The sequence below is a fragment of the Halomonas qinghailakensis genome (assembly GCF_025820815.1).
Classification (GTDB): domain Bacteria; phylum Pseudomonadota; class Gammaproteobacteria; order Pseudomonadales; family Halomonadaceae; genus Vreelandella; species Vreelandella qaidamensis.
Genome location: NZ_CP096973.1, coordinates 2,934,087 through 2,991,757, shown reverse-complemented (window position 1 = coordinate 2,991,757; position 57,671 = coordinate 2,934,087). Strand labels below are relative to the sequence as shown.

Below are 57,671 nucleotides of genomic sequence, written 5' to 3'. Positions count from 1 at the left end.
GTGCCAATGTTCAGCACGTTATGCCTGGCCAAGCGGTCGTTGGCTTTGGTCCCGCCAGCTTCAGCGACCGGTTGATTGCCAGCCAACACGCAGTAGCGCCGCTGCCTGAGGGCGTCAGCTACGCCGCTGCCGCCACCATTCCGACCACTTTCTTCACGGTATACTACGCACTGAAGCATCTGGCGCGCCTGGAACCCGGCGAGAAAGTGCTGATCCACGGTGCTGCGGGCGGTGTTGGCATCGCCGCACTGCAAATTGCTCAGTGGCTAGGTGCCGACATCTACGCCACGGTGGGTTCTGAAGAGAAACGCGACTTCCTACGTTTGATGGGTGAGGAGCGCATCTACGACTCACGCTCACTCACATTTGCCGAAGAGATCCTAGAGGATACCCAAGGCGAAGGCGTGGATGTGGTACTGAACTCGCTGGCGGGCGAAGCGATCAATCAAAACCTACGTGCGCTACGCCCGTTTGGTCGTTTCCTAGAGTTAGGCAAACGCGATTTCTATGAAAACACCCAGATTGGGCTACGTCCGTTCCGTAATAACTTAAGCTACTTCGGCATCGACTCCGACCAGCTGATGAAAGTGCAGCCTGCCCTCACCCAGCGCCTATTTGGAGAAATGATGGCGCTGTTTAACGATGGCACGCTTAGCCCACTGCCGTTCACCGCATTCAGCCACAATCAGGTAATTGACGCCTTCCGCTATATGCAGCAAGCGCGTCAAATCGGCAAAGTCGTGGTCACCTATGAACAGCCTATTGCGCCACCGCGCAACGAAACATTAGGCACTGGCACAATGACCCTACCTGGCGATGCCAGCTATCTGGTCACCGGCGGGCTTGGCGGTTTTGGACTGAAAACCGCCCAATGGTTAGTTAGCAAAGGCGCACGTCAGCTTGTTCTGTTAAGCCGTAGCGGCCCTGCTAGCGAAGAAGCCCAGGCCGCCATCGCGACCTTTGAAGCCCAGGGCGTGAAAGTGCTGGCAGCCGCGTGTGACATTACTGATCGCGATGCCTTGGCCGTTGTCATGGAACGCATTCACCATGAGCTAAGCCCGTTACGGGGCATCGTGCATGCTGCCACGGTCATTGATGACGGCTTAATTCGTAACCTCGATGCTGAGCGGATTCAAAAAGTGCTGGCACCGAAAATTGATGGCGCTCGACACCTGGACGCCCTCACCCACGACATCGCGCTCGACTTCTTTGTCCTCTACTCCTCAGCGACCACGCTATTTGGTAACCCAGGGCAAGCCAATTACGTGGCGGCTAACCACTGGCTAGAAGCCTTTGCTGCCCGTCGCCGCGCCGCTGGCTTACCCGCTACCTGCGTACGCTGGGGGGCGATTGAAGATGTTGGCTTCCTAGCGCGCAACACGCGCACCCGAGATGCACTGCAAGAGCGGCTAGGCGGTTCAGCCTTGCGCTCTGATGACGCCCTCAAGGTGCTCGAGCAAATGCTGTTAACCGAAGGGCCAAGCCTTGGCGTTCTTGAACTTGAGTGGGGAGCGCTAGCGCGTTTCTTACCCACCGCCCAAGCGCCGCGGTTTAATGAAATTGCTCGCGCCAGTGACGATGATGGCAGCGTTGATCACGATGACGATATCAGCGCCTTACTTGCAGATCTTTCACCGGAAGAACTGCACAGCACGATCACTGATCTCCTGCGCGCAGAGCTAGCCAGCATCCTATTAATTGATGAAGAAAAAATCGACATCAACCGATCAGTGTACGACATGGGGTTTGACTCGTTGATGGGGGTTGAACTGATGACGGCCATTGAGAACAGGTTAAACGTTCAGGTACCAGTCATGGTGCTAAGCGAGGCATCAACACTGAACAAACTCGCTGGCGTGCTGATTCAAAAGTTACATCAGCATGACAAGGATGTTGAAGAGACGCCACAAGATGCGTTAGCCTCTCTGGCCGCTCGCCATGGGGCGGATGGGCACACTAGTGAGCCGGCCTCAACATCTACGACCGAGACACCATGACTGCAAAGCGCTCTGAACTGAAACGAAAGCTGTTGGAACAAGCACGCAAGCGTCCAACACCACGGGCCACCAGCCCTCAAGCGCCTGCAGCATTTGGCGCTGAGGCTACTCGGACAGTCCCCGAGCGCTTTACACGCTTCGATGCTCACCCTGGCTATCAGCAGTTAGCACTGCTGCGCCAGGGCGCAAAGCAGCTAGGCCTGATAGATCCGTTCTTCAAAGTCCATGACGGGCTTGCCGGGGCCACTAGCGTTATTGATGGTCAGTCTTGCATCAATTTCGCTAGCTACAACTACCTGGGTTACTCCGGTGACCCACGGGTTATTCAAGCCTCTTGTGAGGCAGCAGGCCACTATGGCACGTCTGTCTCCGCTAGCCGTGTTGTGTCGGGCGAACGGCCTATCCACAGGGAACTCGAGCAGGCTATTGCCAACATCTATGGGGTTGAAGACGCCGTTGCCTTTGTTAGCGGCCATGCAACCAATGTGTCTACCCTTGGTTACCTGTTAGGCCCGAAAGACCTAGTGCTTCACGACGAGTACATTCATAACAGCTCATTAGTTGGCGCTCAGCTTTCCGGCGCTAAGCGCATGCCCTTCAGCCATAATGACCCCAACGCGCTCGACGCCCTGCTGAGCAATCATCGTCACCAATTTGAACGTGTAATTGTGGTGATAGAAGGGCTTTACAGCATGGATGGCGACATCCCAGAGCTACCCCGCTTTATTGAGATAAAGCAACGCCACCAAGCGTGGTTGATGGTAGATGAAGCGCACTCGTTTGGGGTCATGGGTGACACAGGCCTAGGCTTACGAGAGCATTTTGCGATTGACCCCACTGATGTCGATATCTGGATGGGCACCATGAGCAAAACGCTATCTGGCTGTGGGGGCTATATCGCCGGTAATAAAGCGTTAGTAGAAACACTGCGCTACTTTGCCCCAGGCTTTTTGTATAGCGTGGGTATGCCCGCTCAAGTGGCCGCGCCTTCACTTAAAGTACTGGAGTTAATGCCCCAGGAAACCGAGCGTGTTACCCGCCTGCAGGCAATTTCGCGTTACTTTCTTGAACAAGCGCAGGCACGGGGAATGGATACCGGCCACAGTATCGGCTCTGCGGTCGTGCCCGTTATTGTGGGCAGTTCACCGCTGGCAGCCCACTTATCCCATGCGCTACTTGAGCAGCACATTAACGTGCAGCCTATTTTGTACCCTGCTGTTCCTGAAAAGAGCGCTCGTTTACGCTTTTTCCTTTCCTGCGAACACACTGAGGCCCACATCGACCAGACACTGGATGTTCTTGCAGTGCTGCTCGCTAACGCTAAAGGGTGAACAATAATGGAGGAATTAGAAACCCAAGAAGCGTGGATTAATCCCAGCTGGTATGTCATTCAGTGCAAAGGCGGCGAGTCGTTTCGCGCCGCCGAGCACCTTGCTAACCAAGGGTACGAGGTGTTTCACCCCGTGCTAAGTGTTAAACGCAAGCGCCAGGGCAAATATACCTTGGTGACTGAGCCCCTGTTTCCTTATTACCTCTTTATTCGCTTGGATCAAATAGTCAGCAACTGGCGGCCGATTCGTTCGACCCGTGGCGTACTGCGCCTACTCACCTTTGGTAATACGCCTATTGCGGTGCCAGATGCGTTAATCGAAACACTACGTGATCAACCGCATCATCAGGAAGGTAGCCACAGTATTTTCAGTGTCGGGGAAAAAGTAACGATTACTGACGGCCCTTTCAAAGATTTAGAAGCCGTCTTTAAACGCTGTAAGGGCGAAGAGCGGGCTATCGTTCTACTTAACGTGCTGCAGCGCCCTCAAGATGTTGAGCTTTCTATCGACAACTTACGAAAAAATTAAAAAAGAGGCCGTCGTGACGGCCTCTTTTTCTACCTTTTGCTCTACCTTACATACTTTTGTTCTACCTTACATACTTTGGTCAACTACCGCCTCAGCGCTCAATCCTTCTTCACTATCTACAGCGTCGAGCTGCTCAAGGAAGAAGCCGCGTGCGGCGTCACCATCCACGCCGCGTTTCTCAGCCTCGGCCTCCCACTGACCAGGAAGATCTGCGGCTATTTGCTGGAAGCGCTCAAGCTCTTCGGCAGGCAGCTCCACAAACGTGTTGCCCTGCTCTTTCGCAAACTCAATGCCACGCTCATCCACCACGTCCATCATGTAGCCAAACAGACGAGAAAGTTGCTCTCCTGATACCTCCTCAATGGCTGCACGATCCTCTTCAGAAAGCGAGGCCCATGTATCAGGGTTGATGACCATTGAGAAACTTCCCCGATAAAAACCACCCGGCATCTGAACGGTGTAGGGCAGCACTTCCGCTAGACGAAAACTTTTGAGCCCTTCAAGGGTCAGCATTGCGCCGTCAATAACACCTTGTGTAGCAGCCTCATAGGTGCTGGCTGGCGGGAGTGCTACGCCGGTAAGCTCAAGTGCGTTCGAAATGTCCGCCATAATGCCGCCACCGATACGCACGCGCTTACCGTCTAGGTCGTCAAGACTATCAATCTCTTCGGTAAGATAAAGGGCACCAGGGCCGTGCACCCCAACCCCAATCACCTCAACCCCCCGGTGCTCATTCGCCTCGGCTAGGAACTCATTATGGGTGCGCCAATAAGCCACCGAGGCAGACTCGGACGAGAAGTCCTCAAACGTAGGGAGTTCGGGTAGCTTGGTCAGCTCGAAACGGCCTGGCATTAACCCATGAAAAAGCCAGGTAACGTCGGCAACGCCATCTGCGATTAATTCCATTTGAGAGCCGGGCGGGCCCATATCGTGAACCACGTTAACAGTGACGCGCCCTTCGGTCGCTTCCTCTACCCAACTTCCCCATGTCGGCCAAACAATCGTGTTAACGCCGTGATTAGGGCCTGCCCAAGTACTAACCTGCAGTTCAGTTGAGGCGGTGGCATGTTGTAAAGTGCCCAAAGCCATCAAGGCAGAAAGCGTTGTCAGTGTGGCGAGTTTTTTCATTATTAATATCCTCTCGTTCATTTCAGAAGTGGCATGCAAGGTGTTGCGTTTTAATGTTGTTAGTTGTTGCTTATTAATTGTTAGCTATTAGAGAGCGAGTACAAGACGATCACCCTTAGCTCTCGAACAGCAGGCCATCATACGATCACCGGCAGACCGCTCAGCACGGCTGAGCACCAAGTCTCGGTGATCAATTTCCCCTTCGGCAACGGCGACTTCACACGTACCGCACAAACCTTCGCAGCAGTCGCTGGGCACATCCACGCCAAACGCCGTCAGTGCTTCCAGCAAGGTCTGATCATTACCGACCTGAAGAGTCACGTTAGAGTCGGTAAGCACGGCCTCGAAGGCATGCTCTTTATCAGGATCAAGGATGTTAGAACGAGCCGAAAAATGCTCAACATGTAAGGTTCCTTCCGGCCAGTTCTGTGCCAATACCTCAAGCGCCTCTAACATTCGTTCAGGGCCACAGCAGTAGACTTGCTCACCCTCAGCCACGCGGCTAAGTGTGGTTGAGATATCGAGCCGACAGCCCTCATCACTCGCATGAACCGTGAGCGCTTCGCTGTGGTCACGCTCGACGCGCTCCAAAAAGGCCATGGTTCGCCGCCCAGCACCGCAATAGTGAAGTGTGTAGGGCTTACCTAATGCCTTAAGCTGATCGGCCATAGTAAGAATCGGTGTAATACCAATACCGCCTGCTATCAAGGTATAGCGTTCTGCCGTCTCATCCAGGTGAAAGTGGTTCTTTGGACCAGCAATATGCAGTACGTCACCTGGTTTGATCGTCTCGTGAAAATGTAATGAACCACCACGCCCCGAAGGCTCACGTAGGATAGCAATAGATAAACGATGCCGGTCATTACGCTTGCCACACAAAGAGTAATAGCGCCGCCACTCGCCTGAGACCAGCTCGATATGCGAGCCAGGTGACCAGTCCGGCAGCTCACGGCCATAGGGGTCGATAAGATCAACCCGAACGACTTCCTCGGCTTCACGCGCTACCTCTGCGACTACAACCCGACGCACAATATCCTCTTTAATAGGCGCACCAATATGGAAATGCGTTGGGCTCTCAAGCACCCCACGGTTACGACGTTCAGGGTTCTGCTCAGGGTCCCACTCCACCCAAAGCGAGGTTGGGCCACGGAAAGAAGTATTGGGCAGATACTCGAACGCTTGGTCTTCAACGAGGTGTATATGGGGTAAACGGCGGACAAATTCATCAAGGATAATACGCATTTCCATGCGGGCAATATTCTTACCCATACATTGATGCGCACCGTAACCAAAGGTGAAGTGCTCCGCTGAGTTATGGCGGTAAATATCGAACTCATCAGGGTTTTCAAAATGGCGTGGATCACGGTTAGCCGACGCTTGTACTAACAACAGTTTGCCACCTTTAGGGATCGACACACCCCCTACGTCAGCATCCTCAGTAGCGATACGGCGCCAAGCCACCACAGAGCCAGCAGCACGAAGACACTCCTCAATCGCGCTGGGGATTAGCGTGGGGTTCTCACAAATATCGTTCCAAGAAGCACGGTTCGATAGCAGTATGCGGAAAGCGTTCGTGGTGGCGAAAGCGGTCGTCTCATGGGCAGCCACCAAAATCGCCATCATCATTGAGCGCAGGTAACTCTCAGGCACAACGTCGGGGTGCTGGTGGTGCATACGGATTGAATCGTACATCCACCCCTCACCGGTTGGCTCGTCTCGCATGCGATCTAGAATAGCCTGCGCCGTTTGCCAGAATTGACCCACGTCTTCAGCAATCTTCAGCTGCTGTTCTGGCGAGGGGCGGCCCCAAGTATTAAGCGTGTGGGCGACCGAGAATTTGCGAAGCTCTTTGGCATCTTCGCTGGGCACCCCCAGAAAGCGCAGCGCCACGGTCATGGGGATTTCCCGAAACATCTCTTCTACCAGATCCGCGCGGCCTTTATCGATGAAATGATCCATATAGCTACGCACTAACTCGCGCACCCATGCCTCATGCTTCTCGAGGTTCTCAGGCAGGAAAGCATCCATCAGCAGGCGGCGGCGCTCCATATGGTCTGGCTCATCCTCGTTGACCATGGTGCGACGCATTGCAAAGCCATAGCTTTCGAGAATTTTCACCGCTTCTGGCGGCGCTGGCGTCAGTTTCTCCAGGGCAATCGCCGGTGAAAAGGTGAGATTGTCACGAAAAACAGCTTTTACCTCGTCATAGCGGCTCACAACCCAATAGCCAAGCTTAGGACTAAAGAACACCGGCTCCTGCTCGCGAGACCAGCGCAACGCCTCAGCGGGGTCAAGCTGGTAAGACGCACCGAAAGGATCAAAGGCAGCAGCATCCCGCGAAACGGGGCATCCCGTCGGTGATGTCATCGTTGCTTGGCTAGTTGCATCAGCTGGCTGATGAAAAGGACAGCCTTCTGACATTTTATCGGGCTGGCGTGCAGGTGTGGTCATGATGTCTCCAAGGGGAACGCTCAACAAGACGTTTGTTTTATTTTTGTCTCTATTAACGCACAATTGTTATCTATTATAGAAACAAAAAATAGAGGAAGAGTGACGCATCGTCAATACGTGTTTGCAGCCCCAAGGTACTGCGCCATACTTGTCGGTCGTTCATTATCCACCCGCAAACGTCTGTCTGAGGTTCCCTACTGATGTCGTCCACGCTTCAAACGCTTGATCGCGGCCTGCTCGCCTTAAAAATAGTTTCCGAGCATAACGAGGGCATCAGCATCGCTAAGCTTGCTGAGGAGCTTGACGTACATAGGGCGATCGCCTATCGCATCGTCGCCACACTCGAATCACACGCACTACTTGCCCGCACCCAGGGAGGCACCCTTAGGTTAGGCGCGGGCATTACTTTGCTAGCTTCCCGTTTTGAACCCCAGCTCCATGCGGTCGCCTTGCCATTGTTAAAAACCCTGGCCAAAGCAACACGCGCAACTGCGTTTATTTCTCTAGCCCAAGGGGAAGAGTGCATGGTGACGCTGGTGGCTGAGCCTGAAGAAGGAATGCTACGGGTGGGATATCGTGTGGGCAGCCGCCACCCGTTAACACAAGGGGCGGCTGGTATCGCGATTTTGGCAGGACGAGCGCCGAAGGAAGAGGACAGCCCAGAGGTAAGGCAAGCCCGCCTTGATGGCTATAGCCTTACACGGGGGCAACTTCAGCGCGGCGCGGTTGGCGTCGCCAGCCACATCCCCACTACCCGTTCAAGCATTGGCATGGAAGCTTGTGTCGGAGTCGTCGCAATGGATGATCTAGATAGCGAGCGGGCGATTGATGAAGTAAAGACCTCCGCGATACGGCTAGCGGAACTGATTGGGCAATAGTGATAAAGACAATAGTGATAAAAACAATAGTGACGCAGTTAATCAGCCCTCTTATTCGCGCTGATAGTAAACTGGGAATAGCTAGGAGGGATCGATACTATTTTGTGGCAGGCCTTGCAAGAAGCAACGGCGAGCGCTCATCTTCCGAAAACTCCGTTGTAGCAGCTTCTTGACGTCCTCCCCTGCCTAAAGTCGGGAAAGGATATCAATGTTGTAGAAAAAGGGCTGCATTTTCCTGTTTACGCTGATCCAGTGTTTTAGTGATAGATGACACTGTCGTTTTACTGATCCCCTGCTGCTGTGCGAGATGAGCAAATTGGCTGATTGCTTGAGATACTTCTTCAACGACTTGCCGCGCTTCATTCCAACTCCCATAGCCGGCACTTGCGGCAAGCTTTTGCATGACCTTAATCGGCGGAGCTTTGCCATAACCACCAAAAGCGGTGGCGTGTTCGTTAAATGGATGGGGGCTATAGGTGACATCGTAAAAGGGGGCTGGCTGCCATTGACCGTCGTCCGACTGCAAAAAAGCCCAGTTTTTACTGTGATCGTCTTGGTTAGACGACAGCAGATTAAATATGGCGCGTCGAAATTGCAGTTGCCCTGCGGCTGGGGATTTACACAACTGTCGGCTGGCTTTGATCAAGTCAATATAATCTAAACTTGGGGTTCGAAAGTCCGCATCCAGCAAACCACAGGCACTGTGCATATGAAGGCGGCCTGCATGAGGTTCGTCTCTTAAAGCAGAGCGCTCAGCCATATAGTCAAAACGTTTAAGCGCTAACCACGCAGGTGCACCGCTAATGCGAGGCGCTTCAATAAGTTGCCAAATCGGCGGTTGACACTTGGCTTGCTCGGCCATTTGCAAATAGACAGCCTCACACAGACCTTCTTCATGCCCTAGCGCTAAATGCTTTGAAGTAAACTTAATCAGCCAAGCTTCATCACCGCGTTGTGCGAATGTTCGACAACGTTTAATTTCGCCAGAAGGCATATAAATCTGCGCCTTAGGCCTTGCACCTCCTGAACTGCCACCGGCCACTAATGCGGCCAACACTTGCTGAGCGTACCCATCGAAATCATCGTGGTTGCTATCAATATGGTCAGACATTGAAACATCGAAGAGCGTTTGCGCTTCTAAACCCAACGTCGCTAAATCAATGTCAGATTGGAGCTCAGTTGAGAACTCAGATGCCGGCAAGAAAGAGAGCGCCCCCATACCTTTATCACCAACAAAGGCCAGTCTATCCATCGCCGTTAATTGATTAGGGAGAATGCCCTTTTGACGGAAAATACGATCTTGCAACAGCATTCCCCAGCCATCAGGTAAGCAATCACCAAATACACCATGCACACCTTGATGAGGCTGTTTCGGGGCGGCTTGCACTTGCGTATTGGTTTGCAAAGTAAAAGGCGACAAATTTCCAAACTGCTTCACATAGCTGTCAACATACTGAAAAAAAACGCCTTGCCGATTCTGAGCCAACACACCGACTGCCACCTGCTCACCTGAGCTTAAGGTTCGAGCTACGTTGAGTTTTTGGATAGGTTTAAAAGGCATCTTTTAGCACCTCATCAATGCTACTTGGGACAGTAGCTTGATTCTTGCTTGGTTGAGTGAGCTGATAAAGCCGATCCAACGAGTCGAGTGTCTGCCAAAGCAACAGCAGTTGGCGAAATGAAATTTGCCCAGTCAGCTCAAACTTCTTAATGGTCGCTGCTGGTACACAGCTGCGCTCTGCCAGTGCAGCTCGTGATAACTTTGCTTGTTGGCGTAACTCACGTAAGTAAGTGGCATACGCTTGGCTCACATCGGTATCATCTAGTAATGTAAGATTCATCATCAGAAACCAGAATGGATACAATAATGTCCATTATATGGATTAAAACCGCATAATGGCTACTATTATATCCAATAGAGACAGTGATATAGAAAATTACTCGATGACCACAGTGAAAACAGTGCTTCGAGCTGGGAAACTACTTGCCGATCTGAACAAAGTCACGCCCGTACCGCTCGGCCTTGTAAGTCAGTTGTTGGGTGAGCTGATGCCAGCCCACGTCGCTAATGGCCTTCGCCACCCGGTGCCGCGCCTTGGTGCGGTTGTTCGAGTTTTTCTGTTTGCGCGATAAACAGCGCTGTGCCCGTGCCAGCTTTTGCTCAGTGCGCCGCAGAAAGCGCGGGGTAGGAACTTTGTCGCCGTCACTGGTGATGACGCGGTGGGTCAGCCCCAGGTCAACACCGCCTACTTACCGATGAAACTGCTTTTCACGCTCGGGCTGCCAGAAAATCGCATCAATGCGCAGGCGTACCTCAGTGTTGTTGGGTAGCGGCCACTCGATCACATCGCCGACTCGTAAGCCAATTAACGCCGCACCAATAGGTGCCATCACTGAGATACCATCTTCAACGCTTTCAAGGGCATGAGGATAAACCAAGGTACGAATCATCTGACGCTCACGGGTTAAATCCGTAAAGCGCACCTGACTATTCATGCTCACCACATTTTCAGGAATATCTTGAGGATCAAGCACCTCTCCGCGAGCTAGTTCTTCTTCAAGCAGCTCCGCAACCATCATGTCTTTTTCAGATGCCGTATCAATCAAGCGCTGAAGCCGGTCGGCATCAAGGCGATTAATAATAATAGGAGGACGCTGCCCCATGTCTACTCTCCTTGGAAAGCAAATAGCGGTGATACCAATGGATGCGCTTAAGATCTCCCCCTTATAGCGCACCAACGAAAACAGCCCTTCCCCAAAGGGAAAGGACTGTGTCATAACAGTGTATGTGGTTTGCCTAATAAAAGCGACTATATAACACCCTGCTCAATCATCGCATCGGCCACCCGACGGAAGCCGGCAATGTTAGCACCCAATACAAGATTATCCGGCTCGCCAAACTCACTGGCCGTGTCGGCACACTGACGATAAATATCCGCCATAATCTGCTTAAGCTTTTGGTCCACCTTCTCCAGCGGCCACTGCTCCATGCTGCTATTTTGCGCCATTTCAAGCTGACTGGTCGCCACGCCACCCGCGTTGGCCGCCTTGCCAGGTCCATAAGCAATTTTTGCTTCCAAAAAGCGGTCCACCGCCTCTTTTGTAGAAGGCATATTGGCGCCCTCACTCACACAGGTAACGCCGTTGGCCAATAACGCCTTCGCATCCGCTTCAGTGAGTTCATTTTGGGTGGCACAAGGGAACGCTGAATCGCCTTCAATGCGCCACACCGCATGGCCATCCTGCGGGTAGTCTCGCGCTGAAATGTAGTGCGCGTCAGGATGCTCGTGCAAATAACTTTCTAGCGAGATGCGCTGAACTTCCTTCAATTGTTTTAACAGCCCTAAATCGATACCGTTAGGGTCATGAATAGTGCCCTTTGAATCACTACAGGTAACCGGCTTAGCTCCCAGCTCATACAGTTTCTCAATGGTGTAGATAGCCACGTTACCCGCACCTGATACCAAGCACGTTTTACCCTGTAACGATTCATCTTTTGCCGACAGCATGTTCTCGGCAAAATAAACTGCACCATAACCAGTCGCTTCTTTACGACCAAGAGAACCGCCCCAGTTCAACCCTTTACCTGTTAGTACGCCTTCGTAACGCCCAGTTAAACGCTTATATTGACCAAACAGATAGCCAATTTCACGCGCACCCACCCCAATATCACCAGCAGGCACATCCGTATGCGGCCCAATATGGCGGTAAAGCTCTGACATAAACGACTGACAAAAACGCATGATTTCGTTATCTGATTTACCTTTAGGGTCGAAATCAGAGCCACCTTTACCACCACCAATCGGCAAACCAGTCAGGGCGTTTTTGAATATTTGCTCAAACCCTAAAAACTTAATCGTGCCTGAGGTCACGCTCGGGTGAAAACGTAAACCTCCTTTGTACGGGCCAAGCGCCGAATTAAACTGAACACGGTAACCTTTATTCACCTGCACACGACCGGCGTCATCGACCCAGCTCACTCGGAACATTATCTGACGCTCCGGCTCAACAATACGCTCAATGATGCTGTGATCATGGTAGTGCGGAGCACGCTCGAACAGCGGACGCAGGCACTCAAGCACTTCTTCTGTTGCTTGATAAAACTCAGTTTGTGCAGGACTACTTTTTGCTAAACGCGTCAGCGTATCGTGAACATAAGGCATAGACAGACACCCATTTATAGTTAAAAAACGTCGATTTGCTGGCCAGAGCGTTGACGTATTTAACTGCGAGTGCGCTAACCTGCATACCCTATGCCGGTTCGGTATGAGCAAAAAAAACAAGAAAAGTAGACTAAAGTGGAAACCAAATTGCCCTTTTATGGTGCAATTAACAAGCACTAATAAACGATATATAAACGAAAAGCCTACCAACAATGAGTCACTTGAAACTTCCCTTAGATGCTTTGGCACTGGGATGCAGCTTCTGTCGACTCATTATTCATTGTGTGTCGAGCTGTTATGGACAAGTAGTCGTTGAACCCTCCGACGATTCATTCGAAGAATAGAATCGCAGATTCTTATTCCTCTCACACGCCCTGTTGCCAGAGCGAGGAGAGCGTCACCGGGGTTCTCGGTGCATGAGCCGGCGTCTGCGAGCTCATGCGGGCGGTCGGCTTGCGCTGACCGCCCTGAAAAAACACATGGCCGCGAGCGGCGATGTTATAGGCCGCGTTCAGATCGGCGTGATAGCGTTTGCCGGAGCTAAACGTGCACTGGCTACTGGCTGTAGTTGTCTTTATCACGTTTTACTGGCCCTGATCCGTCGAAGGCGTAGCGGGACGTGCCACGGGCATAAACTGCCACACAACGCAGCCCCACTTCGACGGCCTTGCTACCGATGCGTGTTACGAGCTGGCGATGAAACCGTGCCTTCATCGGTGTCCGCTTTTTTCCCGCTTTAGGTCGCCCCCCCTTCAGGTTTTCGACCGCAATCGCCTGGCAATGATGATCAAGCGCTAAATTCACCAACTGCCGACTGATCTGGTGGACTTGATTGTCTGCCAGATGGGTTAGCCGTTGGTGGTCGCGGCGACAGAAGCCCGGGGGTAACCGGCTGCCGTGGCGTGTGTGCTTTTTGGCGGCCTGACGAATGCTGGCCATCAGCCGATGCTCCCGGTCTTTATCCGTGGCGAGATAAAGCCTCGCGCATGGACCGTGGTGTCATCGGCATGGGAACGACGCCTTCGTCTTCGATCTTCAATATATTGTTATTTTCCAGATCAACGACCGCGACAAGGTTTTCAATTGGGTGCGCCCAATAATTGCCATCGCCAACATCAAGGTAGGACACCACCTTTAACAGTCTAGACTCTTGTTCCAGACCATCTTCGCCATCAAAGTAACCCACCGTAAGCGGGGTACCCGCCACTTTGTCAGTATCCTCGATGCCGTGCCTTCTCAACGCTTCTTTGTAGGCTTCACTTTCGGCAATAATTTCCTGAACAGCAATAAAGTCATCGTAGGTAATCATGCCATGTGCGCCTTCTATATGTTCCCACCCCTTAATCCGCAGGGTGCCCACACCGACCAAGGTGTGGGGTGAATGCGGTGCGGGGCGTCAGCCCCGCTGATTTTGGATGTACTGGGCAACGACTTCCAGTGGCGCTCCGCCGCACGATCCCACGAAGTACGACCGGCTCCAAAGCACTGGTTTGGTGTAGGCACCCCGCAGGTCGCTGAACTCCGCTCGCATCCGCCGTGACGTGACCGCCTTCAAGGAATTGACCAGCTTCGTGAGTTGTACCTTGGGGGGGTACTCGACCAGCAGATGCACGTGATCACTTTCACCATGGCACTCACGAAGCTCGGCCTCGAAGTCAGCGCAAACTTCGCCAGCAATCTGCTGAAAGGCCTCATGGTGAAGCTCACCGAGAATCTTCCGACGGTACTTGGTTACGAACACGATGTGAGCGTGAAGCAGGTAAGCACTGTGTCGCGCCTTATTGATTTTGTACATACTGAATGTTGAACTATGCTCAATTAGCCGATTATGATTGACTATAAGTTACCACACACTGAGTTTGCCATGAAGGTCCTGAAAGCCTACCGATTCAAGCTGAAGCCAACACCGGAAGCAGAAGCGCTGCTCTACCGTATGGCGGGGTGTGGACGGTTGGCGTACAACAAGTCCCTTGAAATAATGCTCGACATCGTCCGAAAAGAACTCGCGTTCGAGGGTGACCGCAAGTCGTTGTACAAGGCCCTCAATGATCTAGCCCCTAAGGAGCGCATCGCTCTGGCTAAGCGTTTACCGAGCGCAGCGGGCCTGAACAAACAACTGACACAGTGGAAAAAAGCGCCAGAACTGATCTTTCTGAAAGAGGCTTACACGGACAACCTTCAGCAGCGTCAACGCGACCTGCGAGACAAGGCCATCAAGGATTGGTGCTCAGGGAAGCGAGGGTTCCCAGTTTTCAGGACCAAGCGCATCGCGCATCACTCGACCATGCGCTTCGTCAACTTCCCCAAGTATTGCGCCCTCGATCAACGCCGCATCAAGCTGCCCAACAAGCTGGGCTGGGTGCGTATGTACCAGTCCCGCGTCATCGACGGTGAGCCTCGCAACGCCACCGTCTCACTCGATGCGTGTGGCAACTGGCACGTCGCTATTATGTGTGCAGTCGATGTCAAGCCGACCCGTGTACCTGACCAAGGCGCAGTCGGCGTCGACATGGGGATTGCCAAGAACATGACGCTGAGCGATGGCACTACGTTCTCCGGGGTGCGTAGCTTCGCTGCCTCAAAGGACCAACTGGCGGCTTCCCAACGCAAACTGAAGCACAAGGAACGCGGCTCCGCTAACTGGAAAAAACAGAAGCGCAAGATTGCGCGTATTCACCAGCGTATTGCCGATATACGGCGCGACTATCAACACAAGGCAACGACGACGATCTGCAATAACCACGCCATGGTCGCTGTCGAAGACCTCCGAGTCGCCAACATGTCGAAGTCTGCAAGGGGTACGGTTACCCAACCGGGACGTAATGTCCGGCAAAAGTCAGGACTGAACCGCTCGATCCTCGACCAAGGTTGGTACGAGATTCGGCGCCAGCTTGCGTACAAGATGGCATGGACTGGGGGCCTGTTTGTGGCGGTACCACCGCACCACACGAGCCAGACCTGCCCAGCCTGCTTTTACAAGTCGGCAGACAACCGCAAGACGCAGGCGAGTTTTCTTTGCACGCACTGTGGCTACGCCGAAAACGCTGATGTCGTAGGAGCTATCAACGTGCTTCACCGAGGCCTCGACCTGCTCGAAGCCTCGAACCAGTCAGACCTGATCAGGGCGGGACGACGCCCGTAGCGCCTGTGAAGTGAGTGGTGCAGTAGGGCCGCCAGCAGCAGGAACCAGACCACCGGGCGACCAGTGGCCACCCGAAAGGGAATCCTCTTCCTGAGTCGCGGCAGCGCGAAGGGAGGGGAGGATGTCAACGAAGTATCTCGCCAGACGCCAAATCTAGAGTGCCTTCAATTACCCTACGACCGTCCAAGACGGTGAATTCAACATGCCGATTAAAATCATGCTCACCACCAAAGGACCAGTCCCAGACACTGCTCTTATCCTGGTCTGCTAGCCGTATTTCGGTAAACCGCATGTTGTCTTGATAATGAGACGATGACTTGACGGCATCGGCAGCCTGAGTGACTGCTCCCCGCCCTAAGCGCTGGTGCGCCACGGGCGAGGCTTCCCACTTCTCAGGCCGCTGCCGGCGCGTGACCGGGCTTACGCAGGCCTCCGTGGGCAGGAACCGACAGTCCTTCGGCTCGTAGTTTGATAATACCCTGATGACGAATGTTGATCGCGGCGTTGATGTCACGGTCAATGCCTTGCGCACCACAACCGGGGCAATCCCAGGCACGAATGCTGAGCGGCATTTTATCGACCTTGTGGCCGCAGCCAGCGCAGGTTTTGGAGCTGGCAAACCACTGATCGATTTTGACCAGATGCTTGCCTTGGGCTGCTGCCTTGTACACCAGCTTTTGGATCAGGCTGTGCCAACTGGCATCTGCAATATGTTTTGCCAGCTTGCGGTTTTTCAGCATGTTTTTGACTTTCAGCGTCTCAACCACCACCGCTTGGTTGTCGTCAATGAATTGTCGAGACAGCTTGTGCTGGAAATCAGCACGGGCATTGGCCAGGCGCTCGTGCGCCTTGGCAAGGGTTAGCCGTGCTTTCGCACGGCCCTTGCTGCCTTTCTGGCAGCGGGAGAGCGCTTTCTGCTTGCGCGCGCAGGTTGGTGCGCGCACGCTTGAGAAAGCGGGGATTGGGGGTTTTATGACCCTCCGAGTCGATGGCGAGGTGTATCAGCCCCATGTCCACACCCAGCACGGCGTCCACTGTTTGCAGCGGTGCCGGGGCTTCCTCTCCGTCATCGACCAGCACCGAGGCGTAGTATTTGCCGGTGGTGGTGCGGGTTAAGGTGATGCTTTTCAGCGTACCGGTGATCTCACGGTGAAGGCGCGCCTTGATAGACGTGAGTTTTGGTATCTTGATCTCGCCTTCACCGAGCTTGATGCCGGTGCAGTGATAGCTCGATTGTTTGCCGTGCTTACGCTTGAACCTGGGGTAACGGGCTTTTAACTGGGGGTTAAAGAAGTTCTGGAAGGCCCGATCCAGGTTAATGCACGCTTGCTGCAGCGCAATCGAGTCAAAATCCTTGAGCCAGTGATACTTGCGGGACTTCTTCGCCACCGCTAGCAGCGGCTTGAGATCTTTTTTGGCGCGGAGCTTGGTGCCATGCCGTTTGTACTGTGTGCTGATGATATGCAATGCCTTGTTGTACACAAACCGCACCGCGCCGAACTGGGCGTTCAAGAACGCTGCCTGTTCAGGGGTCGGGTAGAGACGTACTTTCGTGGCTTTCAGCATGGCATGGGGCTATTAAAGCTGTATATCTATCCATTATAAGTGGCGAAGGGCAAAGATCAAACCCTGCAGCGCTATCGCGCTGCCCGCTTATATCCCCGCCCGACTGGGCGAGGGTTTACGCGGAGTTTTGCTAATTTCCTCAGCCGTCAGTGAATCGAGAGGATGACGTCGACTTTCCGTCATCATGGTCTGTGGTACATGATCCCTAAAAAGATCGTGCACGAAGCTACGTTCTACCTGAACTTCCCCATCATGCAGCCTGGCCGGAGCAGAGAGTTCAACGGGCTCCCCATTGTAGAACGCCTGCGTCTCCCCCAAGGGCACTCGAATTTCGGTCTCACCATAAGTGATCAACAGCTCATTGCTGTCATCATTGAGTTCATAGGTTGCTCCCGAAGAGCGAAGCACTTGGTCGATGGGCAAATAATCCGGTGAACCACCATGCGCCATCGCCGCTGGACTTAGCAGCAATAGAGATGACGCAAGTGACAGTGCGAGTAACGTTTTTTTGTTATCCATGATTACTCCTGGCAATGATTCCATTGTTAGGTAAAGGTTCAGTACCGATAAGATAGCGATCGTCGAGCAACCGTTGCGCTGGAGACCACTACGAATCAAGTTGTCGTAACCATAGAAATAACAGGAATGAATGCCAGGAACTTTTGAATTGCTGCCAGAGCGTTGTGGAAACGTGCCAAGCATTGGAAAAAAGCTATTTTCAGCGTAAAAACAACGAGAGCTAGCTTGGAACGTGATTGTTGCTATTGGACCGAGCACTCATTTTCAGCCCTAATGCCCTCAAAGGCCATCAACTTGCCTCTTTAACAGGAACTGATATGGCGCTAGAAGTAACCCTGTTTGCCGTATTTATCGCTGCGCTGATCACCGCTTTGACGACGGGGCTTGGTGCCCTGCCCCTAGCGTTAAGCAAAAATGTCGGTCAGAAATGGCTGAGTGCCGGTGCCGCCATCGCCGCTGGTCTAATGCTCGCCGCTAGCCATACGCTTATAGAAGAAGGTATGGCAAAACAGGAGTGGCTCACTCTGGCTGGCATCGCCACCGGACTTATTCTGGTTTATCTCGCCTACCAAGGGATTGAGAGGCAGAATGCGCCAGACATTGGCGAGCTAAATGACGCCGACGCCAAAAAAATGCTCATGATCGTCGGGGTTATGACCGCCCACTCTTTCGCCGAAGGCATCGGGGTGGGCGTATCTTATGGGGGTGGTCAGGATCTTGGCTTGCTGATTACCGCCACAATCGCCATCCATAACATTCCCGAAGGGCTGGCCATTGCACTAATCCTTGTTCCTCGCGGCATGTCAGTACTCAGGGCAGCAGGCTGGAGTATTTTCAGTAGCTTGCCACAACCACTTGTGGCGGTACCCGCCTATATGTTCGTGAACACGTTTCAATCGATACTTCCCTTTGGCCTAGGATTGGCTGCCGGGGCGATGATTTGGATGGTGTTCGCAGAACTGCTTCCAGATGCCAACAAAGAACTGCAACCCGCAACCATCGGCGTCATTGTGGTTTTTGCCTTCCTGAGCATGATGATTTTCCAGATTTCTATTTAACGACAAGCGCGAAATTCTCCCCCCATACCTTGGTCTGAGTGGCGATGGATAGCGCGGCCAGCGCCACCGCTTTCAACCCCAGCACCGCTGCGCGCTGCATTTGCGGGTGCGCTGACGCTTACGCCGCACTACAACACCTGTGCACTCAATACATTAAGTAGCGCGTGGTAACGCCGATCGCGAGGAACGAGCGCAGGCGGCACCCGCGGAAGGCGGCGGAACGACGCCCAGAGGCACCCGTCCAAAACCCCGATGAATTCAATACATGAAGTAGCCCGTGGTAACGCCGATCGCGAGGAACGAGCGCAGGCGGCACCCGCGGAAGGCGGCGGAACGACGCCCAGAGGCACCCGTCCAAAACCCCGATGAATTCAATACATGGAGCGCCGATCGCGAGGAACGAGAGCAGGCGGCACCCGCGAATGGCGGTGGAAAGACGCCCAGAGGCGCCCGTCCAAAACCCCGATGAATTCAATACATGGAGTAGCGCGTGGTAACGCCACCGCTTTCAACCCCAGCACCGCTGCGCGCTGCATTTGCGGGTGCGCTGACGCTTACGCCGCACTACAATACCTGTGCACTCAATACATTAAGTAGCGCGTGGTAACGCCGATCGCGAGGAACGAGCGCAGGCGGCACCCGCGGGAGACGGCGGAACGACGCCCAGAGGCACCGCTCCCAACCTCAGCACCGCTGCGTGCTGCTTTTAATGCCCCCAAACAACAAAGTACGGGTTAAGCTTTTCGCTGGGGTTGGCGTAGCTAAGCGGCTGCCCTTCTAGGGTTTCCACACGACCACCGGCTTGAAGCACCACGGCATGTGCGGCACCCGTATCCCATAGGCAAGTCGGACCTAAACGGGGATACGCATCGGCTTTGCCTTCTGCAATCAAGCACAGCTTAAGCGAACTACCCATGGGCAGCATTTCATGCTCACCTAGCGTTTCAAGCCAGGCAGCAAGGTCGGGGCTTGGGTGCGAACGACTCCCTACCACGCGCCAAGCAGCCGCTTCCGGCTTACCCGCCACATGAATTTTATAGCGCTGACCATCTGCTTCCACCTTAAACGCGCCAACACCTTCAGCAGCCACATAAGCGGTTTCAAGCGCAGGAGCAGTCACCACGCCTAACACCGGCTTACCCTGTTCAATCAGCGCAATATTCACGGTGAACTCACCGTTACGCTTGATAAATTCTTTGGTGCCATCAAGCGGGTCAACTAACCAATAACGGCCATCGCTGTCTACCCCACTAAAGCCATCGGCATCCTCTTCAGAGAGAATCGGTAGCTGCACAGCAAGCCCCTGCAAACCACGCATGATCACCTCATGGGCTGCTTTATCCGCTTCCGTGAGGGGGCTTTTATCTTCTTTCTCTTCCACGCTAAATTCGCGGGCGTAAACAGTCATAATGGCATCACCCGCTTCACGGGCAATCCTTTCAACAGCATCTAATAGCGCTTGATCAATCATATCGTCAATCCTTTGTAAAAAGGCCACCAATCAACAGGTTAAACACCTGTCGCTTGGTAGCCTAAGTCATTACATTAAAAAAAATTTTCGGTGCGCTTAGCTAATCATGCCCCGCTCACGCAGCGTATCAATCACCATATCAGCCGCTTCTTCTGCGCTCATTTCTGATGTTTTTAGATGAACATCGGGCGCTTCAGGGGCTTCATAAGAGGAGTCGATGCCAGTGAAGTTTTTCAGCTCACCACGGCGCGCCTTTTTATAAAGGCCCTTTGGATCACGAGCCTCCACAACATCCAGCGGAGCATCTACGTAAATCTCGATGAACTCACCCGCTTCCAACAAATCACGCGCTAACTGGCGCTCGCTGCGGAAAGGCGAAATAAACGCCGACATCACAATCAAACCAGCATCGACCATCAGCTTGGCGGTTTCCGCCACACGACGAACGTTTTCAACACGATCTGCGTCTGTGAAGCCCAAGTCACGGTTGAGACCATGGCGAACGTTATCACCGTCCAGTAAGTAGGTATGCTGGCCCTGGGTGAACAGCTTTTTCTCCACCAAGTTAGCAATGGTTGACTTACCGGCACCGGAAAGACCGGTAAACCACAGTACTGCTGGCTTCTGGCTCTTCGCCAACGCACGCGCCTGCTTATCAATATCCACGTGCTGCATGTGGATATTCTGGCTGCGACGCAGCGCGAAGTGCAGCATACCGGCGCCAACCGTATTGTTTGTCATACGGTCGATCAGGATAAACCCACCGGTATCATGGTTGTCTTTATAAGCATCAAAAGCAACCGCGCGGCTAAGGCTGATGGTGCAAATCCCGATGCCGTTTAAATCCAGCTGCTTACTCGCGGTATGCTCTAGCGTATTTACGTTGACCTGATACTTAATATCCGTCACGGTCGCTGATACCGTCTGAGTGCCCATCTTCAGCAAGTAGGGGCGACCTGGTAATAACGGCGCGTCGTGCATCCATACCAGGGTGGTTTCAAACTGGTCCGCCGTTTGCGCTGGCTGCTCCACGCCGGAAATCACATCGCCGCGGGAGATATCAATTTCATCTTCAAGCAGCAGAGTGACCGATTGACCTGCTACCGCTTCGTCCAAGTCACCATCAAAGGTGTAAATACGTGCAACGGTGCTGGTTTTACCCGAAGGCTGCACTCGGATCTGGTCGCCTGGACGAACAACACCACTGGAAACCATACCGCTGAAACCACGGAAATCCAGGTTAGGACGGTTTACCCACTGCACAGGCATCCGGAAAGGTGAACGCTGCAAATGTTCAGCATCCAGCTCAACGGTTTCCAAAAAGCCCATTAGCGTAGTGCCGTGGTACCAAGGCATTTGAGGGCTGGGCTCAATCACGTTGTCGCCTTTCAGCGCCGACATGGGAATGAAGGTGATATTTTCCAGGCCCAGCTGTTTGGCAAACGCACGGTACTCTTCAGCGATCTGATCAAAACGCGCCTTGGAGTAATCTACCAAGTCCATTTTGTTGATAGCCACCACAATGTGGCGCATACCGATCAACGACATCAAAAAGCTATGGCGGCGAGTCTGGGTTAAGATCCCGTGGCGGGCATCTACCATCAAAATGGCGGCATCGGCGGTGGAAGCACCGGTCACCATGTTGCGGGTGTACTGCTCATGCCCAGGGGTATCAGCAACGATAAACTTACGTTTTTCAGTAGAGAAAAAACGATACGCCACATCAATCGTAATGCCCTGTTCACGCTCTGCGGCTAAGCCATCCACCAACAGCGCGAAGTCCATCTCGCCGCCTTGGGTGCCATACTTTTTAGAGTCGGCTTCAATAGCGGCTAACTGATCTTCAAACAGTAGCTTTGATTCAAACAGCAAACGGCCAATCAGGGTACTCTTACCGTCATCGACACTGCCGCAAGTAATAAAGCGCAGCAGACCTTTGTGCTCATGAGCCTTCAGGTAACCTTCGATATCTTCGGCAATCAGTTCAGATGAGTGCGACATTAGAAATACCCCTCTTGCTTTTTCTTCTCCATAGACGCTGCGCTGTCATGATCAATCACACGCCCCTGACGCTCAGAGGTCTTAGTCAGCAGCATCTCTTGGATAATGGCTGGCAGCGTATCGGCGTCAGACTCCACCGCTCCCGTTAAGGGGTAGCAGCCAAGCGTGCGGAAACGCACTTTACGCATCATCGGCACTTCACCTGGCTCAAGCGGCATACGCTCGTCATCGACCATAATCAACGCGCCGTCACGCTCAACCACCGGACGCTCTGCCGAGTAGTAAAGCGGCACAATAGGAATATTTTGCAGGTGGATATACTGCCAAATATCCAGCTCGGTCCAGTTAGAAATCGGGAACACCCGAATCGACTCTTTAGGGTTTTTGCGCGTGTTGTATAGCTTCCACAGTTCAGGACGCTGATTTTTCGGGTCCCAGCGGTGCTGAGCAGAACGGAAGGAGAAGACACGCTCTTTAGCGCGCGACTTCTCTTCATCACGGCGGGCACCGCCAAAAGCAGCATCGAAGCCGTACTTATCAAGCGCCTGCTTCAAGCCTTCGGTTTTCATGACATCCGTATGAATCGCCGAACCGTGCGTAAACGGGTTGATGTCTTTCTCAACCCCTTCCGGATTGATATGCACCAGCAGGTCCATACCGATCTCTTCGGCCATTTTGTCGCGGAATTCATACATCGCACGGAATTTCCAGCGCGTATCCACGTGTAACAATGGAAACGGCGGCGGCCCAGGCGCAAACGCCTTACGTGCCAAGTGCAGCATGACCGCAGAGTCTTTACCTACGGAATAAAGCATTACCGGGTTTTCGGCCTCGGCGACCACTTCGCGCATAATCTGGATGCTTTCCGCTTCCAGTCGCTGTAAATGGGTGAGTGAAGTCATCATCTTTCCCGACGTTGTGTTAAAAACTGTTTTCAAGTGGTCGCTCGCCGCACCGCCTTAAAAACCCTGTAAAATTAGCAGCATGTTGATGCTGAATAACCACTTACCTTGCTTACCCCAGGTGCTGTTAGGCGCTAAGCGCTAAATCAGCAGGCACCGGCACCAAACAAAACGACGCTTGCTGCGCCAACCAATCGGTAATGTCAGGGCTCGCGGTTAGCAACGCCCCATGAAACATCAGCGCCTTCACGCCATAGGCGTTCAAGGCGGCAAATACAGAGAGATATGCCTGGGCGTCTGGCGGGCTTTCAAAGCAGCGCATCAGCAAACGGCCTCTCGACCCATGCAAATAAATCTGGAACAGCGACTTCGTAGGATGGGCAATATGCCGAACGCCCCCCTGCCACCGCTGGTCAGCCTCTTTCAGCTTATTGAAATGCGGAGCGACTGCGGTTCGAAACCAGCGACCCTGTTGTGAACGCTGTGTTGCTAAGGCGCTTAGCTTCCAAGGCTCATGCTTTAGCCCCTGCGCTTCCCACCAGTGCTCAATGGCCCGCTGAGAGAGCGCAACACCATGCTGAATAGCCAACCACTCGGCTAATCCGGCACTGCTCCAGCCCGGCTCAATTAAACGCGGCGTTTCTTCTTCTTCTGCCCATTGGCTTGGAACTTGATCTGGCACTTGAAAAGGTTGTTGAAAAGATTGCTGAAAAAGCGCCTGCCACAATAACGCTTGAACATCCGCACTAAGCACATTTGCCTGACCTTTTAACCGCCCACGTGGCTTAACAGGAACAGCCGCCCACCCGCCTTCACGAAAGGCCTTCCACGCTGCCGAAACAGTAGGCGCTGACAACCCTGTTTGTTGACTGACCACCGCGACGGTGTAGCCATCTAAGCGTAGCTGAACAGCCTGCTTACGACGCTCATTCAACAATTCAGGCGATAAATGTTTAGTACTCAATATATCCTTTAACCTTTTGATTTTTAAATAATATTTAGCGGTGAAAAATACTATTTAAAGCAATTATTAGACACCATCATAAAAGCCTGCGTAAAATCCAGCAAGCACCTAGCGTATTTTTTGGTTTTATAAGGACCCATCATGACCCCCTGGGCCGTTTTATTTTCAATTACCGTTTTGCTCGTCCTATTAATCAGCGGCAAGGTTAAGCCCGCTATTGCTTTTGTCACATTTGCCAGCATGTTTTTGCTGCTAGGCTTTGTCGACACCAGCACGCTGCTAATGCAATACACAAATCCAGCACTCGCTACCTTGCTCTTGTTGCTGCTGGTATCGCTTGCGTTAGAGCGCTCGCCATTACTCGACTGGCTCTCCCGCCACCTACTTAAAGGCCATCCACGCCTTGCCACAGCTAAATTAATGGGCAGCACTGCAGTCCTCTCGGCATTTTTGAACAACACTGCCGTCGTCGCCGCTTTTTTAGGTGCCATCTCACGCCAAGAGCGCATTGCCCCTTCACGGCTGTTAATTCCGCTCTCTTATGCGTCGATTTTAGGCGGGATTACCACACTGGTCGGTACGTCCACTAACCTGGTAGTGAACTCATTTCATCTCAGCGCCAGCGGTAGTGAGCTAGGCATGTTTCAATTCAGCCTAGTGGGGTTGCCCGTTGCACTGATCACCTTGTGTGTTTTGCTATGGCGGGCCAATTCCTTGCCTCACCATCGCCTTGAAGATACGGAAGAGAAGCTGTCTTACTTTCTGGCAGCCGATGTCGAAGCCGACTCACCAATGATTGGTAAAAGCATCGAGGAAAATGGCTTAAGAAGCTTAAACGGTCTTTATCTACTCGAAATTGAACGGCAAGGGCGACTGATCAGCCCGGTAGCGCCTGATGAACGCTTACAAGCTGCTGATACGCTCGTGTTTACCGGTGAAGTCAGTAAAGTGCAGGCGCTGCAGCGTTTTCCAGGACTTAATTTATTTGGTCACCAGGCGGACAACCTGCTGGCGACTAATTTAGTGGAAGTAGTGATTTCTCACGAATCAGAACTTCCAGGAAAAACTCTGCAAGATGTTGATTTTCGGAGTATGTTCAGTGCGGGTGTGGTTGGCATACGCCGGGGTGGGAAACGCCTGGAAGGCCAGCTTGGTAAAATACCACTCAGGGTGGGCGACTGCCTGCTACTGGCTGTTAGCGCCGACTTCCGCCAGCACCGCAACCTAGACCGCAACTTTCACCTGCTTAGCGGCAGCTTTACACGCCCGCAGCTCACTCGTAAAGAAAGCATGATTACCCTAGGTGGCTTTGCCAGCGTGATCGCCTTGGCGACTGCCAACTTACTGCCGCTATTCCATGGTTTATTGCTGCTGCTAGGCGGGCTACTACTGTTAAAAGTCATTAGCTTGGCAGAGTTACGCAGACGCTTTCCATTTGAACTATGGCTTATCATAGGCTCTGCCCTTGCGATTGCCCAAGCGTTAGAAAACTCTGGGGCTGCCGCCGTTCTGGCAGGTGGAATGCAGTGGATGTTTAGCGGCTACGGTGTCTATGCTGCCTTTGTTGGCTGCTACTTATTAACCTTGCTATTGACAGAAACGGTCACTAACAACGCCGCAGCAGCGCTCGCTTTTCCCGTTGCCTGGAGCACCGCCCAAGCCTTTGGCGTTGACCCACTACCGTTTGTGATGGCAGTCGCCTACGGTGCCAGCGCTTGTTTCCTCATTCCCTTTGGCTATCAAACCCACCTAATGGTGTATTCACCAGGGCGCTATAAAATTACTGATTTTTTCAAGATCGGCTTACCGGTTAGCCTAACCTACTCAGCCGCGGTCTTAGTGATTACCCCAATGGTGTTTCCTTTTTGAGCACGGCCAAACAAAAAAGCCGCTGCAGTATGAACTGAGCGGCTTTTATAGTCTTCGTCTTACGGCGAGCGATTTACACCTCGTAACCCGCTTCGCGGGCGAGCGTGGTATTGGCTTTTAACCAGCCTTCAATATGCCCACAATCAAAGGTGCGACCATGCATACGGAACGCTTGCACGGTTTTGCCTTCCTGCATCAACCGATCAATTGCATCGGTCAACTGAATTTCATTACCCGCACCGGGGGGCTGGTCACGCAGCAACTCCATAATGCGATACGGCAGCACATAGCGGCCAATCACCGAAAGGCGTGAAGGCGCTTCTTCAGGCGCTGGCTTCTCTACCACACCACGCATATCGGCACTTTCACCGGCGGCTGGCTCGTCACAATCAACAATGCCATAGCGGTAGACCTCTTCCTGAGGCACGGCTTCAACCATGATTTGCGAGGCGCTATTAGCCTCCCAGCGCTCTACCATGCTGCCCAAATCACAGGCTGTACTACCCACCTGCGGTTTCACCAACACGTCAGGCAGAATAACGGCAAATGGCTCGTCTTTATCTAACAGGTGCGCGGCGCAGAAAATAGCGTGGCCCAAGCCTTTGGCATTGGGCTGACGGACGCTGGTCACTTTGAGTTTCTTGGGCGAAATTGCCGACAGCGTTTCTAACAACGCATCCTTGCCCTTACTGGCTAATGAGTGCTCAAGCTCGAAATGGGCATCAAAATGGTCTTCGATGGCAGATTTACCTGCCCGGGTTACCAAAATGATTTCATTAATTCCCGCCGCTAGCGCCTCTTCCACCACGTGCTGAATAAGCGGACGATCCACCACGGGCACCATCTCCTTAGGGATCGCCTTGCTAATAGGCAGCAGGCGCGTGCCAAAACCCGCCACCGGAATAATCGCTTTGCGAACTTGAGTCATTAACTACGTCCTTTATCGTTTCGTTACTTACGCCACTCGTTCACTTTATGCAGCAATTGAGCAGTACTCGGATCTTCTACATTCTGATACTCAACCGGCTCGTCCGCCAGTGTTTGGTAAAGGCTGGTTGCCAACCGCTTACCTAACTCTACCCCCGGCTGATCGAAAGGGTTCAAATTCCACAATACCGATTGAACAAACACTTTGTGCTCATAAAGCGCCAGTAACGCACCGATCGACCACGCATCCAGCGTTTTTAACAGTACAACAGAATTAGGTTGATTACCGCGATACCCCTGGGCCATTAAGCCGCGCAGCGCTTGAGGAATCGCATCATCGCCTAACGCAAACAGCTGAGACTGCGCCAAACAGTGCGCTAAGGTTAACTGCTCCTGGGCTTTCAGTGAACGATTAACCTTTTCACATCCGACGCCAGCCCGCTGCGCCACTGCCACAAAATCAGCGCTGACGGTATGAACGCCCTGATGTAACAGTTGATAAAACGCATGCTGTCCGTTGGGCCCTACATCCCCCCACAAAATAGGACAGGTTGCATGGGTAACCGACCGGCCATCTAGACCAACGCTCTTACCGTTAGATTCCATTTCCAACTGCTGCAAATACGCAGGCAAGCTTTTTAACCGGCCATCATAAGGAAGCACCGCATGGGTAGGAATGTTTAAAAACTGAGAGTTCCACGCCCCTACCAACGCCACAAGAGCGGGCAAGTTTTCCTCGATGGGCGTGTGCAGAAAGTGCTTATCCATGGCATGCGCACCGGCTAACAGCGCATCAAAACACGCCACGCCCAGCTGCATTGCCACGCTGATACCAATCGGCGACCATAATGAAAAACGCCCGCCAATCCACTCCTTGAATACCAACTGCTGCGCCTCAGGCACACCAAACTCGGCCATTTTGTCAGGCTTAGACGACACGCCAATCAACTGATGACGGCAAACAGTGGCTTCATCGACTTCAAGCGCATGGCTTAACCACGCTAGCGCCGTGCGCACATTAAACTGGGTATCAGCGGTAGTGAACGATTTAGACGCTAGCACCAATAGCGTGGTCGCAGGGTTTAAGCACTCCATTAAGGGCAGCAGCTGCGCACCATCCATCGTGGAAACATAATGCACGTTCACTTTGGCACTGCTGGGGCGGTCCGCTAGCGCTTCACTGACCAATTTTGGCCCCAAATCAGAGCCACCTACGCCAATATGCACTATATCAGTGATCGCTTGACCAGTAGCACCGTACCATTTACCGCTATGAACACGCTCCACCATCTCCGCCATACGCTTGCGCTGGTGTTGGCAAAAAGCTGCCGCGCTCTCCATCCCCTCGGGGGGTGTTTCGCTGCTCGGCCACCTTGCCGCCACGTGCAACGCTGCACGCCTTTCAGACGTGTTGACCTTTGCACCTGCAAACAACGCCTGACGCTTAGCTGCCAAACCACAACTTTCCACCCAATCCTTTAAAAGCATTAGTGTTTTAGTGGTTAAGCGCTGCTTGCTGAAATCAATATGCAGGCTACCAAATGTAAACGCCAATGCATTAGCACGTTGCTGGGCAGCAGTAGAACCACTGCCTAACAAGTCACTTAACGACTGGGCCTGAAGATGCTCGGCATGCACATGCAGTTCACTTACGGGGGTATAAACGCGTGGAGTGGCGCTCGATAGCGGAGAGTTCATGGGTGTCTTCCTTGAAAAAATTAAGGGTGGACGTGATAACTATACAAAGCAAAAGCCACGCCAGCCCAAACCTCTTTACATTCAACGCTAGAGTTTACAATAGGATGACAAATAATTGTTAAGTATGAGTAGCAATCTCGCACTCCGATAGTCGAACCCCAACACCGCTTCGCGCTGCCTTTGCGGGTGCGCTGTCCCAGGTTGAAGTGCCCCAATCATCGCGAGCTGAAGCTCCCTCCCACACGGTACCGTGCCGCTGCTCTATTGCAGGAGGCCGATTTATCGGTGGTCCGACATCTCGGCGATGGCGTAGTTATGTAGCGCGTGGTAACGCCGCTCGCGAGGAACGAGCGAAGGCGGCACTCACGGGAGGCGGCGGAACGACGCCCAAAAGGCACCCACCCAAACCAAATACCTTTGAACTCAACAGGTTATGTAGCGCGTGGTAACGCCTCTCGCGAGGAACGAGCGAAAGCGGCACCCGCGGGAGGCGGCGGAACGACGCCCAGGCCGCAATCAACCTACCCCAGCACCGCTTCGCGCTGCCTTTGCGGGTGCGCTGACGCTTACGCCGCACTACAACATCTTTGCATTCAACAGGTTATGCAACACGTGTTAACGCCCCACTCCTTACCCCTTTAACACACCAGAAAGCAGTGTGGTGGCACTATCGATTAGTTCATCTAAATGTTGTGGGCCTTTAAAGCTTTCCGCATACACTTTGTAAAGCGATTCCGTGCCGCTGGGGCGGGCCGCAAACCAACCATTGTCAGTTGTTACCTTCAAACCACCAATGGCTGCGCCGTTGCCGGGGGCGTTGACCAATACGGCAGTGATCGGGTCACCCGCCAAGGTAGTTTCAGTAACACTCTCTGCGCTGAGCTGTTTGAAAGCCGCCTTTTCTTCAGCAGTACAGGCGGTATCGACACGCTTATAGAACGGCTCGCCGAAACGTTCGGTTAATGAACGGTAATACTCACTGGGCGTTTTTCCAGTAACCGCCATTATTTCAGCCGCTAGCAAACACAATGCAATGCCATCTTTATCAGTCGACCAGGCTTTACCATCACGGGTTAATAAACTAGCGCCAGCACTCTCTTCACCGCCAAAGGCTAACCAGCCATCGTGCAAGCCTTCAACAAACCACTTAAAACCAACCGGTACTTCATACAGCTTACGCTGATGACTCGCCACGACCCGATCAATCATCGAAGAGGACACCAGCGTCTTACCAATGCTAAGTGTTTCCGACCACTCAGGCCGGTGGCTAATCAGATAATCCACGCACACCGCTAAAAAGTGATTAGGGTTCATCAACCCGTTGGCATCGACAATGCCATGGCGATCAGCATCGGGGTCGTTACCAAAGGCAATATCAAAGCGGTCTTTGATATTCAGCAAATTAGCCATCGCTGCTGAGCTTGAGCAGTCCATGCGAATTTTGCCGTCATGATCCGGCGGCATAAAGCTGAAGGTGGCATCGACCGAGGTATTCACCACTTCAAGATTTAAGCCGAAGTGTTCAGCCACTGCCTGCCATACCGGTAATGCCGTACCGCCCATAGGGTCGACACCCAACGTAAGATTAGCGTTTTGAATAGCGGCCATATCCACCACGCTGCCCAACTGCGCAACATAGTGGGCAGTAAAGTCATACTCCTGAGCATGAGCCAATGCCTGCTCTAATGGCACCAACGTAATGTCATTTAACTGGCGCAACAAATAAGCATTAGCACGCAGTTCAATCCAAGACGTGGCGTCAGTATCTGCTGGGCCGCCATGGGCAAGGTTATATTTAATACCACCATCTTCTGGTGGATTATGAGAAGGCGTAATAATCAAACCATCAGCTAACGCCGCCTGGTCGCAGAACTGCTGTTTTTGAGCATGATTGTGCTGCAGAATTGCCCGGCTCACCAACGGCGTTGCCGTGATGCCAGCATCTTTTTCGATAAGCACCGGCACCTTGTTAGCCGCCAACACCCGCAGCGCGCACTCCCAAGCAGGTTTTGAAAGCGCATGGGTATCAACACCCAAAAACATAGGCCCCTGGTAGCCTGCTTCCGAACGGTAATCCACCACCGCTTGGGTAATCGCAAAAATGTGTGCAGCGTTAAAGGTGCGTTCTGAGGCACGCCCCCGATGGCCAGACGTACCAAATGCCACCCGCTCTTTCGAGATATTGGCATCCGGAGTTTCATCAAAAAACGCCTTAACGATGGCATCCATTCTACTTGCTCCCTCATTAACATTTAATTGGTTTGCGCGCGCCTGCCAAAACTTAACAGCGAATTGCGGATTTCCGACGCTAACGGCATCTCTTGCTGCCTGTTGCGCCATTTTAGCAGTCGCGGCTGGATCATTAAGTAACTGCTCTATGGCAGCCTGCCATGCCTTAGGAGAGTCTTCTACCAGAAGCCCATTGACCCCATGGCTGACTATTTCCGTATAAGGATAACGATTAGCGTAAACCCCCACCCCACCCATCGCGGTAATATCGAAAAACTTAATAAACGACTTTCCCTGATTAAAAGGAGTGTTTAACAATGGTGCCAACCCAATATGAAGCAGGTTACTCGCTTGGTAAGTGCGAAAAGCGCTCCACGGTAACGGATCGGGTACCGCGGTACGAGGCAATGCCGCTAACGCGCTAGGCGTATGCTTGCCAAGCATTATTTCCAGCTGAGTATTGGTGCGGGTTTGCTGAATAGCCGTTAACGCGGGAGCGATGTGCTGTAAGTCATTCAGATGCGCCCGTGTGCCATAAAAGCCAATTTTCCAAGGGGTATTAGAAGAAGGCAACGATGCAAAATGCGCTAACGGCGGTAGCGCCGCAATCATTGGAGGCGTTAGTACCACAACGCGGTGATGACAGGGCTGGAAACGCTCAGCGAGCGCACCACTGCAAGCAATAACCTCATCACATAAGGCAAGCAACCGAGGCTGCAGCTTCGAAATACGTGCCATTCGCTTTCGATAGGTTTGCGGTAGCGTTGAGTCGTTGGCCGCCGCCTCAATATCATCGTCAATTAAGTAACCAATATAGCCAAATGCGTGGCGGTTGCGTTCTAGCCAGCGCAGCCAACTGGGCGGCAATGAACGACACAGTAGTAGATTCGCACCGGCATACTGGCGCAAAAAGGAACGACCGTAACGCCAAGCAGCACCGAAAGAGCGCGAAGCAACAAAACGCTCAACCGCTGCCCCCTGGCTTTGCAGCGCAGGCGCTGCAGATTCAAGAAAGTAAATATCTTCTGTGGGCAGGCCACCATCGCTAAGCACGATAAATGAGGCGTGATGACTCACATGGCACCTTTAAAATATTGCACCATATCTTTCGCCGTTAGCGTGCTGCGAAACTGAGAGTCTTGTACTAACCCTAGCCAAAAACTGATGATTGTGAAACCTAAACGTAAATCGCGTTTCTCAGGCAGATAACTCAATGCTTTTTTAAACGGTAGCCCACGCAAAAAACACGCTTCATCGTAGCCAATAGGGAGCAACCCCCAGCGATCCCAATCAATCAATGAAATCTCATCGTTTTCATCATTCACCAGCACATTGCCTGTATGTAAATCACCGTGAGAAAGCACCCAGGGCAATCGGTTAATACAACGCCACATGGCAAATATAAGGCGGCTATGCCCTACATCAAAAGTAAGCAGCGACTGGCGCAGCACTGACTTTCTTAGGTATACCCAATAAGGCTGTTGTGTATTAGTGCGCTTTAATTGACCGCTAGGCACATTATGTAATTTTTCAAGCACATTAATAACGTAGCAACGCGTTTTTTCTGACAGCAGAGAAGCCGCTGAAAATGAGGTACCTTCAATATAGCGATAAATGAGATAACCATTTGATAAAGAGGTACTTGAGGCAGGCACTAGCGCAGGAGCTGGCAAAGCATACGGCTCAATCACCTGCTTATAAAATAGATGTATGTCAGCGGCATGAGTAGACGTTGTCGCTAGCTTTACTAACAGCTCCGGCTCAGTGGCGTTACGTAAAGCAACCGCCGAAAACCCAGAGTTACGCTTAAAGAAGGGCTTAAAGTGACTAGCACGAGACTGTTTAAGCAACTCAACAAGTGGAGCAAATGCCGGATTACTACTGGCAGACACAGGCAACCACTCATTCGCTCCCACCCGTTGAGGACAGCCGGGTAATAGCTGGCAAAGCGGTGTAGCAACTTCAACAATGTCACCTGGCAATAAGTCTAATGGTGCAATAAATCCGACATATTTGCCAATACCAAGTGCTGCCTGCACATCGCACCTTTCAAGATGACAAAAGGCACTAAAGAAGTCGCGGCCATTGACCCGAATACACACAAATAATGAGGAGGCGCACCACCCCTGCACCCCCTTAACGCCTACTTGATCCACCGCCCCTTGGACAGCCCTAGCGGAGCGAAAAATCTTCATGCACCAGTGTCAAGTTTGGGTTGTAAGCAGGATCATTATCTAATTGTTCCGCCCATGTTTTGCGCATATATGCCACTTCCCCAGCTGCGCGCATACGTTTTTTAGCGTTATCATCTGCGCCGCGTGAAATCGACTCGTGGTGGTATAGTTCTGCGTAGGGTGTCCACACATTACGATATCCCGCTTCACGTATTTTTAGGCAAAAATCAACATCATTAAATGCTACCGAAAGGTATTCTTCGTTAAGGCCCCCAACAGCTTCAAACACCTGCTTACGTACCAGCAAACAAGCAGCAGTCACAGCAGATAAGTTATGAGCAACATGCAAGCGAGTAAAGTAACCTATCGCATGGCGAGTAAAGTATTTATGTGCATGGCCCGCTACACCGCCAATACCTAAAATAACGCCAGCATGCTGAATAGTATCATTGGGATAGTAAAGCTTAGCACCTACACAGCCAATCTCTGGGCGATTAGCTTGCCTTACCATTTCAGTTAACCATTGCGCATTAATGGGTTCAATATCATTATTAATTAAACCAATAATTTCCCCGTTGGCATGCTGCGCCCCAAAATTATTGATTGCAGAGTAATTAAACGGGTACTCCCAGCGCAGAACACGTACACGAGCATCCTTGGAAGCTATTGCATCCATATAACTAAGTGTATCTAGGCACGTACTACCGTTATCTAAAATCAGCACTTCAAAATTTTGATAATCCGTGCGTGCTAATATCGCATCAACACAAGGTTTAAGAATTTCAATACGATCACGAGTAGGAATCAGAAGGCTAACAAAAGGCACTTTATCTGGCAGCGGCCAATGTACACGGTAAGTATTCGGGAACGTGCCATGTTCAACTACTGCTTCCGCACAGTGGCTAGATAAATGGTCTGCCACAGCTTTAAGCCCTGCATTTGAAGTATAACCCTTTTGTTCACTGTTAATCGCCGTCGAGCCTTCCACAGCACGCCAGTGATAAAGCACTTTAGGCACATGCACAATTTGCTGTGATGTAATGTGAGCACTGACCCGAAGCGCTAAATCGTGGTCTTGGCTACCTTCAAAACCTTCCCTAAATCCGCCTAGCGCACGTACTAGCTTAGTGTTATACACACCCAAGTGAGAAATATAGTTCTGCGCAAGTAACAAATCCGGATTCCAGTCTGGCTTAAAATGTGGATCGTAACGATAACCACGGTCATCTAACTTATCTTCATCACTGTATAAGAGGCATGCATCCGGCTGGTGATTGATTGCCGTTGCCATTTCAAGCAGCGCTTCAGGAGCCAAACAATCGTCATGATCCAACAAAGCAATAAATTCGCCTGTTGCCAACGCTAATGCACTATTACTCGCAGCACAAATATGGCCATTAGTTTTACGTGTAACAACGTGAATACGTCGATCCTGCTCGACATAATCAGCCAACAATTCCGATATTGCTGGGTCGGTAGAAGCATCGTCGGCAATACAAAGTTGCCAATGAGAGTAATGCTGGGCAAGTACTGAATCTAAGCACTCCTTGAGAAACTCAATAGGCGGGTTATAAACCGGCACCAGAACTGAAATCAGCGGCGTATAGCGTAAACGTTGAATAGACCCCTTAATCTCCTCCGATGTTAGTACCGGTTGGCTAGTCAGCCATGCTTGGTAATTACGGCCTGTCGTAAAGCGTTCAAAGGTTGCTTCATAATGTTGCATAGCAAGCTCGCGCCAATCAACATTCTGTTGGGCAGCAAGTTTTTTTAATTCAGGTAGTACCTTTGCTTTTTGAAAACCGCGCCACTGAAAATGCATATTCGCCAAGCGCTGAGATAAACGATCATGGGCAAACCAAGGGGTAAGCCATACAAAACGTAGGTGCCGAACAGTAAAGCGTCCTTCACTTTCTAACGGATCTAAGCGGATTTTCTTCAGCCCACGAGGAACATATAATAGCCGCTTAGTAATGCGCCCGTCCTTCAATGGTAGATAAACACTTTGCTCTTCACTGATTCCTTCGCCTGTATCCATGTAAAGCTTAACTGCTGCGCTGGGTTGGTCATGTGCTATCTCTATTTCTAACATTTGCCAGCCAGGCAGTAGTGCTGCTTTCTTAAGCGTAAATTGCGGATCATCGCCCAATGAACACCAAGCAAATTCCTCGTCCTTAGGGAGTGCTGTCAACTGATGAGCAGGAGTATAGCAAGGGGTGGTAACAAATGGTTTCATAACAGGCCTAATACAAAACTGTCCTTAAAAGAAAATCTGCTCATTTTGATCTAAAAAATTATGGCAACGCTAAAGGCTGACAAAATAACTTTAACTAAAAATTAATTCAATATAAGCAAAGCATAAAACACCTGTTCATTAGTGCTTTATTACAAAACCAACTACTGAACGCGCCTCTTACCCAACAGCTGTCCTGTTTCAGGGACTACAACCTCCACCACACTGCCCTTAATTAAAGGTGCTTCAAAATTGTAATGAAAACCTACATAACCAGAGCGGGGCAAACCTAAACGTAAAAACGCAGGCCGCAAATCCTTACTTGAAAGTGTAGCAATTTTTTTTCCGTTAATTAAAACACTCACTTTTACAGGAGAATCATTTTTTGCATGCCAAGCCCAACCAGAAGTACTTTTGTCACTGAGCTGATGGATCGCACCGTGCACATAACTCTTTCCTTCATTAAATAAGGCCCTACGCTGTTCGAATAAACGTACAGCCATACGATACAACCTTATATCCTGCTGATTAAGATAATTTAGTTCTTCTAGCTGCTCTTTTGGCAACTCATAATTAGTAGTTTTATCCGTCCGCCCCATATTCATATCTATCGACTGAATATCAAAATTATAGCGTTGATTCAATATAGCGAGGCTATCTTCATAGGCCTCATTGAGTCCAAGGAAGCCTATTGCTTCTAATGGCACTCCTTGTAGTATTTTTGACTGTCGATTGATAAACTGAGGTTTACGATAAAAAGAGGGTAAATCACCTTCATAGCCGTGATGACGGACAAAGTGCTGATACTCTGATACTATACGTTGTACGGGATCTCTAACGAACGTTACTGTTTGACACGCACCAAATAAATATACATATTTACTTGCATTCACATGCCCACTTAAAAATGATGCATTTTTATTACAGAGCTCTTGGTAAAAACTTAGAAAGTCTCTTTCTTTATAAATCCACTGACAAACTAAGGAAGAGGTCTCTTTTTCAGTTGGTGAGTAATCATAAAACACTCTTTCGCTACTAAAAAACTGCTCTGCGGCTTTTCGAAAACTGGTGCCTGCCGTCTTAGGTATATGGACAAAAAAGATAGGTGACATAAATAACCTTATAAAAAAATAAAATAAAAAATTTGAAAACCTAATATCACATCACTAAAAAGCCAACATCAATTATTTGAACGCAATATAATTAAAGACAAATTTCAGGTTATACTAGAAATTTAAAAAACGCTTTTCCCATGCCCAAGCGTGTTCAACAATGGTTTTTAAATCAGCGTAGCAAGGCTGCCAATTCAGAGTTTCGCGCGCTAGCGTGGCGTCTGCCACTAAGACGGCGGGGTCACCTGCCCTGCGGCTGCCTTCCTTCACAGTTAATGAACAGCCATCTTCAGCCACGACCGCTTCAACCGTTTCGATCACCTGCTGCACAGAATAGCCTTGCCCATTGCCTAAGTTAAAAGCCAATGCACCCTGCTGTACACCATCTGTTAAGGTGCGCAGGGCGAGTAAGTGCGCGCTACATAAATCTTCAATATGAATATAATCGCGGATACAGGTGCCATCATTGGTAGGATAATCGCGACCAAACACAGTAATAGACTCTCGCCGACCAGAGGCAGCCTGTAAAATTAAAGGAATAAGATGAGTTTCAGGATCGTGACACTCGCCTAGCTCACCCTCAGGGTCCGCACCGCAAGCATTGAAGTAGCGTAAACAGACCGAATTCAAACCATAAGCGTTATGATAGTCTTGTAGTATTCGTTCCACCATCAGCTTACTCGCCCCATAGGGGTTAATAGGCTGTTGTGGATGCGCTTCATCAATAGGCACGTATTCAGGCTCGCCGAAGGTCGCGGCAGTGGATGAGAAAATAAAGTTTTTCACACCGTGGCGCACCATTACGTCTAGCAAGTTAAGCGTATTCACAACATTATTACGGTAATACTTGCTAGGATCTTGCATCGACTCGCCTACTAAGCTAGCCGCTGCAAAGTGCATGACCCCGTCAAATGAATATTTATTGAACAATTGTTCTAACAGCGCCGTATCTGCCAGGTCTCCTTCCACTAACTCACCATAACGCGCCTGGTCGCGAAAACCCGTAGAAAGGTTGTCGAGCACCACCACAGAATGCCCGGCGCAGACCAACTGCTTCACCATATGAGAACCTATATATCCAGCCCCACCCACAACTAATACTAACATTAAATACTCCATAACATCATATAAAAATTATAAAAAACTAAAATTTACTTTCAATTAAGTTTAGAAAAAAATCTCTATAAAAAGGTTCATTAAAACAATCGCCTTGAAGATAGGCAGCACACTCTTTCAATTCACTCTCTTTCATCGATCTTATTTTAGAGCAAATAGGAGATTCAGCCATAGTCGAGTGTATTTTACCTGGTGCAACAAGGTAACGTTCGTTCGTTTGTAAAATTAAGTGAGATGGTTTTTCATGCTCAATGATTTGCATCACTATATGCCCAGGTAAATTAACAACAACTACTCTGGCAAAAAAGTATGAAAAATATCTTGCAAAATTTCCTGAGTCTAAGGAAGACCCACCAAACATAACAATTTTTTCATTATAAAACGAATCATTATTAACATAAATTTTTATATTTCCAGTACCCTTTATCTTGTTATTAAAAACACACGTAACAGCTCCTAACTTTGAACGTAATGAATAAACCATTTTTTCAGATGAAACAGGTGGGGTTAATTTAGAACCCAAATCACCTATCACTTGACGCGACTTAAAAGTAAAAAATCTATCAAAACTAACATTATAACCAAGCTTTTCCATGCATAAGCTAAAAGCATTGAAACTTCCTAAATCACTCCAATGTGTATCCGTTTTATAATAAGCCAACTTATTATTAAAATTCCTTACGATAGGGTTAACAAGCTCTAATCCAAAATAAGAGTAAATTTCTTCAACCTGATTTGTTATAGTTATAGAACTTTTTTCATAAGGATACAAATCAGGCAGTACCTTTTCTTTAGAATTTGCTATGACAGAAATCGTATGGAAATTTTCAGAAACAACTTTAACCTCCTTAATATAATCTTCCCATTTTTTTTTATCTTTTTCACCCAACAACAGTTTTCCAGAAAATTGATCAACACTGCGATTATGATCATTAGCTAAAAAAAGCCAATTATCCTTACCGTGTACAAGCTCTACAACTGGGACAAGAGATATTTCATGAGTCCACTGTTCTTCACCATCTATCAGAACACCTATTTTTGAACCGTCTCTTAAATTTGTTGTGACTCTTACTCCACACCTTTCCACCAAATCTTCTTTTGCAATTTTTAACTTAGCCATTAAGTGGTTAATAACATCAGGACGTGCGGTCTCAAATTTAAAACATTTTATTTTTTCATTATTTTTAACTAGGAAAGAAATATTTTCTCCTTTCCTAATTTCTGACCAAGCCATCAATGTTAAAGCATCTAAATCTCTTTGACGAACAATCTGACCATTAAACTTTGACTCAAAGTGAAATAAGCGATTAGTCTTTTGAACTCTATTCACCCTAACCAAAAACTTTTTAGCTTGTAAGCTTTTAACCCTATCAATTAAATCAAGTGCAGGGCTAAAAGAGCTATCAAGATCTAAACAATGTTGGAGCCATTTTTCAGCTTGCATATATTCTCCAACAGAAACATATGCAGAAGCTAATCTAACATAGACTCCACTGGGAAACTTTGAATAAATATTTATTATACAATTCCAAACAAGCGCTGCATCTGTGTACTCTTTATTAGCCATATATTTTTCTGCTATAGATATAGCTAAAGCAGGTCGCTCATAATCTTCTTTCTTAGCTAGACCATAAACTTCGCGCAGCTCTTTTATTCGATTAATTTTTAATAGTGAATAAGCTAATATAAAAACAGCATCTCCATTTTTATTTCCTTGAACCAATAAAGGGACATATAAATAAGAAGCTGCTTCTTCCCAGTCATGTTTTTCAAAACTTTTTTTTGCTTTTTGCAACAAAAAATTAAAATCCAATCCTAAATAAAATAAATCCTGCTCTTCTTGAGGTAAAATAAAATCGAGCTCACCTATATCTTTATTACCAAAAAAACCCAATGCCAAAGATTTTAAAATACTAACCTTATTGTTTAAAAAAGGAGCAGAAGGGTGTGAAGTAAAAGGAAGCTCAAGAATTTTATAGTCACAACTTATAGATGGAGTAATAATATTGTTTAAATAGAAGTGATCTCTTTCATTAAATGGATCATAGGCAAAAAAATGATACTTGCTGCATTTTTCTGCTTTAATTTCAGAATGTTTAAACTCTACTTTAAATCGATCTCCTGGAAAAACTTTTTTAAATCCAGGATCAACAGAGCACCTCGGGCTTATAGCAAATGCCCTAGCATTTAAGGCATCAGCATAATAAATCGCAGCATATCCACCTAAGCTAGAACCATAAGTAACAACATCTTTTTCTGCCAAATAAGGCTCCAAGACTTCAGCAAGTTTTTTTTTGCTTAACCCTTGAAAAAAAGTTTCGTCTTTATGGCTAACAAAAATTATAGGTATATTATTTGCCAAGCAAAAATCAACGCCAAACCCTTTTTCAGAATAGCTTCCGAATATAATATCAAACGCTACAACAATAACATTATTAAAAACCTCTACTGGATAATGTATAGTTACATAATAATCTTCACTTTTATATATAACCCTTGACATTTTACTCATTAAAATTACTCTTCAAACCCATATCAGACTTAATAAAAATAACAGCCGCAATTGAAAAATCAAAAGCGGCTGAAAAATGTAACATCATTAAAAATTAATTATAGCAAGCCAGACTGCACTTAATTTTTTATTTAACTTTTAACTTGGTAGGATGAGAACAAAAACTCTAAAATCTCCTTATATTCTTCCTCTAGACATCGCCCCTCTCCATATGCCTCAAAGTCAAAATCAAATAATTTTTCTTTATTAAACCATTTTTTTGCTACTTCTGAATTTAAAGCTTCAAAACCTCCTTGAATTTTTTTTGCCAAAGAGGCACTTGGAGAATATCCTTTTCCTACAAAATTTTTATTAATCAGCTGTGATAGTTTGTTCTTAAAACTAATATCATCAACCAAGAAACTATAATTATAAAAATTGCACAGCCTAAGTACTTCTTGACCAAAAGGTGTTAGCGATTCATTCAGATTTTTCACCCTTTCAAAATTAGAAAGGCAATTTTCAAAGCCCACAGCTGCAAAAAAATCATCGACAACATCTTTATTTATCATTGAATTTCTATCAAAAATACGAACACGAATGTTCTGTTCGCCAAATGTTCGACTCCATTTTTTAAGTAAATTTCCGTAGTCATAATAGGGGTTATCAGAACTACAATGTTTTTCCAAGAAATCATCAAACTTAGAATAGCTTCCTGACCTTAAATAGGTTGAATATAACGATACTGCCATATCTACTTGAGGTCTAAGATAAACAATTATTTCAAATTCTTCAAAATAAGGCGTCAGTATGCCCTTTACATTATTGACTTCATCCTGACTAACACACCTAGAGTGGAAATGCTCACTAGTGAAGATAACAGTATGGTATTTCTTACCTAAAGAAACCATCTCTGCCTTCAAATCAGCTAGCAAATGCTTATCGTGCTCAGCTCTCGCAACTTTTGTATTAATACCCTGCGCATGATAAAAATCATCTAATCGACTTTCTTCCATAGCGCAAGAGGCTAAACCACGGTTATTCCCATCTCCTATACTCAGTGGTATATAATAGCCACTTTCTAACAGTTTATTTCTATTTTTTTTTATAAAACCCTGCAAAGTTGTCGTGCCTGTTTTTTCCGTACCTATATGAATAATTGCTTTCATAAATAACCTGAAAATTAAATAAATATTTTTTGATATTCTTCAGCACTCTCTTTATACGTTAAAGGAGCCTGAATATTTTCATGGAACGTCAGCCACTCGTCATTTGCCATGCTGGCTGCTTTTTTAAGCACCTGCGCCAAGCTCAGAGGGTTGCGCGCCTCAAAATGTAAACCGTCGACTCCATTGGATATTTTTTCCTCCATGCCACCAATATCCGAAGCGATAACTGGGCGCCCGCAAACAAAGGCTTCTTGAATCACCATGGGTGAATTTTCCCACCAGATAGAAGGAATGATTACCCAATCTACGTTACGCATGCGCTCACGCACTTGGAACGGCTCATAAGAGCCCACCCAGCGGAGTGACCCTTCGGCGATCAAAGTATTGGCCATCTGCATGATTGAGTCTTTGAACTCGCCCGCCTGGTGCTCAAAGTTCGCGCCATGAATTTCCACCACCAAGGCATCGCGCTCCTTACGGGTCATGGAAAGCATCGCATGCATTAATATATCAATGCCTTTAAAGGGGTTGATTTGCCCGAAAAAGGCGAGCCGGTTACGGGTTGGCTGCTTAGATTTTTCAACAATATAAACTGTTTTTCCGTTTTTCGTCACTTTACGCGTTAACGGTCGCTGCCCGCCTACCGTCATTGCAGCGACTGCTTTTTGCAAGGCCGCTTCGGTATATTCATCGCCATCAATCTCTTCTTCTTCAATTTCCGATTCCGGTAACTGACGAGGCGTAAGCTTAGGCTCTGGTGATTGGCCGTTCTCGATAACACTAATTTTGTCTTCTGGCAGCCCCCACTCTACATAACGCTGCTTAAGAAAATGCGAGGGCGAGACAAAGTGATCGACATAGTCAAAATGCTGACCAATGAAGCTACGGCGTAGCCAGAACTGCTCTTTTGAGAACTCAGGAAAGCAACGATGACAATCTTCAATAGAAGCGCGGAAGCAAAGTTTATTAGACCCACGTTTCACCATCTGCCCCTGCTGGTGGCAGATCGCCATGTATTCATGCAAGGTTAATACCACACGAATAGAAGGATCTTCTTCTTTGATAATGCGCAGCAGCTCAATACCAAGATGAAAATAGTGATGCAGGTTAACTACCGTCGGCTTTAGCGTACGAATCAGCTGGCGGAAATCATTCCATACGGCATAGCTATTCGCTGCTTTTATTAAAAACGAGTCACCTAACGACTGCTGCCATAGGTATTCGTTTTCACGCCTTAAAGTAAACGCCCCGGTGGGGCCATTGCCGCTGTCGTGACGGGCAATAAACCACGCCTGCTCAACGGTTGTATCTTCTCGTAACGCTTTAAATAAATTGTAAGCTGCCAGCTCACCACCACCCAACGAAAAATCCGGGTGCCCATGTGCCATCACCAACACACGCTGCGGAGCCGCTTGGTTTACCAATGAATCCATGTAAAAAGTGCTCCTTAGCTAAATGACTGCATGACAGATTGAATTTGTTTACCCCAGCGCTTGGTATGTCGCCAAGCGTTAAACCGCACCACCAGCGTACGGAAGGAGGTATCTCCCAGTGATGAGAACGACTGGCGCTCCAAGTGAACCAGCGACACCCCAGGCACGTAGCCCAGCTGATACCCTTCACTCAGCACCTTAAGGCAGAGATCCGAATCCTCAAAATCACCAATCAGATAACCTTCATCTAAACCGCCCAGCTGATCATAAAGTGAACGTTGCATAATCACGCACGCGCCAGTCACGGCAGGTTTATCAACTATTTGAGCACCTTCTGGAACGTCATCTAGCTCAGGTGCTAACCCCGCCAAGGGGTGCTTATTCAGCCACACCTGCCACGACTGAGAATAGAAAAACACCATGCCCGCATGTTGCAAGCCACCTTCCGGGTTCAGCAAGCGTGCACCCAGCAAGCCATACTGCGGGTTTTCGTCAAGCAAGGTGCTTAATTGGTTTGCCCAGCCCGGTGACGTAGGAAACGCATCGCTGTTAAGTAACAGTACTTGGCGACCACGGCTAACACTCACCCCTAGATTATTAGCGCCTGAAAAACCACGATTACGATGCCCCCACACGACTTTGAAAGGCACGTTGTAAAGCCGATGGAGATTTTCAACTTCGTTGGAAATGGCCGTTAAAATACGCGGGTCATCCACCACATAGATAATTTCCGTGGTTTCAAGCAGCGTTGCGTCTTTAGAGAACGCCAACAGCTGGTGCTCGACAAAATCCCAGCGACTGTACAACGGAATAATCAAGCTGATATCAGGAGATTCTGGCACCTTCCCTAAGACCATAACATCAGGTGCTTTCTCATCTTGAGAAAATGCACGGCTACGCTCTGCCAGCAATGTTTCGATTAACTCACCTTCCCAACCGTTTAAGCGCTCATTAAACTTTTCGGCAGGTGTTGCCACAGTAAATGCCCAGCGGGCATAGCCTTCCGGCTCATTAGGTACTTCAACCGCTTGTTTACGCGCGACTTCAAAAGCCCGCTTGCTTTCTGGGTGATACGCTACTATCCCTACGGTATCGCTCATCGAAATTGAATGAGGCCACTGCATAACAAACCCAGCATCTACTGTGCGCTGGCCAAAGGTATCGCGAAACAAGCTGACAATGTCTTCACGCTGATAGCGCAATGCACTGGCTAGGTTGAGTACGTTACCTTGACTATCTACCCCCCACATTTCCCAGCCAGGCTGCGCGACCATCCAACCCGCCATTAATCCGCAACGAGCAGGAATAAGACCAAAACTGTCGATATGCGCTGCCGCTTTAAGTGGGTCGGGCGTTTGCCAAGTAGCGCCTGTTAAAAAATCAGGTAAGAGTGATGGGCTTTTTGCGTCCACTTGAATATCACGCCTAGGTGCCTGAGGTAGCTGGCCAGTACTACCTACAAATGTTGTGATGTCAGGTAACGAAAAAGTAATGGGGTCCATTCCCAAGCCAAACCGACATATCAACTTCAGAGCGCCGTTAGTAACGGATAACTCCCCTTCTTCCCAATCAATTAAAAAACCCTGACTTATCAATGCCGGGTTACTAGTCTGCATACTTTGGGCAACATCATTACGAATTTTATTACTGTATGTCGTGTTTATTAGTATGTCGCCAGAGCCAATATCTAACGAGTGGTTGTCATCTAGTGTTGACACCCACCCTTCAACACGGTACCTACCCCCCTCTTTAACAAGTTGATCAACTTTGATAGCACCTACCGTTTTACCTTTCACCTTAAGGATATAAGGTGAATTTACAACATTATGCTTAACCACCTTATATTTCCCTTCACCTTTTTTTGCAGAAGACATATTGAACATAAGCATTCCTTTCCATGTATTGACCATGTATCGCATTGAAATATAGTCATTAGCGATTATCGCAGGTGTCTGTTCGCCTTCAGGCTGACGGCACTCAACGCTTTAAAAACGCCTGATAAAAATTCCAATAGTTATCCGCCATATAAGAACAGGAATGCTGACCAGATAATTGCCATTGGGTTAATTGCCGCTTTGCTTGTTGCCACTCCTTTGCTTCACCCGCCTTTAATAGCGTCAATGCAACAGATTCTGCCGTAATATCATCTGCCAGCCAGCCTGCCTGAGTTGCCCTTAGACGCTCGCCCACCGCACCAGTGTCAAAACCAATAACAGGCAGCCCTGCGGCCCATAGCTCTGTTAAGGTATGGCACCATGTTTCAGGCCAAATGGATAGCACAGCCCCGAGATGGGGGCGGATTTGAGCGATGTGGGAAGTAAAGTCATCCCGCTGGTAGGGGCCGTGTACTACCAGCGAGTTAGGTGCTTGGTCTATCAGAGTTGCATCAAGCGTACCTAATACATGCCACTCTACATGTGCTAGGCGTTTATCAGCAGCCAGCTGAAGTAACACCTCAGCTCCTTTAGCGCGTGAGATATGCCCAGGTATCACTACCCGTAAAGGCGCGTTGGGTACAGGTGCCACCGCTAGGTCGGTAAAGTTATCAAAGTCTCGGCCGTGGGGAATAACCTTAAAGGGTTTATTAATCAGCGTTGGAAAAATATCCTGCATGACGTTACGCACTTGCTCTGTTGTGGCTACAAAGCCCTCGCACAAGGCAAGGCTACCTGCAAACTGCTGTTGCCAACGATAAACGGCACCATGTTTAAGTGCTGTTATTTCATTCGATGGCCAAAGTTCCTGAAAGCACTCACCACGGCTGGAGGTACAACGTCCAGCACAAAAGCGGTTATTCTCATCAAGTAATTTGACTGACGGGCAGACGGAATAATAATCATGAAAAGAGTACACAACAGGAATGTCTAACTGATAGGCAACTTCCATTAATCCTAGGCTTTGCCAGGCTATATGCCTAACATGAATCAGGTTAATGCGATAATAAACCAGCCATTTCTCAACCGCCGAATCATAACCATCCAGATGGTGATCTAACGCGGGTACTTTCGTAGCCAACTGATGCCGTTCAATCGGTATATAGATACCGTCTCGAAACAGGTACAACGTAAGACTGGATTCAACACAGCGCAGTACAAAACATTCAATGTTACCGCCTAAGCGGTTACCTAACGCCGTCATCAAATCTTGATTGGTTTGCGGTGTTCCACCAGATTGTATTGAGAGCACATACATAATGCGCACGGTGCCATCATCCAACGGCCTAGCATGTTGCTCATACCAGTAAGGCATCTCATCTGGTAACGGCGATTCTGGCCAGATAGAACCGGTCTGTTGCCTAGCCTGCTTCTCGCCAACCGTCAACGGCCGCTCTTCTTTATAGCCGCTTTGAAGATAGTGTCGCAGCGCCGGCACCCCTAACGCTCTTACATCTGGATTTGCCTGCCAGTAAGCATTAGGGTCAAATGCTGGGCTAGGCTGACGGCCTTCATCGAGGCCATGACTTATAAAGTGGCCCAGGGCATCCATGCCACTCTCTTGAACATCACGATAATGTTCAAGATACCAATCAGCATCAAACAGTTGCAGTGCTATCAGTTTTTCCTGCAGCTCAGGGGCTAAACTCATTCATCTTTTACTTTCGCAGACATTAAACGGCCCTCATTTCGACCATACTTAAGGTAGTGAACCAGAGGATTAATTCCTGAATCACGTACATCATTATACTGCTGAAGATAAAAGCGTGAATCAAACTCAGGGCAGGGATTACGCCCTTCAAAACCGCCAAATAAGGTGTAGTGTGTCGCGGGCTGCTGGGCGAACTCTTCCGCCTTTGCAACGTCTTGGTAGGTTGCTAGGTACCAATCAACATCAAAGAGATTGCTAGCGGCAACTAGGTCAATGTCCTCTTGCTGGCTTTTCGCCTCCTTACTGTCTGGCGATGCGACCGAGCTTGCTGACGATGCCAACTGTTGGTTTACCGCCTGGACCTGATTAACTAGGCGTGTCTCCTCCTCTTGCTCTTTTGCTAACTGCTCAGTCAAACGGGCTATTTCTTCAAAGCGCACTTTGAGCGAGGTACGAACCTGCTCCAGCTCCTTTTCCAAAACCTGTAGTTGCTGCTGAAGCGCTTCCCTAGAAGGCTGTACGTGTTCAGACACAGTGTATTCCTTATGACTTTATTGATAATGCAATTTTCGGGTAATTAAACGCTTTATACGTCAGGCGATTATAACTACCGGCGCCCAAAAAGGGCGATTAATTGGCGTTTCTGGAAGGTAAAGGTCCTCAGGTGCTGAGGCAGCACGGTGCCATGCTTCGCTGGCCTTTCGATAATCGGCTCGAACCCCTGAAAACTGAGTTACCAAATGCGTGCTGGACTGCATGGTTAACGCCGTAGGTACCACTCGGCCAAACGCAAGCGGCACACCAGGTAGCACTTCACCTAGGCTCTGGGGGCCAAAAGCGGCTTGAATTCGGTAATGGTACTCAGTATCCGCTTCCACACGGACTCTATCCCAGTAACCCAACGTTTCAAAGACCTTGCGCCGAAACATCAACGATGACGTATTTCGATATATCCAGCCTTGTTCCATTCGCCATGAAGTAAAGACAAGGTCAGACGTACAGCGTACCCAGTAGGAGTTACAGGCCACCCACTCAGGATGCTGCTGTAACCCACGCCACTGGATTTCCAGTTTCTGCGGGTGCGACCAATCATCGCTGTCGTGTACGGTAATGCACTCCCCTTTAGCTTCCGCAAGCCCACGGTTACGGGCTGCATAAGCCCCTAGATTTTCTGGCTGACGTAGCAACCGAAAGCCTGGCGTTTGGGCCGCAAACGCTTCTGCCACTGCTACCGTGTTATCAGTAGATGCATCATCTACCACGATCACTTCCAGCGCACCTGCAAAGCGGCGCCGCAGAGTTTGTGCTGCCAGGCTTCTTAAGGCGGTTAACACCCCATCACCGGCATTAAATACCGGCACAATGACCGAGACGAGAGGTACGCGTCCTGACACTGTTGCACTTTTTGTCGCACTTTCTATTGAACATTGGCGCTGAACAGGCCCGCCTGCGTCATTTCTATGTGTCCGTACTGAATCTAGGTTATCAATACTTAACGGCTGCTGCCTATTGCGCAACGCCACAGGCACAAGCCCTGCTGCCAGCCAGACATTATTCAACCATGCAAGACGCTGCGCCTGTAACGTCGCTTGAACGTGCCCCGCAACCCCTGCCGACTGCTCAGCAGTCGCCTGGAGAAGGTTAGATACCGCCAGGAACGTATCTTTATAGTCAGGCACTTGGGCACGCAGCTGAGCTATCTTTCGCCAGGCCAGGGAAAACGCCCCGCTACGCGTGTCAGCTTCTATTTCCAACAGTGCTGGCCCTGAATGATTCGGTAAGCATGTGTCATCCATTGGCCTACATGCCAATACCCGCGACGCTTCCGTCCACTCCTGTTTCCAAGCATACCAACGGCCAAGAGCGAATCCTGCGAAAGACGCTTCCAGTGGGTTGGCATGTTCAAGCAAATGGTGCAATGCCTGCACACATTCAGCGGCATCATCGGTTTGTTGCCAAAGCGCACCATCCCACTCAAGCGCTTTCAATGGACACGGCAGACGCCCTTCTTTGACGCCGTGATGCATGTAGTGATCATAAGGATCAACGCCAGCTGCTGCTACATCAGGGTATTGCTGGCAGTACCAAGTACTGTCAAACCACACAGGAAGGCCATCTACTGACATCGTGTTGTTTTCACCTCAACGCATCAGCAATATGATCAGCACACCACTGAGCAAGCTGAGCGTCGTTGGCTTCCACCATCACACGGATGAGTGGCTCAGTGCCGGATTTACGCAGCAGCACACGGCCATTGGTAGCAAGCTTATCTTCTGCTTCAGTCAGGGCTTGCTGAACCGCTGCACTTTCAAGCGGGTCTTCATCGTGACTGGCTTTAAAGCGAACGTTCACCAATATTTGGGGTAGCTTATTCATACCTTGCTTCGCCATATGCAGCGTGGTGCCTTGGTTTAACAGCGATGTGAGTACGCGTAGCGATGCAATTACCGCATCCCCTGTGGAAGCATGATCCAGGCTTAGCAAGTGGCCAGAGCCTTCACCACCTAAGCGCCAGCCGGTGCTTTTAAGCTGTTCCATCACGTAGCGGTCGCCTACGTTTGCACGCACAAACGGGATATCAATCGCAGCTAACGCCTGCTCCAGCCCCAAGTTACTCATCTGGGTGCCAACAACGCCCCCCGTATAACCTGCTGCTTTGGCATCTTTTGCCAGCAGGAACAGCAGCTCATCACCATCTACCACCGCCCCTGTATGGTCCACCATCATCAGGCGGTCGGCGTCGCCATCTAGCGCAATCCCAAGGTTCGCTTCGTGTTCTAACACCGCCGTACATAGGCTGCGCATAGCTGTCGCGCCGCAACCTGCATTAATATTCATACCATTGGGCTGGTCATGAATACTGATAACGTTTGCACCTAGCTCTTTATACACTGCAGGGGCAACCTTATAGCCAGCGCCATTGGCACTATCCACCACGATCTTCAAGCCACTTAGGCTTAACGTGCTGGGCAATACCGCTTTACAGTATTCAATATAGCGGCCAGCGGCATCTTCAATACGCCGCGCTTTGCCTAACGCTTCTGAACTGACGCACTCCATCCCGCCTTCCAGGGCAATACGCAATTTGCTTTCAATTTCCTGCTCTTGAACGTCAGTTAGCTTATAGCCCCCCTGCCCAAAGATCTTAATGCCGTTGTCGTCAAAGGGGTTATGAGATGCACTAATCACCACCCCAGCGTCGGCACGGAAGGTTGAGGTAAGATACGCCACCGCAGGTGTCGGCAACGGCCCCACCAAGGCAACATTAACGCCTGCTGCCGAAAAGCCAGCCTCTAAAGCAGACTCCAGCATATAGCCACTGGCACGGGTGTCTTTGCCAATCAATACTTCTTTAATACCTTCCGCCCCAAGAACCTTACCAGCCGCCCAGCCCAGTTTCATCGCAAAGCTAGGGGTCATGGGGAATTCGCCAACACGGCCACGCACGCCATCGGTGCCAAAATATTTACGCATAAAATCAAACCATTAAAAATATTGTGAAATGCGGGACAGGTTTAGAGATGTTTTCAAACCTCGCCCTGCCCGGATGCCTACCACACCGTCATTCCCGAGCGGGGTTATCGGGAATCCATTTTGACCTTGCCTGCAGGGGCACGAATGCCTAAACCACACTGGATTCCCGCTAAAGGCATCCGGGAATGACAGAACAGTGGCAATGCCCCCTTCATTTCCGAAGGCCCCGCCACACTGTCATTCCCGAGCCCCCACCAACCCGTCATTCCCGAGTGGGGTTATCGGGAATCCATTTTGACCTTGCCTGCAGGGGCACGAATGCCTAAACCACACTGGATTCCCGCTAAGAGCATGCGGGAATGACAGAACGGTAAGAATGCCCCACCCTTCACTCCACCGTGACGCTTTTCGCTAAGTTACGCGGCTTATCCACATCGGTGCCTTTCACCAGCGCTACGTGGTAAGAAAGTAACTGCAGCGCCACCACGTGTAATACGGGCGACAGCAAACCATAGTGCTCTGGCATCACTAGCACATTCACACCGTCACTCGGTTTCACGGCACTGTCACCATCCGCAAACACATACAGCTGGCCGCCACGGGCGCTGACTTCCTGCATATTGGCTTTGAGCTTTTCGAGCAGCTCATCATTAGGTGCCACCACCACCACCGGCATATCTGCATCCACCAGCGCTAACGGCCCATGCTTTAGCTCCCCTGCGGGGTAGGCTTCTGCATGAATATAGGAAATTTCTTTTAGCTTCAGCGCACCTTCCAACGCAATGGGGAAGTGGCGGCCACGGCCTAAGAACAGCGCATGATGCTTATTGGCAAAATGCTGCGCCCACGCCTTAATGCTTGGCTCTAGCGCCAGTACTTTTTCAACCGCAATGGGCAAGTGGCGTAGTTCATCCAGATAGGCTTTTTCATCAGCGTCATTTAACCGCTGTTTCGCTTTTGCCAACAACAGCGTGAGCAAAAACAGCGCACTCAGCTGAGTGGTAAACGCTTTGGTAGACGCCACGCCAATTTCCGGGCCAGCACGGGTAATAAAGCGCAGAAGGGTTTCACGCACAATGGCAGATTCAGGCACGTTACAAATCGCCAGCGTATGGGCATGCCCCATAGACTTCGCGTGCTGCAACGCAGCCAGCGTATCCGCGGTTTCACCAGACTGGGAAATGACCACCACCAACTGGTTAGGATTCGCCACGCTAACGCGGTACCGGTATTCACTGGCAATTTCCACATTGCACGGTATGCCCGCGACTTGCTCAATCCAGTACTTAGCCGTCATGCCCGCATAGCTAGAAGTACCACACGCCAGGATCAGCACGGAATCCACCTGCTCAAAAACAGCGTGCGCCTCAGCACCAAAAATACCTGGCTGCAGCTGACCTGCACCGCTGAGCATTTCAAGGGTATTACCCAGCGCCTGGGGCTGCTCAAACATCTCTTTTTGCATGTAGTGATTAAACTCACCCAGCTCTACCGCATTCGCAGACAGGCTAGAGGTAATCACGTCTCGCTGGGCTGGCTGACCCAGGGCGTCTACCAGGGTGATCGATTCACGGGTTAACCGCGCCACATCGCCGTTTTCCAGGTACATCATTTGCTGGGTGACGGACAGTAGCGCCGAGGCATCGGAAGCAGCGTAGTGGCCGTCGTCTGCAATGCCGAGCATTAACGGTGAGCCTTCACGGGCCACTACCAAACAGTCCGGTTCTTCTTCACTCACCACCGCCAGCGCAAACGCACCTTGCAAATGCGCCACGGCGCACTGCACGGCAGAGAATAAATTTTCCGCTGGCTCACCAATCTGGCCCTTAAAGCAGGCTTGAATAAGGTGGGCGATGGTTTCGGTGTCGGTGTCTGAGGTGAACGCATACCCCAGGCCCTGAAGCTGTTCACGCAGGGTTTCGTAGTTTTCGATGATGCCGTTGTGTACCACCGCCAAGCCACTGGAAATATGCGGGTGGGCATTACGCTCCGCAGGCACGCCATGGGTCGCCCAACGGGTATGGGCAATACCCACATTACCCACAACACCCTGCTCTGCAACGCGAGCTTCCAGCTCCGCGACACGGCCTTTTGCACGGGCACGCACCAGCGCACCAGAAGCATTTAGCACCGCTAACCCGGCCGAGTCATAACCGCGGTATTCAAGTACCTTCAAGCCCGAAAGCAAAAAGGGCGTACATTCCATTGCGCCCACGGCGCCGACGATTCCACACATAATCGTTCCTATATTTGATAATAAATAAGTTCAAAGTATTCATGAACGACAACAAAAATTGAATAGCTTAGCAACAAGAACACTTTCGTGTAGCAACTAGCATTTCTAGATAAAAATTCACCTTAGAAAATAGCCAACCATTTTATAAAACCACTATGATTACAATTATGCCCTTAGGGATATTTTCTATACTTAATCAAGAGACTAAATTTAGCTTTGGAGAAGAAAAAAGCCTGTCACGAGGAGCCTCTGGCATAAACAAGTCCTGTGGAGTTTGCGCGCTAGCATGCCAAGCTTTAGCGGAAAGCATGTAGTCACGGCGTAGACCTTTCTCGTGGGTTACTAAGTGCAATGGCCCAATTTGGCTGAGCGAACCTTCTTGATGACGACAAAAAGATAATGGAACACCTTTCAATACCTCACCGTAAGCTGCTTCTCCATAAGCAGCTATTATTCGATGGATATACTCAGTATCAGCAGTGCATCGCACTCTATCCCAATAACCTAGTGCCTCATAAACCTCGTGCTTAAACATCAATGATGACGTATTACGATATATCCAACCTTCATGCGGGGCATTAGGCAAACGCCAACGTCCAAAGCGCAGGTCCGTGGTACACCTCACCATATCGCTGGTATTGGCTACCCAAGCTGGGTTATCTTCAAAAGCAGCTACCTGGCATGCAACCTTATCAGGATGAGACCAGTCATCCGCATCGTGCACGGTGATATAAGCACCGGTGGCATGTTTCAAGCCGTAGTTTCTTGCTATGTAAGCACCTTGATTACGGGATAGACAAAGTAACTGGAACCTGGCATCTTGAGCGACAAACTGCTCAGCAATCGAGCGCGTTGCATCGGTAGAGGCATCATCAACAATCAGCACTTCCAGGCTAGAAAACGACTGCGCCGCCAGGCTTTTTAGCGCCGTTGCTAAGAACCGTTCAGCGTTAAATACAGGGACAATCACCGAAACAACAGGCACATCGAGGTCGTCGGTTTTTTGTGCATTACGGTCCGCTGCGTTAATTGTATCTAAGCTTAGTGAATTTTGCAGGCTGCCTGTACTTGGCGGCAAACTGCCAGCATCCACTTCAATCAATGACAAGCCGTTGCGCGCGAATAGCTCGTTAATCATATCGATTCGCTGTTGATCGAGTGCCAACGCTTGTTTGGTAGCGGCATCGCCTGGGGTTAAAGCCGCTAATTGCGAAAGGTATATATTAGAAAATGCCAGATAAGCATCAAAATAATCAGGGAAGCTCTTTTTCAACGCTAAAGCCTGTTGTTCAGCCTGAGCTAACTCGCCGATTCTGGATAGCGCCTCACCGTAGAGTAATTGAATAACAGGCCACTGCACGTTAGGCACTGGCTGTTGATAATATAAGTGAAGCCAATGGGCGCAGTAGTGCCAATCTTCCTGCCAAGAAAACCAGCGTGCCAATGTCCAGGAGGCAGTGCGTACGTGCTCTTGCTGGTTGCTGTTAGTGAAAGAAACCAGCGCAGCCAAGCAATCGGCGATATGCTCGCGCCGCCATAACTGTTGTGTGTAGTCTTGCACTGTTATTGCGTGACCAAGTCTACCTTCTTCTTTGCCAAAGGTAACAAAGTGGGTGAACGGGCTAACACCAGCGTCAATGACATCGGGATAACTTTCGCCGTAGAAAAGCGGATCGAACATGGGACAAGGTTTTCGGCCCAGGCGTTCACCATAACGCAGGTAATGGTGTAGCGGTTGCATCCCCGTTTTTTGCACATCCGGGTAACTCTTGCAGTACCAGGAGGCATCAAAAAAAGCCTCAAGATTGGCTGACATATCGCTCCCTGATCATGTTAGTAACATTGGCTGACAGCAGGCCACAATAGGGGTATCTCGATCACAACGAAACAACAGCATTTTCAAGAGGTCTGGCGATCTTCCGGTAATGAAAAATCAAGACCAAGGTGCCACTCGTCATAATCAGAATATGTGTTTGTGTCAACACTGGCTGCTACTGGAAGTGTACTTGCTGACACCTCTTGCTTTGCACGTTTCAAACAAGCCAAGCCCTTTTCCAGCGGGATAAACTCAAGGTCAAAACCATAGAGTTCTGCCCAGCGTTCACAAACGTCTATTTCATCCTGACGGTTGGCATCATCCATCCAGACTTCGGCACCTGCAGACATGCGGCCATGTAAAGCAGGAACAGCAGGATAGCGTGCGTATTTGCAAGTGCCGCCTGGCGGGCCATCCACAACAAGTAACTCAATCTGTTGGATACCCTCGAAATCACGAAGATACCAGCGGGATTTTTTTTCAGCATCGACAGGGTTCAAATGATCATGTTGCCAATCAACCAACTCACCGACGCGAAGGTCCACCCAGCCAGTCAGGTTTTCATCAACCAATGTTTGCCATGTTTGGTTACCATACTTTTCAAGATGCTCAAAACTGAACAGCTTACCCTGATTGTTTTGACGTAGTGCGTCTGCAATCACCAGTGTGCTAGCCCCACTCCCCGTCTCAACAATAACCTTTGGCTTGTGTTTGGTGATCCAGCGGTGCAGGAGTAATAAAAAATCAGGAGAGACTGGCCAGCCACGTAAAGGTGGCAGATTGCCTTGCAGCTTTAATGAACGCTGAAGCCAGAAGAAGCTCTCAAGCTGTGTGTATATCTGGTCAACTTGATGTTTAATATTTTTTTCTTGCAGATTGTTTAATTTTCTGACTTGGTTTGCAACCTGCTTGACTAGCTCTTCCTGTATATTGTGATCCACTGGTACCCCCTTTAAAGTTATTGATTACATATCGGATGCGTTACGCCTTTTCGAAAATTTCTTTAAAGCAGATTCTAAGTCTCCCTAAGCGCCAATAGCGCTCCACAACTGTGGCAAATCTTCAATTATAATTCCTAAAGTAACTGTCAGCTGATGAGTTTTTTCCTCAAGAAATAAAGCAATATTTTGATTAACTGTGTCGCAGTAACACAGGAAAAAATCAATCTTGGGGACAGTAGCTTTTTTTGAAACCAGACATAATGATAGACGAACGGTAAGCCGCCATGACCCCACGATCAAAACGCTTAAGGAAAGACTCAGCAACCGCTAAGCGGTCTCGTTTCAAGTGTACATAAAAAGCATCATCACCACACTTGGAGTGGAGCCGACCCAACATCCACGAAAGACGGTTATCGACTTCAATATGCCTTTTAGGATAATTTAAGCGAGAGCTACCGACAAGATGAGATAAGCTTTCATGGCCTGATGTATAGTTCTTAACATAGTTAAATGATTTGGCTAACGAAACTGAACCACATCTTCCTGTGCATAAAACAAAAAACATTATTAAACATCTGTAAGCGCCTGACTGCCGATTAAGCTGAAAGAGGGGCTGGGTCGGTCTCTCTGAACCCAGAAAAAAGGCACGAAAACGAGCGTAATAAACAGGCTGCTTAAACGCAGCTATTTGGACAACTGGGTTGAAAATCACACAACCTTGAGCTTGATCGACTTGGATGCTGGCATGTTCTTCAACACTGAGTTCGATGTAAATCATGAGGCAACACCTTAGCGAAATATTCAGGTGTCGCACTCAGTTTCTGCGTCAAAGTTTAAAAAATAAATTAATATATATTTGAATATTCAAGAACTTTCAATGCTTTTTTAAATTCACTGGACTCACATATTTCATCTAAAAAGTTTCTAGGCAAAAGTTCTTTATACTTTTCGTCAATTTTCCAATCTCCAAGACATAATGCCTTATCATAATATTTTGACCTCGAATCGACAGTAAAAAATTGGTCATTTTTTTTCTTCATCAAATTAACTGGAGCGCGATTACCACCTAAGGAATGACAACGATAAGAGGAAAAATTTTCAACATCAATTTTTCTATCACAAACACCTAAGTAATTCATCAAATCATCAAAAATTTTCATTTTCTCCAAATGAGCAAGATCAGTTTTAAAATAAAAAAATTCAGCATATTCAGATTTTATATCACTATAAGTACGGCAAAGCTTATCTAAATACAACTTAGAATAATCCAAATAATAACTTGGCTCTTCAGACAAGATGCTTTTAAATGCAGCATAACTTGAAACATTTATATTAATTTTCTTCCTCACATTGTATAACTGACTTGCTAGCATTCTTACTGGATGTTTGACACAAACAATTTTTGCAAAAGCGTTAGTTCCTTTATAATCACTAATTAGCTTAGAGGAGTCAACAAAAAATTCAACATCGGGGTAGCTTTCACTAAAACACTGATAAACTTTCTTTAAATCATTAACATTATTAATTTTATTAAAAAAATCAGAGCTCCAGTAATGACAACTTTCCCCACAAAAATCACATACAGGAAAAGAAAAGCCATTATTTTTTCTATAACTATAAAGTACCCGCTTAACCTCAGAAGCAAAAAAGAAACCTGGGACTGTATTAAGTGCGTAACCTAAAACAGTAGACCCACAGTAAGAAGGACCTATTATTTGGACAACATTCATGAAAACACCATTGAATTAAATAAAAAATTAAACAGAATCAGTATAAATAGAATCAAAAAGAAACTCTACAGAAGTTTTATTGATATCATTATTCACAACAAACTGTAATATTTTTAATAAAATATTTTTGGGTGGTGGAGTATGCCTTTTTTCTATATTAGTTACAAACAAAAAGAGCCAGTCGTTAACCCAACCGATAAACTCATCCTCAATCTCTAACAACCCTTGTTTACTTAAGAAAGGGTTTAATTGCTCTTTAACATGATGATCTGTTAAATTCTGCCAGTAAATTACTTTATTTTTTGTATGTTCATTATAAACATTTGAAATATCTAAGTTAATCCCATTAATTTCATTTGTTGGAGATGCATCATACGCCAACTCGAAAGTTTCTTTGGTCACTTCTTTTACATGGTAATTTAAAACATCAATTTGTGGATTCCATACGATTGAAATACTATCTGGGAAATGGTGTGCAGCTTGCATAGAGGCAAAACCACCTCCGGAACCACCAAAAAAAATAAGCTTTTCTATATTAAATTTTTGGACGACAATATCAATCAACCTCTTGACCGCCTCTTGCCCATTGGATTTTTTTGTACCCAAATACCAACCAAGCTTTATATTTTTATCATATGCAAAAGAGGGGTCACTAATAAATAAAATATTCGATTCAATAGATTTTGAAAATTCTCTTCCAAGAAAGAATGGTCCCTCTTTACCCCAATCTTGATTAACTTTTGCACCACCTAGCATAACAACTAACTTTTTATGCCTAGCCTTTTTCAAATGAAGCTCAATATCTAAAGAAGTATCCTTTAACGCTATTGAGCACGAACATGATTCATACTTTAAATTTTCAGCAAACATATCTAGCGAATCATAATATTTAAGGGTATATTTAAAACGATCTATAACCCTTAGGCCTGGATGCTTGATATTAGTCATTTTTTATCTCTAATTAATCAAATCTATCAATCAAATTATAGCCAAGGATTACCGCTAGACAGTAGCAATCTGGTACTGCTAGCTAAATCTTGATCATTAAAATGCTCTTCGTGAATACCATGACGCATTTTTTTATTAGACTGAAGCCATCTTTCTTTTCTTGGTATTGTGTACATTGGTATTCTTTTTTGCTTCATTAAAACTGCTAATGACTCATCATTGGCATTTTCGTGTCCTTCCAGATAATTCATCTGATCATAAAGCTCTTTTCGAAAATCCTTAATTAAACTAGAATGAAACGCTAATGTTCCAGTTCCTAACATGTGAACTTTAGTCAATTTATCAACCTTATGAGAAAAGTTGAATTTTTCTTTTATATATGATTTTACAT

At 48.9% G+C, this 57,671-nt stretch carries 46 protein-coding genes and 1 pseudogene (2 of these 47 cut by a window edge); 7 read left to right on the top strand and 40 right to left on the bottom strand.

Features of this window, described 5'->3' with window-relative positions; genetic code table 11:
• The 3 genes in view from M0220_RS13735 to rfaH are tightly spaced (at most 6 nt apart) and all read left to right on the top strand, a layout consistent with a single transcriptional unit that may run on beyond the window.
• Positions 1 to 1,997, top strand: partial view of a type I polyketide synthase gene (locus M0220_RS13735; protein WP_264017952.1) — the end only. Its footprint begins 5,335 nt before the window's first position; only the last 1,997 of its 7,332 coding nucleotides appear in the window; its start codon lies beyond the left edge, outside the window; its stop codon occupies positions 1,995 to 1,997.
• Positions 1,994 to 3,328, top strand: a complete 1,335-nt coding sequence (locus M0220_RS13730; protein WP_030071999.1) for an aminotransferase class I/II-fold pyridoxal phosphate-dependent enzyme — start codon at positions 1,994 to 1,996, stop codon at positions 3,326 to 3,328. Before M0220_RS13735 ends, M0220_RS13730 begins: the two co-directional genes overlap by 4 nt.
• A gap of 6 nt (positions 3,329 to 3,334) precedes the next feature.
• Complete coding sequence (gene rfaH, locus M0220_RS13725; protein WP_030071997.1) at positions 3,335 to 3,856, top strand: transcription/translation regulatory transformer protein RfaH; 522 nt, start codon at positions 3,335 to 3,337, stop codon at positions 3,854 to 3,856.
• A gap of 66 nt (positions 3,857 to 3,922) precedes the next feature.
• Here rfaH and M0220_RS13720 read toward each other — a convergent pair whose 3' ends face one another.
• Positions 3,923 to 4,984 carry a TRAP transporter substrate-binding protein gene (locus M0220_RS13720; protein WP_264017951.1) on the bottom strand — a complete coding sequence of 354 codons (1,062 nt, stop codon included), beginning with the start codon at positions 4,982 to 4,984 and terminating at the stop codon, positions 3,923 to 3,925.
• Between the two features lie 87 nt (positions 4,985 to 5,071).
• Positions 5,072 to 7,435: a cytochrome P450/oxidoreductase gene (locus M0220_RS13715; RefSeq protein WP_264017950.1), complete on the bottom strand. Its 2,364-nt coding sequence runs from the start codon at positions 7,433 to 7,435 to the stop codon at positions 5,072 to 5,074.
• 200 nt (positions 7,436 to 7,635) lie between these two features.
• On the opposite strand from M0220_RS13715, the gene M0220_RS13710 reads away from it, so the two are divergent.
• Positions 7,636 to 8,313: an IclR family transcriptional regulator gene (locus tag M0220_RS13710; RefSeq protein ID WP_264017949.1), complete on the top strand. Its 678-nt coding sequence runs from the start codon at positions 7,636 to 7,638 to the stop codon at positions 8,311 to 8,313.
• A gap of 205 nt (positions 8,314 to 8,518) precedes the next feature.
• On the opposite strand, the gene M0220_RS13705 is transcribed toward M0220_RS13710, so the two are convergent.
• The 8 genes from M0220_RS13705 to tnpA form a co-directional block, all read right to left on the bottom strand.
• Positions 8,519 to 9,874: a type II toxin-antitoxin system HipA family toxin gene (locus M0220_RS13705; RefSeq protein WP_264017948.1), complete on the bottom strand. Its 1,356-nt coding sequence runs from the start codon at positions 9,872 to 9,874 to the stop codon at positions 8,519 to 8,521.
• Positions 9,864 to 10,157 (bottom strand): helix-turn-helix domain-containing protein, encoded by a 294-nt coding sequence (locus M0220_RS13700; protein ID WP_432613049.1) that lies wholly within the window; start codon positions 10,155 to 10,157, stop codon positions 9,864 to 9,866. The genes M0220_RS13705 and M0220_RS13700 overlap by 11 nt, the downstream gene beginning before the upstream one ends.
• Positions 10,158 to 10,293: 136 nt before the next feature.
• Positions 10,294 to 10,527, bottom strand: a complete 234-nt coding sequence (locus M0220_RS13695; RefSeq protein WP_232222378.1) for a transposase — start codon at positions 10,525 to 10,527, stop codon at positions 10,294 to 10,296.
• Positions 10,528 to 10,563: 36 nt separating this feature from the next.
• Positions 10,564 to 10,977 (bottom strand): nucleoside diphosphate kinase regulator, encoded by a 414-nt coding sequence (gene rnk / locus M0220_RS13690; protein WP_264017947.1) that lies wholly within the window; start codon positions 10,975 to 10,977, stop codon positions 10,564 to 10,566.
• A 146-nt stretch (positions 10,978 to 11,123) separates the two neighbouring features.
• Positions 11,124 to 12,476, bottom strand: a complete 1,353-nt coding sequence (gene gdhA, locus M0220_RS13685) for an NADP-specific glutamate dehydrogenase (protein WP_264017946.1) — start codon at positions 12,474 to 12,476, stop codon at positions 11,124 to 11,126.
• Between the two features lie 555 nt (positions 12,477 to 13,031).
• Complete coding sequence (locus tag M0220_RS13680; protein WP_264017945.1) at positions 13,032 to 13,415, bottom strand: hypothetical protein; 384 nt, start codon at positions 13,413 to 13,415, stop codon at positions 13,032 to 13,034.
• A gap of 19 nt (positions 13,416 to 13,434) precedes the next feature.
• Complete coding sequence (locus tag M0220_RS13675; RefSeq protein WP_264017944.1) at positions 13,435 to 13,785, bottom strand: hypothetical protein; 351 nt, start codon at positions 13,783 to 13,785, stop codon at positions 13,435 to 13,437.
• 87 nt (positions 13,786 to 13,872) lie between these two features.
• On the bottom strand, positions 13,873 to 14,271 hold the full coding sequence (tnpA, locus tag M0220_RS13670) for an IS200/IS605 family transposase (RefSeq protein WP_030072029.1): 399 nt from the start codon (positions 14,269 to 14,271) through the stop codon (positions 13,873 to 13,875).
• Positions 14,272 to 14,340: 69 nt separating this feature from the next.
• Between tnpA and M0220_RS13665 the strand changes: the two genes are divergently transcribed.
• A complete protein-coding gene (locus M0220_RS13665) occupies positions 14,341 to 15,618 on the top strand; it encodes an RNA-guided endonuclease InsQ/TnpB family protein (protein ID WP_264017943.1) in 1,278 nt (425 codons plus the stop codon).
• A 124-nt stretch (positions 15,619 to 15,742) separates the two neighbouring features.
• On the opposite strand, the gene M0220_RS13660 is transcribed toward M0220_RS13665, so the two are convergent.
• From M0220_RS13660 to M0220_RS13645, 4 genes and pseudogenes are all read right to left on the bottom strand, one after another.
• Entirely contained in the window at positions 15,743 to 15,991 is a 249-nt protein-coding gene (locus M0220_RS13660) for a hypothetical protein (protein WP_264017942.1), read from the bottom strand.
• 19 nt (positions 15,992 to 16,010) lie between these two features.
• Positions 16,011 to 16,562: an RNA-guided endonuclease InsQ/TnpB family protein gene (locus M0220_RS13655; RefSeq protein ID WP_264017941.1), complete on the bottom strand. Its 552-nt coding sequence runs from the start codon at positions 16,560 to 16,562 to the stop codon at positions 16,011 to 16,013.
• 82 nt (positions 16,563 to 16,644) lie between these two features.
• Positions 16,645 to 17,184: pseudogene (locus M0220_RS13650) on the bottom strand (RNA-guided endonuclease InsQ/TnpB family protein); the annotation flags it as partial.
• A gap of 87 nt (positions 17,185 to 17,271) precedes the next feature.
• Positions 17,272 to 17,703: a stalk domain-containing protein gene (locus tag M0220_RS13645; RefSeq protein ID WP_264017940.1), complete on the bottom strand. Its 432-nt coding sequence runs from the start codon at positions 17,701 to 17,703 to the stop codon at positions 17,272 to 17,274.
• 317 nt (positions 17,704 to 18,020) lie between these two features.
• Between M0220_RS13645 and M0220_RS13640 the strand changes: the two genes are divergently transcribed.
• A complete protein-coding gene (locus M0220_RS13640) occupies positions 18,021 to 18,761 on the top strand; it encodes a ZIP family metal transporter (RefSeq protein WP_264017939.1) in 741 nt (246 codons plus the stop codon).
• Positions 18,762 to 19,467: 706 nt separating this feature from the next.
• On the opposite strand, the gene cysQ is transcribed toward M0220_RS13640, so the two are convergent.
• From cysQ to M0220_RS13620, 4 genes are all read right to left on the bottom strand, one after another.
• Positions 19,468 to 20,232 (bottom strand): 3'(2'),5'-bisphosphate nucleotidase CysQ, encoded by a 765-nt coding sequence (cysQ, locus tag M0220_RS13635; protein ID WP_264017938.1) that lies wholly within the window; start codon positions 20,230 to 20,232, stop codon positions 19,468 to 19,470.
• Positions 20,233 to 20,328: 96 nt separating this feature from the next.
• Entirely contained in the window at positions 20,329 to 22,233 is a 1,905-nt protein-coding gene (cysN, locus tag M0220_RS13630; RefSeq protein WP_264017937.1) for a sulfate adenylyltransferase subunit CysN, read from the bottom strand.
• On the bottom strand, positions 22,233 to 23,135 hold the full coding sequence (gene cysD, locus M0220_RS13625; RefSeq protein ID WP_083006129.1) for a sulfate adenylyltransferase subunit CysD: 903 nt from the start codon (positions 23,133 to 23,135) through the stop codon (positions 22,233 to 22,235). The genes cysN and cysD overlap by 1 nt, the downstream gene beginning before the upstream one ends.
• Before the next feature lie 127 nt (positions 23,136 to 23,262).
• Positions 23,263 to 24,099: a helix-turn-helix domain-containing protein gene (locus M0220_RS13620; RefSeq protein WP_264017936.1), complete on the bottom strand. Its 837-nt coding sequence runs from the start codon at positions 24,097 to 24,099 to the stop codon at positions 23,263 to 23,265.
• Positions 24,100 to 24,240: 141 nt separating this feature from the next.
• Here M0220_RS13620 and M0220_RS13615 point away from each other — a divergent pair, with 141 nt between their 5' ends.
• A complete protein-coding gene (locus M0220_RS13615; protein ID WP_264017935.1) occupies positions 24,241 to 25,968 on the top strand; it encodes an SLC13 family permease in 1,728 nt (575 codons plus the stop codon).
• Between the two features lie 73 nt (positions 25,969 to 26,041).
• Here M0220_RS13615 and M0220_RS13610 read toward each other — a convergent pair whose 3' ends face one another.
• The 22 genes from M0220_RS13610 to M0220_RS13500 all read right to left on the bottom strand — a co-directional run.
• Complete coding sequence (locus M0220_RS13610; RefSeq protein ID WP_264017934.1) at positions 26,042 to 26,896, bottom strand: UTP--glucose-1-phosphate uridylyltransferase; 855 nt, start codon at positions 26,894 to 26,896, stop codon at positions 26,042 to 26,044.
• Between the two features lie 23 nt (positions 26,897 to 26,919).
• Positions 26,920 to 28,593: a glucose-6-phosphate isomerase gene (gene pgi, locus M0220_RS13605; protein WP_264017933.1), complete on the bottom strand. Its 1,674-nt coding sequence runs from the start codon at positions 28,591 to 28,593 to the stop codon at positions 26,920 to 26,922.
• Between the two features lie 630 nt (positions 28,594 to 29,223).
• Positions 29,224 to 30,822 carry a phosphoglucomutase (alpha-D-glucose-1,6-bisphosphate-dependent) gene (gene pgm / locus M0220_RS13600; protein WP_264019234.1) on the bottom strand — a complete coding sequence of 533 codons (1,599 nt, stop codon included), beginning with the start codon at positions 30,820 to 30,822 and terminating at the stop codon, positions 29,224 to 29,226.
• 1,073 nt (positions 30,823 to 31,895) lie between these two features.
• Positions 31,896 to 33,017 carry an aminoglycoside phosphotransferase family protein gene (locus M0220_RS13590; RefSeq protein WP_264017932.1) on the bottom strand — a complete coding sequence of 374 codons (1,122 nt, stop codon included), beginning with the start codon at positions 33,015 to 33,017 and terminating at the stop codon, positions 31,896 to 31,898.
• On the bottom strand, positions 32,995 to 35,232 hold the full coding sequence (locus M0220_RS13585; protein ID WP_264017931.1) for a glycosyltransferase family 2 protein: 2,238 nt from the start codon (positions 35,230 to 35,232) through the stop codon (positions 32,995 to 32,997). Before M0220_RS13585 ends, M0220_RS13590 begins: the two co-directional genes overlap by 23 nt.
• Positions 35,233 to 35,393: 161 nt before the next feature.
• Positions 35,394 to 36,341 (bottom strand): sulfotransferase family protein, encoded by a 948-nt coding sequence (locus M0220_RS13580; protein ID WP_264017930.1) that lies wholly within the window; start codon positions 36,339 to 36,341, stop codon positions 35,394 to 35,396.
• Between the two features lie 114 nt (positions 36,342 to 36,455).
• Positions 36,456 to 37,448, bottom strand: coding sequence for a UDP-glucose 4-epimerase GalE (gene galE, locus M0220_RS13575; protein WP_264017929.1), 993 nt, complete (start codon positions 37,446 to 37,448; stop codon positions 36,456 to 36,458).
• Between the two features lie 37 nt (positions 37,449 to 37,485).
• Complete coding sequence (locus M0220_RS13570) at positions 37,486 to 39,969, bottom strand: hypothetical protein (protein WP_264017928.1); 2,484 nt, start codon at positions 39,967 to 39,969, stop codon at positions 37,486 to 37,488.
• 131 nt (positions 39,970 to 40,100) lie between these two features.
• On the bottom strand, positions 40,101 to 41,117 hold the full coding sequence (locus M0220_RS13565) for a hypothetical protein (RefSeq protein WP_264017927.1): 1,017 nt from the start codon (positions 41,115 to 41,117) through the stop codon (positions 40,101 to 40,103).
• Between the two features lie 14 nt (positions 41,118 to 41,131).
• Positions 41,132 to 42,550 carry a glycosyltransferase gene (locus M0220_RS13560; protein WP_264017926.1) on the bottom strand — a complete coding sequence of 473 codons (1,419 nt, stop codon included), beginning with the start codon at positions 42,548 to 42,550 and terminating at the stop codon, positions 41,132 to 41,134.
• Positions 42,551 to 42,564: 14 nt separating this feature from the next.
• Entirely contained in the window at positions 42,565 to 44,433 is a 1,869-nt protein-coding gene (locus tag M0220_RS13555; RefSeq protein ID WP_264017925.1) for a glycosyltransferase family 2 protein, read from the bottom strand.
• A 94-nt stretch (positions 44,434 to 44,527) separates the two neighbouring features.
• Entirely contained in the window at positions 44,528 to 46,135 is a 1,608-nt protein-coding gene (locus tag M0220_RS13550; RefSeq protein ID WP_264017924.1) for a glycosyltransferase, read from the bottom strand.
• Positions 46,132 to 46,668, bottom strand: coding sequence for a hypothetical protein (locus M0220_RS13545; RefSeq protein WP_264017923.1), 537 nt, complete (start codon positions 46,666 to 46,668; stop codon positions 46,132 to 46,134). The genes M0220_RS13550 and M0220_RS13545 overlap by 4 nt, the downstream gene beginning before the upstream one ends.
• A gap of 60 nt (positions 46,669 to 46,728) precedes the next feature.
• Positions 46,729 to 48,261 carry a glycosyltransferase family 2 protein gene (locus tag M0220_RS13540; protein WP_264017922.1) on the bottom strand — a complete coding sequence of 511 codons (1,533 nt, stop codon included), beginning with the start codon at positions 48,259 to 48,261 and terminating at the stop codon, positions 46,729 to 46,731.
• Positions 48,262 to 48,271: 10 nt separating this feature from the next.
• A complete protein-coding gene (glmM, locus tag M0220_RS13535; RefSeq protein WP_264017921.1) occupies positions 48,272 to 49,609 on the bottom strand; it encodes a phosphoglucosamine mutase in 1,338 nt (445 codons plus the stop codon).
• A gap of 388 nt (positions 49,610 to 49,997) precedes the next feature.
• Positions 49,998 to 51,845, bottom strand: a complete 1,848-nt coding sequence (gene glmS, locus M0220_RS13530) for a glutamine--fructose-6-phosphate transaminase (isomerizing) (protein WP_264017920.1) — start codon at positions 51,843 to 51,845, stop codon at positions 49,998 to 50,000.
• 196 nt (positions 51,846 to 52,041) lie between these two features.
• Positions 52,042 to 53,661, bottom strand: a complete 1,620-nt coding sequence (locus M0220_RS13525) for a glycosyltransferase family 2 protein (protein ID WP_264017919.1) — start codon at positions 53,659 to 53,661, stop codon at positions 52,042 to 52,044.
• Positions 53,662 to 53,744: 83 nt separating this feature from the next.
• Positions 53,745 to 54,602 carry a class I SAM-dependent methyltransferase gene (locus M0220_RS13520; RefSeq protein WP_264017918.1) on the bottom strand — a complete coding sequence of 286 codons (858 nt, stop codon included), beginning with the start codon at positions 54,600 to 54,602 and terminating at the stop codon, positions 53,745 to 53,747.
• 220 nt (positions 54,603 to 54,822) lie between these two features.
• Positions 54,823 to 55,380 carry a hypothetical protein gene (locus tag M0220_RS13515; RefSeq protein ID WP_264017917.1) on the bottom strand — a complete coding sequence of 186 codons (558 nt, stop codon included), beginning with the start codon at positions 55,378 to 55,380 and terminating at the stop codon, positions 54,823 to 54,825.
• A 67-nt stretch (positions 55,381 to 55,447) separates the two neighbouring features.
• A complete protein-coding gene (locus tag M0220_RS13510) occupies positions 55,448 to 56,332 on the bottom strand; it encodes a hypothetical protein (RefSeq protein WP_264017916.1) in 885 nt (294 codons plus the stop codon).
• A gap of 27 nt (positions 56,333 to 56,359) precedes the next feature.
• Complete coding sequence (locus tag M0220_RS13505; protein ID WP_264017915.1) at positions 56,360 to 57,280, bottom strand: hypothetical protein; 921 nt, start codon at positions 57,278 to 57,280, stop codon at positions 56,360 to 56,362.
• A gap of 35 nt (positions 57,281 to 57,315) precedes the next feature.
• Positions 57,316 to 57,671, bottom strand: partial view of a glycosyltransferase family 2 protein gene (locus tag M0220_RS13500; protein ID WP_264017914.1) — the 3' portion only. The gene runs 2,539 nt beyond the window's last position; 356 of the gene's 2,895 nt are visible here — the last part of the coding sequence; its start codon lies beyond the right edge, outside the window; it ends in the stop codon at positions 57,316 to 57,318.

What these genes read in the sequence shown, in the direction of transcription:
- M0220_RS13555 (WP_264017925.1), bottom strand. Translation starts at nt 44,433, where the DNA reads ATGTTCAATATGTCTTCTGCAAAAAAAGGTGAAGGGAAATATAAGGTG.
- M0220_RS13585 (WP_264017931.1), bottom strand. Translation starts at nt 35,232, where the DNA reads ATGAAACCATTTGTTACCACCCCTTGCTATACTCCTGCTCATCAGTTG.
- gdhA (WP_264017946.1), bottom strand. Translation starts at nt 12,476, where the DNA reads ATGCCTTATGTTCACGATACGCTGACGCGTTTAGCAAAAAGTAGTCCT.
- M0220_RS13675 (WP_264017944.1), bottom strand. Translation starts at nt 13,785, where the DNA reads ATGATTACCTACGATGACTTTATTGCTGTTCAGGAAATTATTGCCGAA.
- cysD (WP_083006129.1), bottom strand. Translation starts at nt 23,135, where the DNA reads ATGACTTCACTCACCCATTTACAGCGACTGGAAGCGGAAAGCATCCAG.
- M0220_RS13640 (WP_264017939.1), top strand. Translation starts at nt 18,021, where the DNA reads ATGGCGCTAGAAGTAACCCTGTTTGCCGTATTTATCGCTGCGCTGATC.
- M0220_RS13610 (WP_264017934.1), bottom strand. Translation starts at nt 26,896, where the DNA reads ATGACTCAAGTTCGCAAAGCGATTATTCCGGTGGCGGGTTTTGGCACG.
- M0220_RS13715 (WP_264017950.1), bottom strand. Translation starts at nt 7,435, where the DNA reads ATGACCACACCTGCACGCCAGCCCGATAAAATGTCAGAAGGCTGTCCT.
- M0220_RS13510 (WP_264017916.1), bottom strand. Translation starts at nt 56,332, where the DNA reads ATGAATGTTGTCCAAATAATAGGTCCTTCTTACTGTGGGTCTACTGTT.
- cysQ (WP_264017938.1), bottom strand. Translation starts at nt 20,232, where the DNA reads ATGATTGATCAAGCGCTATTAGATGCTGTTGAAAGGATTGCCCGTGAA.
- galE (WP_264017929.1), bottom strand. Translation starts at nt 37,448, where the DNA reads ATGTTAGTATTAGTTGTGGGTGGGGCTGGATATATAGGTTCTCATATG.
- M0220_RS13700 (WP_432613049.1), bottom strand. Translation starts at nt 10,157, where the DNA reads ATGATGAATCTTACATTACTAGATGATACCGATGTGAGCCAAGCGTAT.
- M0220_RS13615 (WP_264017935.1), top strand. Translation starts at nt 24,241, where the DNA reads ATGACCCCCTGGGCCGTTTTATTTTCAATTACCGTTTTGCTCGTCCTA.
- pgm (WP_264019234.1), bottom strand. Translation starts at nt 30,822, where the DNA reads ATGGATGCCATCGTTAAGGCGTTTTTTGATGAAACTCCGGATGCCAAT.
- M0220_RS13590 (WP_264017932.1), bottom strand. Translation starts at nt 33,017, where the DNA reads ATGAAGATTTTTCGCTCCGCTAGGGCTGTCCAAGGGGCGGTGGATCAA.
- M0220_RS13560 (WP_264017926.1), bottom strand. Translation starts at nt 42,550, where the DNA reads ATGGATTCATTGGTAAACCAAGCGGCTCCGCAGCGTGTGTTGGTGATG.
- M0220_RS13580 (WP_264017930.1), bottom strand. Translation starts at nt 36,341, where the DNA reads ATGTCACCTATCTTTTTTGTCCATATACCTAAGACGGCAGGCACCAGT.
- glmS (WP_264017920.1), bottom strand. Translation starts at nt 51,845, where the DNA reads ATGTGTGGAATCGTCGGCGCCGTGGGCGCAATGGAATGTACGCCCTTT.
- M0220_RS13540 (WP_264017922.1), bottom strand. Translation starts at nt 48,261, where the DNA reads ATGTCAGTAGATGGCCTTCCTGTGTGGTTTGACAGTACTTGGTACTGC.
- M0220_RS13710 (WP_264017949.1), top strand. Translation starts at nt 7,636, where the DNA reads ATGTCGTCCACGCTTCAAACGCTTGATCGCGGCCTGCTCGCCTTAAAA.
- tnpA (WP_030072029.1), bottom strand. Translation starts at nt 14,271, where the DNA reads ATGTACAAAATCAATAAGGCGCGACACAGTGCTTACCTGCTTCACGCT.
- M0220_RS13525 (WP_264017919.1), bottom strand. Translation starts at nt 53,661, where the DNA reads ATGTCAGCCAATCTTGAGGCTTTTTTTGATGCCTCCTGGTACTGCAAG.
- M0220_RS13680 (WP_264017945.1), bottom strand. Translation starts at nt 13,415, where the DNA reads ATGGCCAGCATTCGTCAGGCCGCCAAAAAGCACACACGCCACGGCAGC.
- M0220_RS13645 (WP_264017940.1), bottom strand. Translation starts at nt 17,703, where the DNA reads ATGGATAACAAAAAAACGTTACTCGCACTGTCACTTGCGTCATCTCTA.
- M0220_RS13505 (WP_264017915.1), bottom strand. Translation starts at nt 57,280, where the DNA reads ATGACTAATATCAAGCATCCAGGCCTAAGGGTTATAGATCGTTTTAAA.
- glmM (WP_264017921.1), bottom strand. Translation starts at nt 49,609, where the DNA reads ATGCGTAAATATTTTGGCACCGATGGCGTGCGTGGCCGTGTTGGCGAA.
- M0220_RS13705 (WP_264017948.1), bottom strand. Translation starts at nt 9,874, where the DNA reads ATGCCTTTTAAACCTATCCAAAAACTCAACGTAGCTCGAACCTTAAGC.
- M0220_RS13720 (WP_264017951.1), bottom strand. Translation starts at nt 4,984, where the DNA reads ATGAAAAAACTCGCCACACTGACAACGCTTTCTGCCTTGATGGCTTTG.
- pgi (WP_264017933.1), bottom strand. Translation starts at nt 28,593, where the DNA reads ATGAACTCTCCGCTATCGAGCGCCACTCCACGCGTTTATACCCCCGTA.
- M0220_RS13665 (WP_264017943.1), top strand. Translation starts at nt 14,341, where the DNA reads ATGAAGGTCCTGAAAGCCTACCGATTCAAGCTGAAGCCAACACCGGAA.
- rnk (WP_264017947.1), bottom strand. Translation starts at nt 10,977, where the DNA reads ATGGGGCAGCGTCCTCCTATTATTATTAATCGCCTTGATGCCGACCGG.
- M0220_RS13565 (WP_264017927.1), bottom strand. Translation starts at nt 41,117, where the DNA reads ATGAAAGCAATTATTCATATAGGTACGGAAAAAACAGGCACGACAACT.
- cysN (WP_264017937.1), bottom strand. Translation starts at nt 22,233, where the DNA reads ATGTCGCACTCATCTGAACTGATTGCCGAAGATATCGAAGGTTACCTG.
- M0220_RS13730 (WP_030071999.1), top strand. Translation starts at nt 1,994, where the DNA reads ATGACTGCAAAGCGCTCTGAACTGAAACGAAAGCTGTTGGAACAAGCA.
- rfaH (WP_030071997.1), top strand. Translation starts at nt 3,335, where the DNA reads ATGGAGGAATTAGAAACCCAAGAAGCGTGGATTAATCCCAGCTGGTAT.
- M0220_RS13515 (WP_264017917.1), bottom strand. Translation starts at nt 55,380, where the DNA reads ATGATTTACATCGAACTCAGTGTTGAAGAACATGCCAGCATCCAAGTC.
- M0220_RS13570 (WP_264017928.1), bottom strand. Translation starts at nt 39,969, where the DNA reads ATGAGTAAAATGTCAAGGGTTATATATAAAAGTGAAGATTATTATGTA.
- M0220_RS13550 (WP_264017924.1), bottom strand. Translation starts at nt 46,135, where the DNA reads ATGAGTTTAGCCCCTGAGCTGCAGGAAAAACTGATAGCACTGCAACTG.